The organism is Pedobacter sp. JY14-1, from assembly GCF_029269825.1.
GTDB lineage: Bacteria > Bacteroidota > Bacteroidia > Sphingobacteriales > Sphingobacteriaceae > Pedobacter.
On sequence record NZ_JARJHU010000005.1, the window covers coordinates 115,344 to 173,014 of the forward strand.

At 45.2% G+C, this 57,671-nt stretch carries 53 protein-coding genes, 1 other RNA gene and 1 riboswitch (2 of these 55 cut by a window edge); of the genes, 21 read left to right on the forward strand and 33 right to left on the reverse strand.

Annotated elements, in window-relative coordinates:
* Positions 1 to 1,003, reverse strand: partial view of an MFS transporter gene (locus P2W84_RS10955; protein ID WP_276090179.1) — the 5' portion only. The gene continues 161 nt to the left of window position 1, outside the view; 1,003 of the gene's 1,164 nt are visible here — the first part of the coding sequence; the start codon lies at positions 1,001 to 1,003; its stop codon lies off the left edge, out of view.
* A 273-nt stretch (positions 1,004 to 1,276) separates the two neighbouring features.
* Here P2W84_RS10955 and P2W84_RS10960 point away from each other — a divergent pair, with 273 nt between their 5' ends.
* From P2W84_RS10960 to P2W84_RS11000, 9 genes are all read left to right on the forward strand, one after another.
* Positions 1,277 to 1,927 carry a DUF6266 family protein gene (locus P2W84_RS10960; RefSeq protein ID WP_276090180.1) on the forward strand — a complete coding sequence of 217 codons (651 nt, stop codon included), beginning with the start codon at positions 1,277 to 1,279 and terminating at the stop codon, positions 1,925 to 1,927.
* A 60-nt stretch (positions 1,928 to 1,987) separates the two neighbouring features.
* Positions 1,988 to 2,076, forward strand: a riboswitch (TPP riboswitch).
* Between the two features lie 92 nt (positions 2,077 to 2,168).
* Positions 2,169 to 2,372: a sulfur carrier protein ThiS gene (thiS, locus tag P2W84_RS10965; protein ID WP_276090181.1), complete on the forward strand. Its 204-nt coding sequence runs from the start codon at positions 2,169 to 2,171 to the stop codon at positions 2,370 to 2,372.
* Between the two features lie 45 nt (positions 2,373 to 2,417).
* Complete coding sequence (thiC, locus tag P2W84_RS10970) at positions 2,418 to 4,235, forward strand: phosphomethylpyrimidine synthase ThiC (RefSeq protein WP_276090182.1); 1,818 nt, start codon at positions 2,418 to 2,420, stop codon at positions 4,233 to 4,235.
* 20 nt (positions 4,236 to 4,255) lie between these two features.
* A complete protein-coding gene (locus P2W84_RS10975) occupies positions 4,256 to 4,882 on the forward strand; it encodes a thiamine phosphate synthase (protein WP_276090183.1) in 627 nt (208 codons plus the stop codon).
* Complete coding sequence (locus P2W84_RS10980; protein WP_276090184.1) at positions 4,857 to 5,666, forward strand: hydroxymethylpyrimidine/phosphomethylpyrimidine kinase; 810 nt, start codon at positions 4,857 to 4,859, stop codon at positions 5,664 to 5,666. Before P2W84_RS10975 ends, P2W84_RS10980 begins: the two co-directional genes overlap by 26 nt.
* A gap of 43 nt (positions 5,667 to 5,709) precedes the next feature.
* A complete protein-coding gene (locus P2W84_RS10985; RefSeq protein ID WP_276090185.1) occupies positions 5,710 to 6,351 on the forward strand; it encodes a thiamine phosphate synthase in 642 nt (213 codons plus the stop codon).
* Between the two features lie 12 nt (positions 6,352 to 6,363).
* Positions 6,364 to 7,128 (forward strand): thiazole synthase, encoded by a 765-nt coding sequence (locus tag P2W84_RS10990; RefSeq protein ID WP_276090693.1) that lies wholly within the window; start codon positions 6,364 to 6,366, stop codon positions 7,126 to 7,128.
* Between the two features lie 31 nt (positions 7,129 to 7,159).
* Positions 7,160 to 8,278 (forward strand): 2-iminoacetate synthase ThiH, encoded by a 1,119-nt coding sequence (thiH, locus tag P2W84_RS10995; protein WP_276090186.1) that lies wholly within the window; start codon positions 7,160 to 7,162, stop codon positions 8,276 to 8,278.
* Positions 8,279 to 8,367: 89 nt separating this feature from the next.
* Positions 8,368 to 8,664, forward strand: coding sequence for a hypothetical protein (locus P2W84_RS11000; RefSeq protein ID WP_276090187.1), 297 nt, complete (start codon positions 8,368 to 8,370; stop codon positions 8,662 to 8,664).
* 12 nt (positions 8,665 to 8,676) lie between these two features.
* Here the strand turns inward: P2W84_RS11000 and P2W84_RS11005 are convergent, their stop codons facing one another.
* From P2W84_RS11005 to P2W84_RS11025, 5 genes are all read right to left on the reverse strand, one after another.
* Positions 8,677 to 11,271, reverse strand: coding sequence for a BamA/TamA family outer membrane protein (locus tag P2W84_RS11005; RefSeq protein WP_276090188.1), 2,595 nt, complete (start codon positions 11,269 to 11,271; stop codon positions 8,677 to 8,679).
* A 1-nt stretch (position 11,272) separates the two neighbouring features.
* Positions 11,273 to 13,639: a GAF domain-containing protein gene (locus P2W84_RS11010; protein WP_276090189.1), complete on the reverse strand. Its 2,367-nt coding sequence runs from the start codon at positions 13,637 to 13,639 to the stop codon at positions 11,273 to 11,275.
* Positions 13,640 to 13,704: 65 nt separating this feature from the next.
* Positions 13,705 to 14,445, reverse strand: coding sequence for an SdiA-regulated domain-containing protein (locus P2W84_RS11015; RefSeq protein ID WP_276090190.1), 741 nt, complete (start codon positions 14,443 to 14,445; stop codon positions 13,705 to 13,707).
* Positions 14,446 to 14,543: 98 nt separating this feature from the next.
* A complete protein-coding gene (ppk1, locus tag P2W84_RS11020) occupies positions 14,544 to 16,484 on the reverse strand; it encodes a polyphosphate kinase 1 (RefSeq protein WP_276090191.1) in 1,941 nt (646 codons plus the stop codon).
* A gap of 3 nt (positions 16,485 to 16,487) precedes the next feature.
* Positions 16,488 to 17,723: a Pycsar system effector family protein gene (locus P2W84_RS11025; protein ID WP_276090192.1), complete on the reverse strand. Its 1,236-nt coding sequence runs from the start codon at positions 17,721 to 17,723 to the stop codon at positions 16,488 to 16,490.
* A 142-nt stretch (positions 17,724 to 17,865) separates the two neighbouring features.
* Between P2W84_RS11025 and P2W84_RS11030 the strand changes: the two genes are divergently transcribed.
* Positions 17,866 to 18,003 carry a hypothetical protein gene (locus P2W84_RS11030; protein WP_276090193.1) on the forward strand — a complete coding sequence of 46 codons (138 nt, stop codon included), beginning with the start codon at positions 17,866 to 17,868 and terminating at the stop codon, positions 18,001 to 18,003.
* On the opposite strand, the gene P2W84_RS11035 is transcribed toward P2W84_RS11030, so the two are convergent.
* The 8 genes from P2W84_RS11035 to P2W84_RS11070 all read right to left on the reverse strand — a co-directional run bounded on the left by P2W84_RS11035 (position 18,004) and on the right by P2W84_RS11070 (position 27,960).
* Positions 18,004 to 19,098 carry a DUF4185 domain-containing protein gene (locus P2W84_RS11035; RefSeq protein ID WP_276090194.1) on the reverse strand — a complete coding sequence of 365 codons (1,095 nt, stop codon included), beginning with the start codon at positions 19,096 to 19,098 and terminating at the stop codon, positions 18,004 to 18,006. It abuts the gene before it with no gap.
* The gene (locus tag P2W84_RS11040; protein WP_276090195.1) at positions 19,085 to 22,018 is read right to left on the reverse strand and encodes a DEAD/DEAH box helicase; all 2,934 of its coding nucleotides are present in this window, start codon (positions 22,016 to 22,018) and stop codon (positions 19,085 to 19,087) included. Before P2W84_RS11040 ends, P2W84_RS11035 begins: the two co-directional genes overlap by 14 nt.
* A gap of 25 nt (positions 22,019 to 22,043) precedes the next feature.
* Complete coding sequence (locus tag P2W84_RS11045) at positions 22,044 to 22,481, reverse strand: hypothetical protein (RefSeq protein ID WP_276090196.1); 438 nt, start codon at positions 22,479 to 22,481, stop codon at positions 22,044 to 22,046.
* Positions 22,482 to 22,485: 4 nt separating this feature from the next.
* Positions 22,486 to 23,748 (reverse strand): hypothetical protein, encoded by a 1,263-nt coding sequence (locus tag P2W84_RS11050; protein WP_276090197.1) that lies wholly within the window; start codon positions 23,746 to 23,748, stop codon positions 22,486 to 22,488.
* A gap of 5 nt (positions 23,749 to 23,753) precedes the next feature.
* Positions 23,754 to 26,063, reverse strand: coding sequence for a TonB-dependent receptor (locus tag P2W84_RS11055; protein ID WP_276090198.1), 2,310 nt, complete (start codon positions 26,061 to 26,063; stop codon positions 23,754 to 23,756).
* 110 nt (positions 26,064 to 26,173) lie between these two features.
* Positions 26,174 to 26,545: a hypothetical protein gene (locus P2W84_RS11060; RefSeq protein ID WP_276090199.1), complete on the reverse strand. Its 372-nt coding sequence runs from the start codon at positions 26,543 to 26,545 to the stop codon at positions 26,174 to 26,176.
* Between the two features lie 18 nt (positions 26,546 to 26,563).
* Positions 26,564 to 26,950 (reverse strand): acyl-CoA thioesterase, encoded by a 387-nt coding sequence (locus tag P2W84_RS11065; protein ID WP_276090200.1) that lies wholly within the window; start codon positions 26,948 to 26,950, stop codon positions 26,564 to 26,566.
* Positions 26,947 to 27,960: a beta-ketoacyl-ACP synthase III gene (locus P2W84_RS11070; protein WP_276090201.1), complete on the reverse strand. Its 1,014-nt coding sequence runs from the start codon at positions 27,958 to 27,960 to the stop codon at positions 26,947 to 26,949. The genes P2W84_RS11065 and P2W84_RS11070 overlap by 4 nt, the downstream gene beginning before the upstream one ends.
* Before the next feature lie 284 nt (positions 27,961 to 28,244).
* On the opposite strand from P2W84_RS11070, the gene P2W84_RS11075 reads away from it, so the two are divergent.
* From P2W84_RS11075 to P2W84_RS11085, 3 genes are all read left to right on the forward strand, one after another.
* Entirely contained in the window at positions 28,245 to 28,886 is a 642-nt protein-coding gene (locus P2W84_RS11075; protein WP_276090202.1) for an SCO family protein, read from the forward strand.
* A 17-nt stretch (positions 28,887 to 28,903) separates the two neighbouring features.
* Entirely contained in the window at positions 28,904 to 29,338 is a 435-nt protein-coding gene (locus P2W84_RS11080) for a cytochrome c (RefSeq protein WP_276090203.1), read from the forward strand.
* Between the two features lie 88 nt (positions 29,339 to 29,426).
* Positions 29,427 to 30,470 (forward strand): glycoside hydrolase family 99 protein, encoded by a 1,044-nt coding sequence (locus P2W84_RS11085; protein WP_276090204.1) that lies wholly within the window; start codon positions 29,427 to 29,429, stop codon positions 30,468 to 30,470.
* A gap of 1 nt (position 30,471) precedes the next feature.
* On the opposite strand, the gene P2W84_RS11090 is transcribed toward P2W84_RS11085, so the two are convergent.
* On the reverse strand, positions 30,472 to 32,631 hold the full coding sequence (locus tag P2W84_RS11090) for a GH92 family glycosyl hydrolase (protein WP_276090205.1): 2,160 nt from the start codon (positions 32,629 to 32,631) through the stop codon (positions 30,472 to 30,474).
* Between the two features lie 65 nt (positions 32,632 to 32,696).
* Between P2W84_RS11090 and rnpB the strand changes: the two genes are divergently transcribed.
* Positions 32,697 to 33,064, forward strand: an RNA gene (gene rnpB / locus P2W84_RS11095) — RNase P RNA component class A.
* Positions 33,065 to 33,131: 67 nt separating this feature from the next.
* Positions 33,132 to 34,550, forward strand: a complete 1,419-nt coding sequence (locus P2W84_RS11100) for a sigma-54 dependent transcriptional regulator (RefSeq protein ID WP_276090206.1) — start codon at positions 33,132 to 33,134, stop codon at positions 34,548 to 34,550.
* Between the two features lie 10 nt (positions 34,551 to 34,560).
* On the opposite strand, the gene P2W84_RS11105 is transcribed toward P2W84_RS11100, so the two are convergent.
* The 5 genes from P2W84_RS11105 to gatB all read right to left on the reverse strand — a co-directional run bounded on the left by P2W84_RS11105 (position 34,561) and on the right by gatB (position 40,536).
* Positions 34,561 to 36,348, reverse strand: coding sequence for a chloride channel protein (locus tag P2W84_RS11105; protein WP_276090207.1), 1,788 nt, complete (start codon positions 36,346 to 36,348; stop codon positions 34,561 to 34,563).
* Positions 36,349 to 36,383: 35 nt separating this feature from the next.
* Positions 36,384 to 37,106, reverse strand: coding sequence for a pseudouridine synthase (locus P2W84_RS11110; protein WP_276090208.1), 723 nt, complete (start codon positions 37,104 to 37,106; stop codon positions 36,384 to 36,386).
* Between the two features lie 64 nt (positions 37,107 to 37,170).
* On the reverse strand, positions 37,171 to 37,860 hold the full coding sequence (locus P2W84_RS11115; protein WP_276090209.1) for a response regulator transcription factor: 690 nt from the start codon (positions 37,858 to 37,860) through the stop codon (positions 37,171 to 37,173).
* A 108-nt stretch (positions 37,861 to 37,968) separates the two neighbouring features.
* Positions 37,969 to 39,075 (reverse strand): TlpA disulfide reductase family protein, encoded by a 1,107-nt coding sequence (locus P2W84_RS11120; RefSeq protein ID WP_276090210.1) that lies wholly within the window; start codon positions 39,073 to 39,075, stop codon positions 37,969 to 37,971.
* A gap of 9 nt (positions 39,076 to 39,084) precedes the next feature.
* Positions 39,085 to 40,536: an Asp-tRNA(Asn)/Glu-tRNA(Gln) amidotransferase subunit GatB gene (gene gatB / locus P2W84_RS11125; RefSeq protein ID WP_276090211.1), complete on the reverse strand. Its 1,452-nt coding sequence runs from the start codon at positions 40,534 to 40,536 to the stop codon at positions 39,085 to 39,087.
* A gap of 141 nt (positions 40,537 to 40,677) precedes the next feature.
* Here gatB and P2W84_RS11130 point away from each other — a divergent pair, with 141 nt between their 5' ends.
* Both P2W84_RS11130 and P2W84_RS11135 read left to right on the forward strand, forming a co-directional pair.
* Complete coding sequence (locus P2W84_RS11130; protein WP_276090212.1) at positions 40,678 to 41,016, forward strand: hypothetical protein; 339 nt, start codon at positions 40,678 to 40,680, stop codon at positions 41,014 to 41,016.
* Positions 41,017 to 41,176: 160 nt separating this feature from the next.
* Entirely contained in the window at positions 41,177 to 42,841 is a 1,665-nt protein-coding gene (locus P2W84_RS11135; RefSeq protein WP_276090213.1) for a PQQ-dependent sugar dehydrogenase, read from the forward strand.
* Positions 42,842 to 42,925: 84 nt separating this feature from the next.
* Here P2W84_RS11135 and P2W84_RS11140 read toward each other — a convergent pair whose 3' ends face one another.
* Entirely contained in the window at positions 42,926 to 43,939 is a 1,014-nt protein-coding gene (locus P2W84_RS11140; RefSeq protein ID WP_276090214.1) for an NAD-dependent epimerase/dehydratase family protein, read from the reverse strand.
* A gap of 195 nt (positions 43,940 to 44,134) precedes the next feature.
* Between P2W84_RS11140 and P2W84_RS11145 the strand changes: the two genes are divergently transcribed.
* Positions 44,135 to 44,602, forward strand: coding sequence for an Lrp/AsnC family transcriptional regulator (locus tag P2W84_RS11145; protein WP_276090215.1), 468 nt, complete (start codon positions 44,135 to 44,137; stop codon positions 44,600 to 44,602).
* A 342-nt stretch (positions 44,603 to 44,944) separates the two neighbouring features.
* Here the strand turns inward: P2W84_RS11145 and ligD are convergent, their stop codons facing one another.
* The 8 genes from ligD to P2W84_RS11185 all read right to left on the reverse strand — a co-directional run bounded on the left by ligD (position 44,945) and on the right by P2W84_RS11185 (position 51,412).
* Entirely contained in the window at positions 44,945 to 47,608 is a 2,664-nt protein-coding gene (gene ligD, locus P2W84_RS11150; RefSeq protein WP_276090216.1) for a DNA ligase D, read from the reverse strand.
* 55 nt (positions 47,609 to 47,663) lie between these two features.
* A complete protein-coding gene (locus P2W84_RS11155) occupies positions 47,664 to 47,993 on the reverse strand; it encodes an ATP-binding protein (protein WP_346348962.1) in 330 nt (109 codons plus the stop codon).
* A gap of 79 nt (positions 47,994 to 48,072) precedes the next feature.
* Positions 48,073 to 48,318: a histidine kinase dimerization/phospho-acceptor domain-containing protein gene (locus P2W84_RS11160; RefSeq protein ID WP_276090217.1), complete on the reverse strand. Its 246-nt coding sequence runs from the start codon at positions 48,316 to 48,318 to the stop codon at positions 48,073 to 48,075.
* A 133-nt stretch (positions 48,319 to 48,451) separates the two neighbouring features.
* Positions 48,452 to 49,171: a hypothetical protein gene (locus P2W84_RS11165; protein ID WP_276090218.1), complete on the reverse strand. Its 720-nt coding sequence runs from the start codon at positions 49,169 to 49,171 to the stop codon at positions 48,452 to 48,454.
* 350 nt (positions 49,172 to 49,521) lie between these two features.
* Entirely contained in the window at positions 49,522 to 49,695 is a 174-nt protein-coding gene (locus P2W84_RS11170; RefSeq protein WP_276090219.1) for a hypothetical protein, read from the reverse strand.
* 48 nt (positions 49,696 to 49,743) lie between these two features.
* The gene (locus P2W84_RS11175; RefSeq protein WP_276090220.1) at positions 49,744 to 50,274 is read right to left on the reverse strand and encodes a 3-oxoacyl-ACP synthase; all 531 of its coding nucleotides are present in this window, start codon (positions 50,272 to 50,274) and stop codon (positions 49,744 to 49,746) included.
* 2 nt (positions 50,275 to 50,276) lie between these two features.
* Complete coding sequence (locus P2W84_RS11180; RefSeq protein WP_276090221.1) at positions 50,277 to 50,855, reverse strand: nitroreductase; 579 nt, start codon at positions 50,853 to 50,855, stop codon at positions 50,277 to 50,279.
* Complete coding sequence (locus tag P2W84_RS11185) at positions 50,852 to 51,412, reverse strand: hypothetical protein (RefSeq protein WP_276090222.1); 561 nt, start codon at positions 51,410 to 51,412, stop codon at positions 50,852 to 50,854. The genes P2W84_RS11180 and P2W84_RS11185 overlap by 4 nt, the downstream gene beginning before the upstream one ends.
* A gap of 65 nt (positions 51,413 to 51,477) precedes the next feature.
* Here P2W84_RS11185 and P2W84_RS11190 point away from each other — a divergent pair, with 65 nt between their 5' ends.
* Positions 51,478 to 53,106, forward strand: coding sequence for an ATP-binding cassette domain-containing protein (locus tag P2W84_RS11190; protein ID WP_276090223.1), 1,629 nt, complete (start codon positions 51,478 to 51,480; stop codon positions 53,104 to 53,106).
* 71 nt (positions 53,107 to 53,177) lie between these two features.
* Here the strand turns inward: P2W84_RS11190 and P2W84_RS11195 are convergent, their stop codons facing one another.
* Both P2W84_RS11195 and P2W84_RS11200 read right to left on the reverse strand, forming a co-directional pair.
* Complete coding sequence (locus P2W84_RS11195; protein WP_276090224.1) at positions 53,178 to 53,813, reverse strand: hypothetical protein; 636 nt, start codon at positions 53,811 to 53,813, stop codon at positions 53,178 to 53,180.
* A gap of 35 nt (positions 53,814 to 53,848) precedes the next feature.
* Entirely contained in the window at positions 53,849 to 55,975 is a 2,127-nt protein-coding gene (locus tag P2W84_RS11200) for a TonB-dependent receptor (protein ID WP_276090225.1), read from the reverse strand.
* Between the two features lie 136 nt (positions 55,976 to 56,111).
* Between P2W84_RS11200 and P2W84_RS11205 the strand changes: the two genes are divergently transcribed.
* Positions 56,112 to 56,555: a hypothetical protein gene (locus tag P2W84_RS11205; protein WP_276090226.1), complete on the forward strand. Its 444-nt coding sequence runs from the start codon at positions 56,112 to 56,114 to the stop codon at positions 56,553 to 56,555.
* A gap of 2 nt (positions 56,556 to 56,557) precedes the next feature.
* Positions 56,558 to 56,980 carry a Fur family transcriptional regulator gene (locus tag P2W84_RS11210; protein ID WP_276090227.1) on the forward strand — a complete coding sequence of 141 codons (423 nt, stop codon included), beginning with the start codon at positions 56,558 to 56,560 and terminating at the stop codon, positions 56,978 to 56,980.
* A 1-nt stretch (position 56,981) separates the two neighbouring features.
* On the opposite strand, the gene P2W84_RS11215 is transcribed toward P2W84_RS11210, so the two are convergent.
* Both P2W84_RS11215 and P2W84_RS11220 read right to left on the reverse strand, forming a co-directional pair.
* Entirely contained in the window at positions 56,982 to 57,482 is a 501-nt protein-coding gene (locus tag P2W84_RS11215) for a peptidylprolyl isomerase (protein ID WP_276090228.1), read from the reverse strand.
* 14 nt (positions 57,483 to 57,496) lie between these two features.
* Positions 57,497 to 57,671: the final stretch of a thioredoxin domain-containing protein gene (locus P2W84_RS11220; protein ID WP_276090229.1), read on the reverse strand. The gene runs 1,838 nt beyond the window's last position; 175 of the gene's 2,013 nt are visible here — the last part of the coding sequence; the start codon falls outside the window, past its right edge — the gene reads right to left on this strand; its stop codon occupies positions 57,497 to 57,499.

The following is a 57,671-nucleotide window of genomic DNA, read 5'->3' on the forward strand; positions in this document are numbered from 1 at the left end:
TTCCTGTGATCGAATACGTGGCGATAATGGAAATTGCCATGCCTGGAGAGTATTTTTTTGATGCACCCGCCAGCGCATAGGACATCGGGATAATGGAGGCCGTGCCGAAACCCACCAGGGAAAAACCAGCCATAGCTGTCCAGAATGTGGGAAAACCTACAGCCATTGTAATTCCCGATACGATACAGATGGCACTCATGATATAGGTCCTGGGCATTCCAAAGCGCCCGATAATGAGATCAGACAAAAACCTGGAAGTAGCCATAAAGGTCATAAATATCAGGTACCCATAGGTAAAGATGTCAGCTTTGATGATCTCCTGAAAATAAATACCACTCCAGTCAAACATCCCGCCCTCACATATTGCACACAGAAAAACCACAATCCCCAGATAAAAAATATAAGGGTCCGGTTTTTTCAGATTGAGCTTGTTACCGGTCTCAGACCGGTCGCCCTTAAGCAGATACCGGTAAGAATAAACGGTAACCAGTACCATCAGCAAGGCAACGGCACCAAAATGAACCTGAAGGTCTACGTTTAATGACAGTAATAATGTGGATAAGGCAATACCCGCTATCCCTCCTATACTCCAAAAACCATGAAATGATCCGATGATCTTGTTATCAAAACGCTTTTGCAGGGTCAATGCCTGGGTATTTACAGAGATGTTGAATACTCTGGTGGTAAAGGCAAACAAGGTAATGGCTACCACCAGGGTGAACGTATTGTGTGCAATACCGATCAGGGCCAGCGAAAGCCCGTTCAGTCCGTATCCTGCACTCAGGGGTACCCTGCTGTTATATTTGGAGACCAGCCAGCCTGAAATGGGTAATCCGATCAGCGAGCCCACAGGCATGGCCAGCAAAATAGTCCCGAGTTCAGCCTCGTTAAAACCAAAGGCGGTCTTGATGGTCGGGATGCGCGACGCCCATGTAGAGAAACTGAAGCCGGAGATAAAGAAGAACAGGCTAAGAAAGAAACGGTGTTTGTTATTAGAGATCATAAACCGGTAAACGAGGCAGCAAATGTACGCATTATGCCTGTGGCTTTCCAAGTTGTTCTGATCCCTTTCCGACCGGTCTCTTTACGGATTTTCTACGGGTTCTCTTCGGTTACAGGCATAGAAAACACACATGGGTTTCATTTTGAACCACATTTAACCTACCTTTGTATAACCACGCAGTACCATTTTCAATGGTACATCTGAAGCGTGGGGGCGCCGACAAACCTGGCACAGCGAAAGGCTGGAAAGATTACCTGTTAAAATTCTTAAAAAATGGCAAGAATGAAAAATGGCGTCTATGGCCCTATCACTGGAAAGCTTTGCGGGACGGTCAGCTATACACGTTTGGGTGTACCGGTGATCCGGTCCGCCTCTCGTCCCCGCAGTAAACCTTCAACCCAAAAACAACTGGCAGTACAGAAAGCCTTTAACCTGGTGAATGAATTTGTCACTGCGGTAAATAGCTTTACCAATGTTGGCTTTAAGCCCAAATCCAGGAAAACACCTGGCCGTACACCGAATAACGAAGCGATGTCCGCCAACCTGAAGGCAATCATAACGGGCGAATACCCTGATCTCAGCATTGACTACGCTAAGGTAAGGCTAAGTGATGGCCAGCTGCCGTTAGGCGAAAACATAACCGTGAGTATGGATTCAGGTATCCTGTACTATACCTGGCAGAACCAACCAACTATAGCTTATCCCCGCTTAACGGACCAGGCTATGCTGCTGGCTTATTTTCCCGAAACAAAGCGTGTAGCCATGATGCCAGGCAGCGCCCGCCGTGCGAACGGACAGGACAGTCTTAACCTGTATCTGGAAATGGGGAACAGGGAAACTTACCTGGAAGCCTATATCGCCTTTATTTCCAATGACAGGGAAGAGGTATCTGACAGCCGCTACCTGGGCAGAATTGAATTGTAACCGCACAAACCGGCAGTTACTGCACCGGATTTGCATTTTCAAAAATTAAGGCTAGCTTTACAAAAACTTTAGGGGTGCCATTGTGCTGAGAAATACCCTTTGAACCTGATGCGGTTAGTACCGCCGAAGGGAAAAGTAGAAGCAAATACTGCTGTCTTTTCTGCCCGTAATGGGTATCCCTACAGTTTTACTGATTTTTTGACCAGGAACCTGCTCCGGCATGTATCAAAAACCACAAGAAATGGAAGTAACTGTAAATCAACAAAAATATCATCTTGAGACTGCCTGCTCGGTAGCCGGAATGCTTGCGGCCGTACTTGGTGAAACGCCAAAGGGCATCGCCGTAGCGGTAAACCAGAACATTGTGCCCAGGACCATTTGGACAGACCATATGCTGAAACAGGGCGACCAGGTGATGCTCATCAAGGCTACCCAGGGCGGCTGATCGTACGATAAGGTAACTAATGATAACCATAGAAAATTTAAGCAGATGAAAACAGAAAAAATCCCCGATGAACAGCTGATCAGCCGGAAGCCCTTCCCGGCTTCACGTAAGATCTATGTGAAAGGACAGATACATGATGTCTCTGTAGCGATGCGTGAGATCAGCCTCGGAGACACCAGGGTACACCATGGTTTCGGGTTAACGGAGCCCAACGCTCCGGTGACTGTTTATGATACCAGCGGACCTTACACTGATCCTGAACTTACTATCGATATCCGCAAAGGACTTCCCCGGCTCCGTGAAAAATGGATAACCGACCGTAAGGATGTGGAACAGCTAGAATGCATCTCTTCAGTATATGGCCGGCAACGGCTGTCGGACGAGAGACTGGAGCAACTGCGTTTTTCATTTACTTCAAGGCCTTACCGGGCAATACATGGCCACAATGTTTCCCAGTTGCACTATGCAAGGAAGGGCATCATCACGCCGGAAATGGAGTATATCGCAATACGTGAAAACCAGAGGTCCGGGTTTCCGGAAGATTCTAAAGGCTACATTACGCCGGAATTTGTGCGGCAGGAAGTGGCCGCAGGCCGTGCGGTGATTCCCTGCAATATTAACCACCCGGAGCTGGAACCCATGATCATCGGACGTAGCTTCCTGGTAAAGGTGAATGCCAATATAGGGAATTCTGCAGTGACCTCTTCCATTGAAGAAGAAGTGGAAAAAGCGGTCTGGGCCTGCAGATGGGGTGCAGATACGATTATGGATCTCTCCACAGGGAAAAATATCCATGAAACGCGGGAATGGATTGTCAGGAATTCACCAGTACCTGTTGGCACTGTACCGATCTATCAGGCCCTGGAAAAAGTAAACGGAAAGGCCGAAGACCTGAGCTGGGAGATCTTCAGGGATACACTGATCGAACAGGCAGAGCAAGGTGTAGATTACTTTACGATTCATGCGGGTGTCTTGCTCAGATATATTCCAATGACAACCAAACGAATAACCGGTATTGTTTCACGCGGAGGTTCAATTATGGCCAAATGGTGCCTGGCACATCACCAGGAAAATTTCCTGTATACACATTTCGAGGAGATCTGCGAGATCATGAAGGCTTATGACGTCTCTTTCTCGCTGGGTGACGGCCTGCGCCCGGGATGCATTGCCGATGCCAACGATGCGGCTCAGTTTGCTGAACTTGAAACACTGGGTGAGCTGACCCGGGTTGCCTGGAAGCATGAGGTGCAGACGATCATAGAAGGTCCCGGCCACGTGCCGATGCACCTGATCAGGGAAAATATGGACAAGCAGCTCGAGCATTGCGGCGGAGCTCCTTTTTACACGCTTGGGCCGCTGACTACAGATATCGCGCCAGGTTATGACCACATTACCTCAGCGATCGGCGCGGCGATGATCGGCTGGTACGGCACGGCCATGCTGTGCTATGTGACCCCTAAAGAGCACCTGGGTCTACCTAATAAAAAGGATGTAAAGGACGGGGTAATCACCTATAAGATAGCTGCCCATGCCGCGGATCTGGCAAAGGGGCATCCGGGTGCCCGGCACCGTGATGACGCCTTGAGTAAGGCGAGGTTTGAGTTCAGATGGGAAGATCAGTTCAATTTATCACTGGACCCGGATACTGCCCGGGAATTCCATGATGAGACTCTACCGGCGGAAGGTGCCAAGATCGCACATTTCTGTTCCATGTGCGGGCCCAATTTCTGCTCCATGAAAATTACGCAGGAAGTTCGTGAATTTGCTGCTCAGCAAGGTCTTGATGAGCAGCAGGCCCTGGAACAGGGCATGTCTGACAAGGCCAGGGAGTTTACAGATAAAGGAAGCGAAATATATTTGTAAGAAGGATAGGCAGCATTAAAATGGAATTGTACGTCATCGCCGGCCCGCAACCTTTGCCAGAAGAATCCAGGCTGATCAATAAACTGTTTGAGGCCGGACTGGAGGTATTTCACCTGCGGAAGCCGGGTATGGGACGGAAAAAATATGCAGCACTCATCGCAGGTATAGATGTCGCCTGGTACGACAGGATCGCACTTCATCAGCATCACGAGCTGGCTGCTGAATTTGGAGTTCGCAGACTGCATTATCCCGAACAGATGAGATCAGAACCGCGTATGCGGGCGTATCCGGATGGAACAATACGAAGTACGTCTGTACATGACCCGGATGTCTTAAATGTGCTTCACGGTTTCAATTATACGTTTTTCGGGCCCGTGTTTGACAGCCTGTCAAAACCTGGCCATAACGCGAGGTACCGACCGGCCCAGCTTACTGCAGCGCTGGATGAATACCGTCAGAAACCAGAAAACACAAAGGTAATTGCCGTCGGAGGCATTGGCCTCTGTAACGCACTGCACATTGCTGAAATGGGCTTCGATGGTTTGGCCTTGCTCGGTGCGGTATGGAGTAAGCCGGAGCAGGCTGTTGAAAATTATAGGATGATAAGAAATCTGATATGGAATGAAGCGGCAACAGACTACAGGTGACCTGAGCCCTTTTGCAAGAGCTCGGCGACGCCCCTGCGTACTCAGTCTGGCAGGCTTCGATCCCAGCGCAGGCGCCGGCGTTCTGGCAGATGTGAAATGCTTTGAGCAGCATCATGTATATGGCTTTGCCATATGTACTGCGATGACGGTTCAGAATGACATGGAATTTCTTTCCTGTGAATGGCGCTCGGCTGCCAGGATCATCGGGGAACTGGAACCATTGATCAGGAAGTTTAACCTGGTTGCGGCTAAAGTCGGTCTGATCAGGGACGAAGAAGTTCTGCTGGAAGTCGTAAGTTATCTGAAAAGCAGCATGCCTGGTATCCGGATCGTCTTTGACCCTGTGCTGAAGGCAAGTGCAGGTTTCAGCTTTCACAACTGGAATGATGGTCTTTCCAGGCTTCGCCGCGTATTGGAAAAGCTCGAACTCATCTGCCCGAATTTTGAGGAAATGACAGTTATGGGAAACAGAGAGACTAAGGCACAGGATACGGCGCGGGATTGGGCACAATATTGTCCGGTACTGTTAAAAGGCGGACATCATCCATCCGAACCTGGAACAGACTACCTCTACTTATCTGGCGGGCAGACCTGTGAAGTCATCGAGCTTCGCCCGGTGCGTGGAAATATTTATGAAAAACACGGCTCCGGCTGTGTGCTTTCTGCCGCTGTGACGGCAAACCTGGCACTGGGGCAGGACCTGCCGACGGCTTGCAGACTGGCAAAATCCTATACGGAAGCTTTTTTAAAAAGTAACGAAACGCTACTGGGATATCACTCATAAAATAGATAATACACAGAAAACCAATAACTATAAATAGTTTTACATGAATAAACAGATGACTATAGGAAGGTTACATTACGTTTCACAGCAATCTGCTTTGTGTACCCACCTCGACGCCATTGACGAGGTACTGGCCTCAGGCGGCAAATGGATCCAGCTTCGGGTAAAGGACCGGCCTGTAGCTGAGGTACTGAAACTCGCACTTGAAAGCCGTAAACGCTGTACACAATATGATGCCACACTGATCATCAATGACGATCCGTATGTTGCAGCTGAGGCCGGGGCTGATGGCGTACACCTTGGATTGGGCGACATGCCTGTTTCTGAGGCCAGGAAGATCCTGGGCCCAGGTGTCATTATCGGGGGGACTGCCAATACTTTCAGTGATATCGCCCGCAGGGTCGCTGATGGCGTGGATTACATCGGCTTAGGTCCCTGCCGCTTTACCACAACCAAGGCCAATTTAAGCCCCGTCCTGGGCCTGGATGGCTACAGACTGCTGATGCAGCAGGTAAAAGAGGCTGGTTTTAAGGTGCCCGTCATTGCCGTTGGAGGGATTCTGGGCACAGATATCCCCCTGCTCAGGGAAGCCGGTTTATATGGTGTAGCGGTTTCAGGTGCACTGACCGGGAAAGCACAGCTCAGAAAAAAAATCAATAAAATGTATATGGAATTAGAACGCTAGCGCACCATGAATATGCTGAAAATCGCAGACAGAGTTTTTAAATCGAGGTTATTTACGGGTACAGGTAAATTTGCCTCGCCGGCGGTCATGGAAGAAGCGCTGCTGGCATCCGGATCAGAACTGGTGACTGTTGCACTCAAACGCATCGATCTGAAAGACCATTCTGACAATATCCTTCTGAATATCAACCGTTCTGAAATTAGTTTATTACCAAATACTTCAGGTGTGCGCAATGCACGGGAAGCAGTGTTTGCAGCGCAAATGGCCAGAGAGGCATTGGAAACCAACTGGATAAAACTGGAGATCCATCCTGACCCAAAATATCTTTTGCCGGATCCGGTGGAAACACTCCGGGCGACGGAGGAACTGGCGGGACTTGGCTTTGTGGTGCTGCCCTATATACATGCCGACCCGGTATTGTGCAAACGCCTGGAAGATGCGGGAACAGCAGCGGTCATGCCACTTGGTGCACCAATCGGTAGCAATAAAGGGCTCAGGACTATTGATTTTCTGGAAATCATCATTAACCAGAGCAAAGTCCCTGTAATTATTGATGCCGGTATCGGCGCCCCTTCCGATGCAGCCAGGGCGATGGAGATCGGCGCCGATGCCGTACTGGTAAATACCGCAATTGCAGTTTCCCCTGATCCCGTAAGAATGGCGGAGGCTTTTAAGACTGCAGTAGAAGCAGGCAGAAAGGCTTATGAAGCAGGCCTTGCGGCTACAGTCCCGTTTGCTGTTGCCAGTAGCCCGCTGACAGCTTTTCTGACAGATTAACTTGATAAAACCCTCAGATACAATTGCTTTTATGTCAACCTTTGCTGATTTATTTAATACTTATTGCTGGGATAAGGTCAGGTCGGATATTTACGCCAGGACTCCGGCTGATGTCGAAAGCGCCTTAACCACCAGGAACCCGACACTGGAAGATTTCAAAGCGCTGATTTCTCCGGCAGCAGCACCTTATCTGGAACAAATGGCCAGCCTGAGCCAGCAACTTACCCTACAGCGATTTGGTAAGACCGTACAACTGTATGCCCCGATGTACCTGTCCAATGAGTGCAGCAACATCTGCACTTATTGCGGATTCAGTTATGACAACAAGCTGAAGAGAAAAACGCTTTCGGCAATTGAAATTATGCAGGAAACCGTCGCATTGAAGCACATGGGTTATGAACACGTTTTGCTGGTAACGGGCGAGGCCAGCCGGACCGTACACACGGAATACTTCAGAAAAGCCCTGGAGCTCGTCCTGCCGCACTTTGCACAGGTATCTATGGAAGTGCAGCCTTTAGAAGAACCGGAATACGCTGACCTCTCGGCTGCCGGCCTGCACGCTGTGCTGGTCTACCAGGAAACTTATCATCAGGAAGATTACCGTAAACATCATCCTAAGGGAAAAAAAAGCAATTTCGGGTACCGGCTGGAGACCCCCGACAGAATAGGAAAAGCAGGAATCCATAAAATCGGTCTTGGTGTGCTGATCGGACTGGAGGACTGGAGAACAGATTCGTTCTTTACTGCACTCCATCTTTCGTACCTGGAGTCGACTTACTGGAGGAGCCGGTACAGCATCTCCTTTCCCAGGCTGAGGCCATTCAGCGGCGGACTCGAACCTAAAGTGATCATGTCTGACCGGGAGCTGCTGCAACTGATCTGCGCATACAGGATATTTAACCGCGAAGTGGAGCTTTCGATTTCCACCCGGGAAGCCAGGCCATTCAGAAACAATGTATTTAAGTTGGGTATCACTTCCATGAGTGCCGGTTCGAAGACAAATCCGGGAGGATATGCCGTAGAACCGTCGTCGCTGGAACAATTTGAGGTTTCCGATGAACGCTCCGCCTTCGAGATCGCAGGCATGATCACTTCGCAGGGGTATGAGCCTGTTTGGAAAGACTGGGATCGTAAACTCGCCTGTTTTTAAAAAAGTGTTAAAAATTTCAGGTATAATTCAAAAAAAACGACAAGATTATCCGCATCACATTTTTTTAACTTTTATTCTAAAAACAGACTATGGATGAAAAATACATTTTGCAGGAGATTCTTGACAACCTGACGAGGCGTGACTTTACAAAGGCGATGAAGTTGCTTCCTGTACTCACGGGGAAGTGCAAAAACACCATTTATGGTTATGCGAAGATCCCGAAAGATTCGAAAACCGAAATCCCTTATGATGTGGGCCATATCCTCGAAGATTTTTTTGGTCTTCCTCCCAGGGGGCTATCCAGGAAAAAAGTGACCTGCAAGCACCTTAAGGAGTTCATATCCGAACCACACCACAGGGTAGGAAAGAAGAGAAGGCCGGAATAGTTCCGGCCTTGATCAAAAGATAAAACCTACAGAAATATAAGGAAGTGTCGCTTCCCGCGAAAAACCTACGGCCGCCTGGATCAGCAGCACCTCTCCGGGAACCACATAGAGTCCCCCACCATAGCCATGATGCCAGCGGGATGATGTCTCTCCGCGTTCCCACACCCTTCCAATATCATTGAATGCGATCATTCCCACAGTTCCGGGCACCAGGTATGAAGCAAAGTTGAACAGTTTAAGCCTCATGTCAATATTGTGATAGGCCATAGTTGTGCCGGTAAACCTGCGGCTGTTAAAGCCTCTCAGGCTGTTTACCCCTCCAATCTGCATGCGCTGGAAAAACGCAGGATTACCCACTACGGTACCTCCGCCCAGCCTGTTCGCAAACACAACACCTGAATTGGCGGGCTTCAGGTAAAACCGGAACTCGGTAGTTACCGCGCCATATTTATCTGCCGTTTTGTCGAGCCGGTGCTGCCCGATAAGACTGGTCTTCCAGTAAATTCCGTTTGAAGGAATGGCCACATTGTCTCTGGAGTCGTAAATCATATCTGCGGTAAAGCCTCCATAGTATTTGTCTTCAAAGATTCCCTGTTCGGGATGGAGCGCGTTGTAGTCATTAAAAAAACGTTCTTCGTTAGCGGATGACCTACTGGTATACCATGAAGCCAGTATACCCGCCTGAACTTTCAGATTTCTGCCCAGATCCCGGCTTAGTTTTATTTCTGCGTTCAGATAATCGTAGTGGTTGCGGTAATATTTAATGCCATCTTCCCTGTCTTGAGTGCTTTCTTCCTGATCCACATCCAGAAACTTAGTATCATTGCCGATACCAAAAAAATTGCTCTGGTTATTTGGCCCCAGCAAGTGGCCATGGATGATCAGATCGTTTTTTCCGACCGCATGTTTGAACTCACTCTTATAATCCAGGATGAACGATTGTCTTCCTGTAGTATAATTGGTCCAGAATTCATGTCTGGCACCAAATGGCCGCTTCCTGAAGCCCTGCGTTTCAACAATATAACCTAGTCCGATCTGGAACCCCTGGTCAATATTATAGTTCAGGCTGAATAAAGGTCCCGATCTGTCATACAGGAAGCTGTTTTTATCGAACTGGTTCACAAGCGTATCGTTTTCAAGACGGAATCTCGCCAGAGACCGGGATGGCAGTCTGTTATTTTCTTCCCGGAGGTCGTAAATGAATGGTTTATTGCGAACATCGCCGCCAACCTCGAAGTTATCCGCACCACTCCCGCCGATCAGGCGCACCCGGATCGGTGAATTTTCCTTTCCGGTTACCGAAAAGACATCTTCCCCGCCCATTCCATAAAGCCTGACTTCACGGGTAATATTGGGTTGAAACGTTCGCTCATAGACTTTTCGTCCTTGTTTACCTTCTTTATTGATGTTATGCACGGTGACTTTTACCGTACCGCTTTCCTGGTTACTAATCTCAACATATTCTTTCTTATCTGAGGCGGGAACATCTACATGGATAGATAAAAACCGGTAATAATGCAGGGCCAGTGAATCCAGCTTGTCCCTTCGGGAGTTCATGAACCGGATCAGTTCCTCGCCTCCGAGCCTGAAGATCGTATCGGGCATTTTTCTGAATGCACTATCGATTACCGCTCTGGTCAGCCTGGATTTCACGAAACTGACCTGCTCCTTCCAGTCCTGTTCATCCAGTTCATTCAGGAAATAGCGGTCAAAGTAACGTTCATTAAAGTTCCAGTGATCTACGTCCCGGATGGTCCCGCTATAAGGCTGCAGATGTGATTTGAGCCACTGGTGATTGAGTATCCAGGGGAATACACCCGAGGTCCGGTAAAATACTTTATCGCGGTCGCGGGGAATCGGCAGATAAGAAGTCTCGCCCTTTTCCTTGACCGGTAACCATCGCCAGTTATCTTCATGACGGTCCCAGTCGCCCAACAGGAAATCCAGCAGCCTCGCCCTTAAAGTCAGCTTCTGATTGGCCCTGGTATCGTTGTCCTGCTGTATTTTCCGCTGAACTTTAGCGGTATTGTCCGTCTCCTCGTCAAAAGGTGACCTGGGCTCGAGGAGGTACACAGCATTGGCAAAATCTTTACGGTAGTCACCCAGTGCAGGATCATCACCGACATAAACAAGTTCTGGGGCAGCATGCGCAAGCCCGAGCGCGCTGGCCAGCGGTGGCACGACCAGCGCTGCAAAGGGATGATTGGTGGATACCTGGTCCTGGACAATGTCTTTTGCGATGGTAGGCCGCAGGTTTTCAGGTAGTCCGCGTTCAGGATATTTCTGCACGGTCCTCAATGCCCATTCTTTTCCTGAAGCATCTTCCAACCGTAGTGAGCGGGTCTGCATGCCGCCGCCCAGTTTTACAATCCTGAAGCCGCCACGTTCCTTGCCGAGGTCTATCTTCCTGATCTTTACCGGTGTAGCCCAAACTCTGCGGTATCCCTCTCCCAGCCAGAACCTGTGCAAAGCGCTTACCTTGTCATATTCAGGCCCCATAGCTACCGTTATGGAATCACTTGTGACCTGTGAATGGGTGGAAAGGCTTACACTGGTCAGGAGGCTGAATAAAAATAATGACAGGTAAGGCAGGCTTTTCAAATGCATATCAATTTGCTGATCTTTTATAGCTTACCCCGACCCTCAGCGCCTTCAAACCTTCCACACCCTGCAATTCTTCCAGTTCCAGGTGTTCAAGATCGTTGTTGAGCAAGCCCTGGCGCTGCAGTTTCCTGATGTACCCAAGATATTCCTGGGCTTCTGAAGAGTTGAAATAGACAATAGCAATTTTTCCGGGCTGTGTCAGCCGCTCATCAGTATCACGGATATGGGCCTTGTCGATACGTTTCTTCACCATCTGATAGCGTATATTGTAACTTCCTTCCACATCAAACCGCTGCTCATCAATCCTGAAGCTAACATCAATCGGCTTGTCGTAGATAAAGATCAGCTGTGTAGTTTCCAGGGGAAGGGAAAAATAAGGCCCCAGATTATTAGTCGTCTGCGCTATTTCCGCGAGGACCCTGAGTTGTTTGAGTCTGAAGGTACTGATCAGCTCTGGTGTAAATGGTTTACCTGGCGCTATGGACTGGCCCAGATAAATATCAAATTCGACGCCGTCGGTCCTGAACTTTTCAAAGTAATTGGGATAAACTGCCTGCAGCTCGGTGTTGAAATCATCCAGGTGCCTGGTGACCGCCAGATTGATCATTTGCATGCTTTTCTCATAACGTTCCCGGTTTTCATATACCTTGCTGTCTGCCCCGGTCTGCCTGAAATAAGTTTCAATAACTGCGGAAAGTTCCGGATGCTTCTCTTTCAGCAGATTTAGTTCTGCAGGGACCTGCCGCTGAAGATAATCTTCCGTTTTTAATATTTCCCGGTCTGAGAGTTCATCCAGGCTCTTAAATTTCCAGATGGTGTCTTTTTTGGGAATATCATCTTCATTACAAAGTAAAGCCATATTTCCGACTTGCCGGATCGTCTGTTCAAGTATCTCAAAATGAGCGTATAAGTCACGTCGGATCGCTGCGTTCCGCTGAACACTCGAATTCCTGATATCCACAGCGCCATACAGCGGGAATACATTCCGGAAGTAAATCGGCTCTACAGGAAGATTGCGTTCCCAGGCACCTGACTGCAGGTAGTTGTAGGCTGCTTCATTGAACCGCCACTGAATGGCAGGTTGAAGCGCGGTAAACTTATCGGTAATGATATCCTGTATCCTGTTATTAAAATCTATAATGATATTCTGGAACAATTGTGCCAGTAAGGGAAAGGCGCTTTCAATCTTCGTTAAGGTATTGCCATTGAATACGCTGTTGTCCCGCGTATAAAACTCAAGGCATCCGACGAGTTTGGCGTTATAATACAATGGAAATAGCGCGTAAGATCTGATCCCTGTTCCGCTCAGCAACCTGAGCAGTTGGTAACCGGATTGCTCCTCCTCAGTGATCTCGGGAAAAATGAGTGTCCTTGGGTTCCGGAGGTAGTCTTCGATCAGGCTTTTATACTCAATATCGTCGATACCCTTGTCCCTGGCCAGTTGGATGACGATGCTCCTGAAACCTGACTGCTCGTCAATCATCAGCTTCTTGTTTACCTTAATGTAAGGCAACATTCCAAATTCGGCGTGCTCTGTACCGACAAGCGTCTTTAATGCCGCTGCAATATCCTTACTGTGTTCACCTCTCTGCGATTCATTGTGCTGAATGATGATATCTTTTACAGTCTCTAAGGCATATTCTGCAGTCACATCGGTAAGTGTGATGATCGCGATGCCCTCAATGGTAAAAATCCCGGGCGGGATCAGCTTAGTCAGTATCTTGAGTGTATTCCGCTCATCTTTGATGTAGTCCCTAACATCTTTCAGGTCATATTCCGGGAGGCTTGCGCTTGCGGTAATATCCATGAACCGGGTATCCACATCCAGGCGGTAATACCGGAGCAGATGCGTTTCCGGATCTGTTATAGAATGGATGGTAAACTGATTACTGTTAAGCGAAAAGCCATAAAACCGTTCCATAATGATATTATAGAAAGCGGAAAGCATGTTTCGTTCCATGTCCTTTTTGGGCGGCAGGGTAAGGTCTGGCCTCAGGCTACACATGGACTGTCCCATAAATACGCTGTAAAATGCGTCCGTTCCATAATGAAAAACCCCGCTCAATGGTGTACCGATGGCCCAGTACTGCTGGGTTTCATCATTAATGATCGGCGAAAGCGAGGTATGGATCAGTTCAAAAAGCTGCGTGTATTTGGGTGCGTCTTCAGGTGCTACAGGATTTCTGAGTTCGGGATACTGATTAAACTGCTGAAGAATATATCTGTAAAAATTCACCTTACCAGTCTGCTCTGTTTCTGCCTTTCTCTCGACATATTCAATGAATGGCCGCAGGGAAAGCCTGATTTCTGCGCCTGTTGGATGCACTCCGGGATTGTTTGCCTTATTCAGATCTAGCGTTATGGCTTGCATGGGCGTAAATAAAAACAGCTTCAAAGGTACTATGTGATTTCACATAACCGGTAAGATAAACGTAATTATTTATAAGCGAACTTAAGTATGTTTCCGTCTGTGATCTCATCCCCTTCATTCGAAATGTAAAGGTTATTGTCCTTGTCGAAGGCGATGCCTTCAGGCTGGTTGAAAGTCGACGCATTCAACTGGTGTGCTTCCTTTATTCTCCAGGAAGCATCTGTCACGACCAGCAGTTTATTCATAGACGACAGAATATACCATTCGCCTGTCCTGGGGTTTTTAGTGAGTGCCGACGGGTGAAAGCCGGTTTTCAGCTTTTTCTCCAGCTGATCAAGGGCTATACTGAAACTACCTTCGAAGGTCAGCGTATCGGCTCCCTGGTCATAGGCAAGCCTGTAACCTGTTAACAGCTGTTTTTTTTTGTCAGAGGCACAGCTCTTGCAGAGTATATACAATTTTTTTTCTCCGGCATCTGCATAAAGGCTTTCGTATTCAGCTTTGGGGACGAGTCGCTTGTATTCTTTTACAAGATCTGTTTTCTTTCTGGTGGTTTCACTAAAGGGAAACGAATAGACCGTTCCGCTGCTTTTAAGGACAAAAACCTGCTCGAAAGCAATGGCCAGATCTTCATAGTCACCGGACGGTGCAAATTTGATATTCTTTTGCTTCTTTACACCCCAGGCCTGTCTGAACAAACGGCCGTCTTCATCCTGGATGCTGTAAACGGTATCGGCGTTCATATTGCGAAAGGCAATGCCCGAGATCTCCAGTAAGCTGGACGGCATTTTGAATTTATCCGGCATTTTTAGATTATAGCCCTCGGGGCTGGTGTATTTTCCTTTTGGCAGCTTGCAGCTGAAAAAAGGAAAGGTCAAGATCAAGATGAAATAGCTGAACCTGTTCATGTTGCTGAAGGCAGCGCATGCTGCTGTTTTAAATACTGATAAATTGCTTCCTGCGCCGTATTGTCGTACTGCATCTCCAGCAGTTGGAGGATGGCCAGCCGGAGCTGATTGTCATACACGGGAAAACACACTTCTATCCTGTTGTAAATATTTCTGTTCATCCAGTCTGCCGATCCCATCCACACTTCTTCCTTTCCGCAATTGTGAAAAGCAAAGATACGGCCATGTTCCAGATAACGGCCTACAATACGGATTACTGTAATGTTCTCGCTGAGACCGGCCACTCCGGGCAACAGGCAGCAGATGCCCCGCACGATCAGCCTTATCCTGACCCCTGCCTGGGAGGCGGCATAAAGCTTGGCGATCAGGGACTGCTCTTCGAGGTTATTTAATTTGATGGTAATGCCGGAACTTTTTCCTGACATGGCATGGTTTATTTCCCGTTGTATGAGGTTGAGGAATGCTTCCTGCAGGTTAAACCGGGATATCAGCAAGTGCCGGAAAGACAGGGTATCGTCAGCCGTATATTTCCCTGCGGCAAGAAAATTAAACAACTGCTCCAGTTCTGACAGCAAAAGACTGTTTGCGGTCAGTAATATATGGTCTGTATAGAAACGGGCCGTGTTTTCATTCAGATTTCCAGTAGCCAGTAAACCCAGTGACTGAACGGACGCTCCGCTCTTTCTTTTTACCAGTGCGATTTTTGCGTGTACTTTAAGATGAATATTGCTGTAAATGATCTTAACTCCCGCAGCCTTCATTTTTTTGGCCCATTTAAGGTTATTGGCCTCGTCAAACCTGGCCTTCAGTTCCACCATTGCCCATACGTCCTTGCCGTTCCTCGCCGCAGTTTCCAGCGCTGTCACAATCTGCGAATTGGATGCGACGCGGTACAATGTGACATAGACAGCAGTGACCTCGGGATCATTTGCAGCCTCATTAAAGAACCGCAATACCGGCTCATAGGTTTCGTAAGGTACATTGATGAGGATATCCTTTTCTTTTATGCAACTGAACAGTGTATCCCTTTCTTTGACGGATATGGCCTGCACAGGCGGCCAGGGCTGATATTGATGTGGTGCGCCCTCTAGTGGAAAGCTGCTTAAATCCCGCAGGTTATGGTAACGCCCCCCGGCAATGAGTGAAGCCTCTCCAAGTTTCAGCGCGTAAACTACACTGTAAAGCGACCGCAAAGACATGTCGGGTTCATACAGTAATCTTGTAGCGAAGCCAAGGTCACGGGTTTCCAGACGCCGTTCCAGCACCGTTGCAATGTCTTCACCGGGAATCTCCTCCAGGTCAAGCTGGGCATCCCTTGTGATCTTAAGGTTATAAGCACCCTTTACCAGGTATCCGGGAAACAAGCGGTCCAGACAGTGTTTAATGATATCCTCAAGAAATAATATATATTCAGTATCAGACGTCCGGAACTTGTAGAAACGAGGGATCTTGTCGGAAGGCACATTGACCAGAAAAGCAAACTCCCCGCCCTGCTTGCTTTCCAGCAGTACCATCTGATAAAGTTTGTTGTTCTCGGCAAAGAATTTGCTGATACCGTCATCTACAGGAACCGGATTAAGGTAGGCCATGACTGTACCAAAGAAAAGCTCCGTGACCGGGGCTGAAATTACAGGTGGAACAGGTTGTCCGTAGCACCAGCGGATACGCTGATTCTCAAGCAAAGGAATCAGTTGCTTGGTAATGATCCTGCCATAAAACTCCTGCTGTGCTTCGATCTCCTTTCTGGCAGCCGTGTCACCCGAGGCCATAAGTAATGGCATCCTTACCCGGTAAAATTCATCCAGGTTTGAAGAATAAATGGCCAGGAACCTGATACGTTCCATCAGTGGAACCTCATCATTTGCAGCTTCAGTCAGTACCCGCAGGTTAAAACTAAGCCAGCTCAGGTCCCTGTTGGCGAATATAGGGTCTTTCATGCGCTATATAGCTACAAGGGCAGCCGCAATGATAAATGCCAGTACTGCGGCGACAATGCCGAACATAAATACATTATAAGCAATGCGCAGTAAGCGGTATTTCCGTCCCAGTACTACACCCTGAGCATATACGTCCCTGATCAGGCTGCCATATAAAAATTCTCTGTCTGCCATCATCTTGAGCATACCCTCTTCATAATCTGGCAATGTCATCCGGTAAAAATTACCAAAAAACAACAGATTTACCTTTTTTGCCCTGATGTCTTCGGGGGTGAAAATACCTGTCGGTATGGAAGGCCTGGTAGCCAGGATGGAAAATACCATAGTTACTACGCAGATGATCAGTAATAATAAGGTGGGAATGATCAGGTGAGGATTATCTTCCAGCTTGCGAAGCAGCAGGCTAAGGATAACGGATAAGATGATAGAGTTGGTAGAGATCATGATATGCGCTTTATTGTCTGCCATATCGCTAAGCCGCTGATGGTTTGCGGAAGTGATTCTGAACATGGTTTCGATTCCCCGGTCCGGCCTGTCGTTTTTGTTCTTTTTACCTCTTTTACTGCCTTCATGGACCACAGGGTTGAGCCCCTGAGGTTGGATGCTGTTTTCCTTCACTGGTGCCTCTCGGGTTGTATTGTTTGTTTCAAACGATTTGGCTTCCAGTTCAGCGAGGTTAAGGGCTTTCTTTCCGTCCAGGAGTTCCCGGCAGTAGGCCGTGTGAAATTGATGGGATTTAAGCAGCTGAATAGTCTTATTGCGCCATTCGACCTTATCTATCTTATGGTGACAAAACGCTTCTGCTTCTTTGCGCATCAGCCGGTTACGCTCCTTAAATGCATCACTGCCGAGATGAAAGAGATCTGCATCGCAAACGATCTGCTGCAGGAGACCCTCAGGATGCTGAGGCATCATGGTCGCGCGGATACAGCCTGAAACTTCATCTGCTATATCCTGTTCAACACCGTTTTCCCTAAGGAAGTCTTCTGCAAGTGCAGTTCCCTTTAACTCATGATGGGCACAATCATAAAAATAGCCGATGTCATGAAACCAGCTTGCTGCTACAACGATAAAGAAATCCCGGTCTGATAAACGGTAATGATTGGAAATCCTGATCGCATTTTCTACTACCTGCTGTGTATGGTCAAGATTGTGATAAATGAACCTGCTGTCCTGATGTGTACGAAATAAGTGCGATACGTGGCCGCGTAGCTGATCTAATAATTCCCGGTACTGCATGTGTTTCTATTTTTATCGTTTATAAAGATCGCGCTTCCTTGTCAGAAACAAGGATAAGATTTTAATGTCTAAAAATATTTAAAAAAAACCTGAAACTTCCACTATGGCGAGTTGTTTCCAAGAAAAATCAAATTGGAATATCATGAAGAACTTAATTGCCTTTAACGGACCAAAAAATGATGAAGAGGACGATGACCTCTTTTATGATGATGATCCTGAGCTGAACCATGATGAAGATGATGACCTCAGCCTGAATATAGACGATGACTATGAGGAGTGATCACATTCCGAGTTCTGCCTTCATAAGAAAGACATTATAAGGGTACCACATCGACATCAGGAAATAAAGTGATCTCCCGTTTGCCGAGGCCGGATGGATATAGGATCCGTATAAGCCCGGATAATCTGATGATCTGACCAGAATCCTGGCCTCACTCCAGGGGCCGGTCACCTGCTTTGCATCTCTGATCACCAAACCATGCCGGTGTTCATCGACGTATGTGATGACCCAACGCTTAAAAGCCGGCAGCCACATCATTGATAACTCTCCGGCAGGTGCCTCAATAATGGGTACGGCATTCGCTTCGCCTGCCCTTGTCCAGCCTGAATTGCCGCACCAGTATTCATAAGCATCCTGGTTCAGTATCTTCCCTTGTCTGAACCTTGCCAGGTATATTGCGCCTCCCCGTCCGGAGGCAGTTCCGGCCATATATACATATCCCTTTTTCTTCGCATACCCAACCTGTGCAAAATTACTTTTGCCGTCAAAACGGACTTCCGGCCGGGCTTTCCAGCTGATACCGCCGTCCGAGGATTCATACAGTGCGGAAAAATTTGCCTCCCAGCGCCCTGGCCGGCCCCATTTCCTGATATCCATATAATGGACATAATCCTTTCCCCCGGCATGTACAGCAGCTGTAGGAATTGCCGTATGACTGCCCGTGCCGTCAGTGATATGCGGGCTGTAAATTACCTGTCTGCTGATCAGTGTATCAAAGGTAATTCCGTCATCCAGGTAGTGGTCGGTAGATATACCCAGTACATTAGACCTCCAGTTGCCGGAATTTCCAGGGCCTCCCTCCTTCACCGGTTTAAAATCGGCACCATAGCTGTCGCCAAAAAAGTAACCGGTACGCCCTTTTCCCATATCCCAGGCAATACCAAGGTCTGTACCGCCGAGGTCATATTTAACATCGGTTTGATTTGGGTTTGGGAATAGCTCTCCGGGAAGTGTTTTCCCCGTTACCCTTGCGAGCCTTTTTACCGCACTTGATTTAAGCGGTGACAGTTCTTTGCGCTGGTCTTGCGCAGAAACTAGAAAACAGTTGCTCAGCAAGGATGCAGAACAACAGCACAACAACTTAAAACAACTCAAGTAATTCATTTTTATTCAAGGACTTAAATATCGATTTTTCCACCTTGACGAGGTCATCTGCCAATGTCGTTTTAAATCCCTGCATACCGACGATTTTATCCTCGATGGTATCGGGACAGATTAACCTGACTGCAATGACATGTTTTTGCTGTCCGATGCGGTAAGCCCGGTCTATTGCCTGGTTTTCCACGGCCGGGTTCCACCAGGGATCTACCAGGTAGACATAGTCCGCCTCTGTAAGATTGAGACCTGTGCCGCCAGCCTTAAGGCTGATCAGGAACACTCGGATAGCGGGATCTGTCTGAAAATCTGAAACTACCTTAGCCCGGTCACGGGTTTGTCCTGTCAGTGTGACATGTGCTATGTTGATCTTGCTCAGTTCATGACTAATGAGGTCAAGCATCGTCACAAACTGGGAAAAAACCAGTATCTTATGTTGACTGGCCTTGGCGGAAATCTCTTCCATCAAAACGTCCATTTTTGAGGAGGCTTTTCCATAATATTTCTCGCTGCCCAGCAATGCAGTGGAATTGCAGATCTGACGTAAACGGGTAATGCCTTTAAGTACATGCATGGTACTGGTTTTGAGCTCATCTTCAGTATGGTTCATCAGGAACTCCCGAATCTCGTTCCGGCAGCTGTCATAGACCTCACGCTGTCTTGGGCCCATCTCGCAATAAATGACCATCTCAGTCTTGTCCGGAAGCTCGGTTGCCACTTGCTGTTTGGTTCGCCTGAGGATAAAGGGATTGATCCGCTGCTGCAGTTCTCTCATGCGTTTACTGTCTTTGAACTGATCTATAGGGACGGAATATAATTGCTTAAATTGCTCCCTGCTGCCTAGTAACCCGGGACATGCAAAAGAAAGCTGGCCATAAAGATCGTAGGTATTGTTTTCTACCGGGGTTCCGGTAAGAATGATCCGGTTTCTTGCCTGCAGCATCCTTGCCGCCTTATAACGTTGCGACCCCGGGTTTTTAATGGCCTGGGATTCGTCAAGGACCACATAATTAAAGACAAAGCCCTTTAACTGCCTGATATCAGACAGTAAAGTGCCGTAGGTGGTAAGAATAAGTTCATAGGCACTAAAATCGGGCGTCTTTTCTCTTGCTGCTCCGTGAAAGACCATCAGCTTTAAATCGGGTGCAAATTTTAATACTTCCTGCTGCCAGTTGAATACCAATGATGCCGGAACAACCACCAGGTTTGCATTTTGTGAAGTTTTTTTACGCTGGTAAAGCAAAAATGCGAGTACCTGCAAGGTCTTACCCAGTCCCATATCATCGGCGAGACAGGCACCAAAATTAAGACGGTCCAAAAAAGCAAGCCAGTTCAATCCCTGTTGCTGATAGTGTCTGAGCTTCGCATGCAGCATTTCAGGCGGAGCTACATCGGGTATGGCTTCAAAAGAGGCCAGTCCGGACCGGTAAAAACTGATCCGTTCCCTGGTCTGCGCATCCATTTGTTCTTCGTCATAAAGTTCCTGTACTGCGCTGTAATTGATCAGCGAGGTGATCAGCCTTTCTTCAATCAGTTCGCCCGCACCAAAATAGCCTTCAAACTTTTCCAGCCACTCTGCGGGGATTATGCCCTGGGTGCCATCATCCAGTTGTACAAACTTACTTTTATTTCTAATTGATCTGTGTAAATGCTTCATCGAAGCAGTCTGGTTTCCAAACCTGACTTTTATGCCTGTTTCAAACCAGTCGATGCCACTGATGACACTGATATCGATCTCTGCTTTATATTGATTTATCTTATTATTGTTCAGCGTATTGAAACCTAATATGGCGATGCCCTTACTTCTCCATACAGAAAAAGCCTCAAGGAACCAGTCTTCTTCAAGAAACCGCTTCCGGTGAAGGTAAAAGCAATCTGCATGTTTCTGATCGGGGAATTCCGCTACCTGTTCCATAAAGTATGGATGTGTCCTGGCGATAGTGGTAATGAACTGGAGCTCGCGGTCCTCGTCCCGTTCCAGGCTAAAAAACTTACCGTTCTTGTCTTTGGTCCTGATCTGCTTTTTAGATATGACCGGAATCTCCAGGTTCCCATAGCGCATGACCGGGGTGATCAGTACAAAGTCTTCAGATGCTGATAAGTAAACCAGTTGTTCATTTTCGAGATCGAATCCCTGTTCTTTAATTTGCTTTGGGGTAGCTGGTCTGAGATAGGAATAGCTGATCCGTATTTTCTCTTCCACTTTCTGAAGTACATTTTCCCTGAAGGATTCATAGGCTTCCCGGCCGAGCACCAGGGTATCGGAATAATGCTTAAAAAAACCGATGATCTCCTGTACATAGGGGTTACCCACCAGATATAACTGATTTCCCAATTGGATAAAACATTGAAATTTGAGCCTGATATGTTCTAAACCGTATTGACGGCCGTCAAGGCTGATCTTTCCCGATATCTCAAAATGATCTCCGCGTTCATTGACCACAAGGCTGAGCTCTGGTTTTAATAAACTTAGCTGCGCCGGAACCAGCGAAGCGGCAGTAATACTGGAAGCCACTTTATCGTCATGCAGATAGACATCCAGTTTAAGCGGATTATTGGCGACCGCTTTCAATGCTTCAAGATCAGATGCCGATCGTTCTTCACTGTAATTGTTTCTGAACCTTGACACACCAGTATAAAATTTGATTTCAGCCTGATCTCCGGTCTTCCATACCTTATCTAAAGGATCTAAAATCCTGACCGGGTTCTTCGGTTTACCAGATCTGGTCAGTTCAACTGTTGCCAGTTCCAGTACCAGGTTTCTGTAAAAACGGTGCTGACTGATGATCAGCACCGTTCTGGCAGTATCGTCTGGCAGCTTACCCGTTATTTTACCGGCATCGCTGTCCAGCGTATGTTTAAGCCTGGAAAGGTCCAGTTGCACAGATGCCGTGCCTTCTTTATCCCCTGTCTGCTGCATATCGTGGGATAAAGCTACTCATTTTTTAAGGTTTTCTGAACTTACTTAGATAGGTATCAGAAGCACTGATTTCGGCTTTGTACAGACTGTCGATCGCGGCTATTTTCGCTTTTTCTTTTTTGAAGTATTGTACAGCTTCTTCATTTGACTTTCCGGTTACATCTGGTTCAAACTGGTGCATCCAGTCGTTCATAGTTTCCTCAGATTTTTGCAGGCGTTCACGCATTTCTGTGATGGTTCTTTTTTCACTGACTGTATCCAATCCGGGACGGCTTAGCGCTACGGAACTGAGGTCCCGCAGTAAAGTATCGAGCCTGAGCTGGTTTTTCAGGATTTTGCCGTGATCGGCCATGACCTCATCATGGTAGTTCATGATTTCGTCGCGGACTTGCTTGTAGCTTATTTGCTGCTGACAGGCAATGGCCAGCAGGCTGATCAGGACCAGAATTGTTGTCTTTTTCATTTTGCTATATTTTTCGTTTAGAATAGAGAATTACGCTCCCGTTCGCTCCTTCCCTGACCCATGCCATAAGCAGGTCATGGCCGTCAGCGACAACAACCGCGTGATGGTCCGGATGCTTTCCGTCGGTAATAGTTTGAGTTTTCATTTCCTTATCTGCGGATGACCAAAGGACGATGCGGGCATTTGCATGGTGATCATGTCCGGAAGTCATGGTGCTGTGGTTATGCGCCGCCATTTCTTCTTCTTCAGCAGGTTCTTCGTAGACCGCTGCCAGCTGGTTATCTCCAGACTGTGTCATCTGGGGGTGCTTACCCGATGCCGTGACCATAATCCGGCTTTTAAAGGAACCATCAGGCTTGCCACTGGTAAAATACAATCCAGGACCACCTCCTGCCGTAAACCAAAGAACATTTGCGAGCTCATTCGTGACCGCAAGTGCCGGACCGGTATGCGGACAGCCGTTCACTTCCCATTTGTCATCACTGATCGCTTTTGCCGGCGTGAAATGCCGGCCGTTATCCGGGGAGAATTGGTATACCATATCGCGTACCTGCTTACCGGGAAGCAGCGGAAAAGTCTGGATACTTCTGTAAGCAATATGCAGATTTCCCCTTTTATCGACCACCATAGCGGTCCGGCAGCATTCACAAGTGCCCTTCTGAAGGCAGGTATCTGGCATGAAACCTCCACCTTTTCCGGTCCGGGCATAAAATAAGGCCGAACCTTTAATGGACCTGGCAAAACGTCCGTCAAGCCATACGGCGGCCAGCTCACCATCTTGAAGCCGGGCAATGTCAAAAAAACTGCGGCTAAAGACATGGGATGTATCGGTATGGATATATTTTACCGGGGACCATGACCGGCCCTGGTTGCCGGAAATACTGTAGCAGATCGCTCCGGCATAGGGGTTCTTCTCCCCTGTGAACCGTTTTGCAAAAATAGCAATTACTGTTCCGTCTGACTTGAAGCCTACCTTCGCCATACTCTCGGCGGCTGTACTGCAACCAGCAGAACCTGGCACGGTGACTGCGGGGCCGAAGCTGTCCTGTGCTTTGTTGTAGACTGCATACTTTAAGCGGTTCAGTGAATCCTGTTCATCCTGTTCCGTCCAGCAAAGCACAATCTGCCCTTTATGGTCTTGTGTCAGATAAGGTGAAGTCGCTGTGTGACCGCCGGTTTCCAGTGTATGGATTTCAGGGATCCGGTCTTTTTTTGTACAGGCTGCCGCCAGCACAATCAGGGACAGCAAAAAAATTGAATTTCTCATAATTTTCAGAACAAATATTTAAGACTTAAACCACCATAACCGTTCCTGCCCGGGGATGGATTGAAGTAGGCCGGTTGTACGCCTCCCGATGCAGATGCGTTCAGTGATACAATGGAACTGTATTTTTCGCCGAAGATATTGTCCAGGCCGGCATAGGCATTTAATTCAAACCAGCGATTGACACGGGTTTTGTAGCCGATCTTACCATTTACTATACGATATGAACCATTGAATGCAGTATTGGAATCGTTCAAAGGCAAATGATCGCTGTAAAAATAATTACCAAAAGCATAAATACCCAGGCGGGTTTCCAGGTCCAGTCCTACATTGAGTACCCACGGGGCTACGCCGGTAAGGATATTGCCGTCATAGGTTTCCGATACCTGCCCTTGTGCGTCCAGCTTTTTATAGTCTCTGAACTTAAAATCAGAATAGGTAATGGCAGCAAAAGGACGCAGGATGCTGAGCAGCTCATGGTCTTCTTCGTTGAGTATCTGATAGGAAACAGAAAGTTCGGTCCCGTTATGCGAGGTTTTGCCTGCATTATTGTATACAGTGATCCCCTGCTGGATGGCCTGGGCGATCAGCTCGCCTTTCATGTTCATCTTAAAAATAGCCAGGTCATATTCCAGTCTTGATTTCAGCAGGTTACCCTTTGCATTGAGCTCATAATTAATCCCTTTTTCAGCCTGTAGCCTGGGGTTGACAGATCCATCCACATTTTTTATCTCTGAACCTGAGGGCGGTGAGAAACCCGAACTCATGCTGGCATGCAAGCTTAATGCATTGCTGAACTTATGACTGAGGGCAATACGCGGAGAAGCCTGAGGATCAAACTTTTTGATCCCACTCTGGTTTTGCTTCAGGTAATCTGTAATGTCGTACCGCAGACTATTATAACTCAGTCCCAGGACCAGGCTTGTATAAGCTCCTAATCGGGTTTCAGACTGGTAGAATAAGGAATGGAGCGTATTCCGGTAATCGATATTTGAATTGATTGCTCCTTCTTTGCCCTGGTTATTGACATATTGTGCGCCTTTTGTCCGCCCTTCATTGAACTCTCCACCCAGGGTGAAAACAGTGGACAGCCGTTTAAATCCCGGATCATAGTTAAAGCGGCTCCTACCGCCATAACTCTGGTAGAAATTGCGAATATAGGCATAAGGCAAGGGGTGATTGAGGTCGTAAAAATAGGTAAAAACACTGGTAATATTCTCCAGCTGACCGTTAAAATGATATTGCTGTCCGAGCCCTATCCTGGTCCAGTTCTGATAGCGCCCGGCTGCTTTATCCAGGTTCACCGGGTTTGCCTGTAAAGGATTTACAGCTACCTGTGCAGCAGTCAGGGACCCGGGGATCTCTGAATATTGTGTGGTCCTGTTCAGCAGTAAAGTAACCACTCTCCGGTCGCTTGGAAAAAGCTGAAAATTTCCGGTCAGGAAACGGCGCATGTCTTTGCTATGCGCGCGATAGCCGGCATATTCCTGCCAGCCATAAGCTACATAACTGTTCAGCTTATCGCCACCGCTCCTGTAGGTAGTTGCAATCCGGTGAAGTCCGTTTGCCCCGGCGATGCCTGAAACTTCCAGGCTTTGCTCCTGGTACGGTGACCGTTGCAGCTGAAAATTAATCACACCTCCTGTACCGGCACCATAGATGCTGGAAACAGGACCTTTGATCACCTCTGCCCTACCAATGCTGTTCACATCCAGGGCTTCGATACGTGTAGTTCCGTCGGCTTCGGTCACCGGTATCTCATTGATATATATCTTTAAGTTACGGATGCCAAAAGCAGAACGCACACCGTTACCCCGGATAGAAATGCGCGCCTCGGAAAGCGTACTTTGATCCATACGCACACCGGCAATGGCATTAAATGCGGGTTGAAATGATACAGCACTGCCTCTGCCAATATCTCTTGCGGTAACCAGCGTTATGGCCCCTGCGGTTTCCTGTATCGTTTTATTGGTATTGTAGGCCGAGACACGTACTTCATTTAACCTGACCGCATCGGCTTCAAGCTGAATATTGAGTTCAGCAATACCCTGTTCTATTTTTACTGTTTGAATAAGATATCCGGGGAGGATAACTTTTAATTGATTCGCTGACGGCCGCTCTTTAAGCATGAAGTTCCCTCTGGCATCAGACCGGGCGAGTTCGAGACCTCTGTCGTCTTGTATGGATGCATTACTTAAGGACTGGCGTGTTTGTAAGTCATATATCCGGCCGGTAAGTACCGGGTTCTGACCCATGGACTCCTGGGACAGGAATAACAGTGCGCCTAAAAAAAACAGGCAATTTCTATAAAATTCCATTAAAATTTAGTTAATCGTTAATACAATAGCCATTCCGGGGTAGCCAGAAAAATCTGGTCACAGGCAGTAGATCTACTGCCCTGACTTTCCGGAAATCAAATTAAGATCAGCTAAACTTGTTGAGGAGGATGAAAGATTGAATTTCTGATACTGCAGGGCATCCCGGTAGAAAAAGGGACATGAAGGTCAATTTCAGCAAAGGCATATTGCCTGAAAACGATCACATATCCTGTTATTGCATCCTGAACCTGTGATTTCTGGGACTGACGTTCCTGTTTTTGTTCCTTCTCCTGTGCCTGTTTCAGTTTTTTCATCAGGTAACATTTACCGTTGCAATGCAGTTCCGGTTTGTCCCTGTTTTCACATAGTTCCCTGACAATATAACGTTGATTGACCTCAAAACCCAGAAAGACCCAAAGCCCGGAGAAGTTTGCCAGCAGCATACTTAACAACAGTACTACAGAAATGGGTTTTAAAGGCATACCGGGTAAAGATACGACTTATTTAATGATACTCACTGGCTTTTTATACTCATCTATGGCTACAAATGAAAAGTCGCCTGTTACTGCTTTTTCCCGCTCTTCTGAGTACATTTGCTCTGTGTAGATCTCTACCCTTACCTTCATGCTGGTATTACCTACGTGGATTACTTTTGCGATCAGCTCTATGATTGTCCCGGCAGGGATTGGTTTTGTAAAGTCTATCCGGTCACTGCTTACGGTAACCATATGCTGTCTGCTGAAACGCGTAGCCGCAATAAAGGCCACTTCATCCATCAGGGCCATGGCAGTGCCCCCAAACAGTGTGTCGTAATGATTTGTGGTATTGGGAAATACAGCTTTAAAAACCCTGGTCTCGGAATTCTCTATTCTTTCTTCCAAAGTCATTCTTGCGCTGCTTTACGAAGTCTTCCCCATTTCAGATAAGTGGCTCCCCAGGAGAACCCGGCACCAAATGCAGTGAGGATAATTTTATCACCGTATTTGAAATCGTCCTTATAATCCCACATCACCAATGGAATGGTTGCCGATGTGGTATTTCCGTATCTGTCAATATTTATCTTGACCTGGTCACCAGAAAGACCCAGATAATCACCTACGGACTGGATGATACGCAGATTGGCCTGGTGTGGGATCAGATAATTGATTTGTGAGCTGAGCAGATCGTTGGCCTGCAGTACTTCATTACAGGTATCTGTCATTCCTTGTATCGCTGCCTTAAATACTACGCGCCCGTCCTGGCGTACATAATGTAATTGATCGTCCAGGGTCTGCTGGGAAGCGGGAAACCTGGAACCGCCTGCAGTAACGATGAGGTTTTCCTTTCCGGAGCCGTCAGTTCTGAAAAAGCTGTCCATAAGACCGACCGGTTCCTCTGTTTGTTCCAGCATGACCGCACCTGCACCATCTCCGAACAAAATACAGGTATTTCTGTCACTGTAATTCACAATAGAGCTGTTCTTGTCTGCCCCGATCACTACGACTTTCTTACAACGGCCGCTTTCGATCATGCTTGCTCCAAGAGTCAATGCATAAAGGAAGCCGCTGCATGCCGCGTTTGTGTCGATGCCCCAGGCCTTGGTCAGACCTGCCTTTTCGCACACGATGCTTCCTGTCGAAACCATCACATAATCTGGTGTGGAAGTTGAAACGATCACACAGTCTATCTCATGAGGAGTCACGCCTGCATCTGACATCAGACGCTTCAGGGCCCGTACAGCCAAATCGGAAGTAGCCACACCAGGATCATTCACAATCCTTCTTTCCTTTATCCCCGTTCTCGCGACAATCCATTCATTGTTGGTATCAACCATTTTTTCAAGGTCATGGTTGCTTAAAACGGTGTCAGGGACGTAACCGCCCACTGCCGTGATCACCGCATTCTTCCTTATTCTCATGTGTGTTCGTAATTCTGTAAAGAAGCAGACTTCCGTCTCTCCAAAATTTTCGCAAAGTTACAGCTTCTTTCACATTTTCTGCATGAAACTTTAAACCATATGTTTAATTAAAAGGTGTGGATTCAGGATTTATTATATTTTATTACGCACACATTACAGTATATTTCAAGAGTAGTGTACCTTTGCTGACTACGGACCGGTCGGGTATAAAACCCATACGACCGGGGGCGGGCTTCAACTGAGCATAGGCTAATATGCTGACATTAATATCAATAAATTAACAGATGAAATTTTTACAGGCGACCTTCGGAATCTTTATCTCCCTGATTTTTTTTACTGCATGTAAACAGCAGACCCGGTTACCCATTCTTGGACCGAGGGAGACCAGACAAGTTAAGGCGCCGGACGGCACAGTCAGTGTTGATACCATTTATAAAACAATCCCCTCTTTCAGTTTCCTGAACCAGGATAGCCTGCCGCTTACCAACGATACTTTTAAGGATAAAGTTTATATCGCTGATTTCTTTTTTACTTCCTGTTCTACGATTTGTCCTGTTATGCACAGAAATATGAAGAAGATTTTCGATGACTATAAGAACAATCCTGATATTATGTTCCTCTCGCATACGATCGATTTTAAATATGATACACCGTCCAAACTGAAAACATATGCGAAAAAGCTGGGTGTCGATGGGCCAAAGTGGCAGTTTGCCTATGGTGACAAGGCCGCTGTATACACCATTGCCGAAAAAGACTATCTGGTAGCGGTGATGGAAGACAGCTCTTCCCCGGAAAATTATGTACACCAGGGCTGGCTGGTACTTATTGATAAACACCGCAGGATACGTGGTTCCTACGATGGTACAGATGACAAGCAGGTCGCGCAGCTTATACAAGATATCCCTGTCCTGCTGGCTGAAAAATAGCTGATCTTCGACAGAACATGACTCTTCAAAATCGCATTATCCCTTTTGTTGTCCTGGCCATAGGTACCATTTGGTCTTGTCAGAATGCAGACCAGCTAAGACAGGATATGTATTATGTGAACGGAAGAGACCTGTATAAAAAACACTGCCAGAACTGTCATGGCATCAGCGGGGAAGGTCTGGAAAACCTGGTACCCCCGCTTACTGACACTGCCTTTCTGAAGACAAACAAGTACCGCCTGGCCTGCTTCATCAAATATGGAATCGAGGGTGATACGATCCGCGTCGCTGGACGCACCTATGATGGGAAAATGCCCGCAAACGAAAAGATAGCAAATATTGATATTGCTCAGCTCATCGTATACCTTACCAATAGTTTCGGGAACAGCCATGGTATGTATACGGCGGAACAGGTAGCAGTAGATCTGGAAGGTTGTAATAAAGGCAGATAATTTTTCCGGTTCAGGCTGTTAATCATTAACTTGGTATGGACATCAACGTCGCACACCAATGAACAAAAACCAAATATTAAATGCTGTAATGGCTGTTTTGTGCTTTTGCGCCATTACATCAGCGGGTAAGGCCGCAGGTACAAAAAAAGTCTTCTGTTTTTATTACAACTGGTATCAGACCCCGGCTTTTGATGGCAGGGATGAACATTGGTCGCACTGGATCAACGGAAAGGATCATGGATTTCCGGGTGGAGACAATATTGGTTCTGACTATTTCCCCTCGCTTGGTAATTACAGCACTAAAGATCCCGCTATAGTTGCCAGGCACATGAAAATGATCGCCGGCGCAGGCATCGATGCTATTTTCCTCACTTACTGGGGTAAAGATCATTTCACCGCCGGGAGCATTCCGGTTATCTTTGAAGCGGCCGGGAAAGCGGGTGTAAAAGTTGGTTTCCACATTGAGCCATACGGCGGCCGTGATCCGGCTTCGGTAAAAGCAGATATCAAATACATTATCGATACCTGGGGAAAACATCCTGCTTTCTATCGTTCTGACACCGGGAAGCCGCTTTTTTTCATTTATGATTCTTACCTCAGCAAGGCAAATGAATGGGCTGAAGTGCTTCAGTCCAAAGGCAGCAATACCATACGTGACACACCCTATGACGGAGAGTTTATTGGTCTTTGGGTAAAAAGTAATGAGCAGGACTTCTTCCTTAATTCTGGTTTTGACGGATTTTACACCTATTTCGTTTCAAAGGTATTTGTATATGGCTCTGATCCGAAAAACTGGCCGGAAATGCAGGAATGGGCACTCAGGAACGGGAAACAGTTTATTCCCTGTGTGGGGCCAGGTTATATTGACGAACGTATCCGTCCTGAAAACAGCGTCAATACGCAGGACAGGAAAAATGGCAAATATTACGACGATTACTGGAAGCGGGCCATTGCGGTAAAGCCACAGACTATTGCCATTACCTCGTTCAACGAATGGCATGAAGGGACCCAGATCGAACCGGCAAAACCGTTTAAGACGAATGGCTTCACTTATCTTGATTACAGGCCCCTGAAGGAAGATTTTTACCTGGTCAGAACCAGGTATTGGTCTGACCAGTTTTTGAAAAGATAAACTACCTGGTAGTAACGAGTATTTCACCACCATTTCTGAACAGGTCATGCGAAACAAAAAGGCCTTTGTTTTCGGTACCGTTCACTTTTACGCTGGTAATCACTCTGCCCTTGCCTGGCTTTTTGATGAGTAGTGTCTTGCCGGTACTGGTCTTCCACCTGATCTCATCAAACAAGGGGGCCGTAACCAGATATTCAGGATCTGTTGCTGAAAATGTATATAATCCCAGAGCGCTCAATACATACCAGGCAGACATTTCTCCGGCATCGTCCATACCTGATAAGGTCAGTCCGTCATGCATACCGTAAAGGTCGTTCATGATGTGGTCCAGTATTTTCTGCGTTTTCTCGGGCTTGCCGATAAACATATAAGCAAAGGGCGCCTCGTGGTCAGGCTGGTTGCCCTGGCAATACTGCCCGATCATCGTCTCGACATTCCTGGCAATATATTTCGGGTTCCAGGGAAGGGTAAAAAGTGAATCCAGTTTTGATTCAAACCCCTTTGCCCCACCATACAATTCGATCAGCCCAGGCATATCATGTGGCGCGAAAAAAGATACCTGCCAGGCGTTGGCTTCCCGGTACATATATTCATAATATGGATATTCAGGATTGAAATTCTTTATCCATTCACCATTTTCCAGACGCCCTCTCATAAACCTGGTCGACGGATCGAACATATGTTTATAATTTTTTGATCTGGTCATAAGCTTTCTGTAGTTGGCCGTATCACCAAGCTTTTTGGCAATTTGCGCAACAGAATAATCATCATATGAATATTCAAGTGTTTTAGAAACACCCGCCTTTGCCTTCGTTTCTACATGTGGTTTTGCAATATCAGGATCAGAAATGAAGCCTTTGTCCATATATTCCTGCAGGTAAGGACGGGCTCGTCCCGGTACGTTGGCATTTTTAAGCAAGAGTTCATAGGTACCACGGATGTCGAAATTATCGATTCCCCTTAAATAGGCACCTGCGATTGAAGAGGCTCCGTGATCACCATGGAAAAAAGTAGGGATGGAACCAGTCTTATCACCGACGTCTTTCATTGACTTAATCACATCCAGAGTGATACCAGGCGTCATCAATCCCAGCAACACGTCTTTATTCCGGTAAGTGTCCCATAATGATGGCTCCGTATAATAGTTAAAATCCGATTTGACAATCTCCCGCTTGGCGTCCCGGTATTGACCGTTCACATCGCTGCGCAGTGCGGGCCATAATAAAGAACGGTAAAGACAAGAGTAAAGCATTACTTTTTGCTTTTCGGTGCCGCCTTTTACCTGTATCGCCGAAAGTAAGGACTCCCAGGTCCGGCTTGCTTCGGTTCGTACTTGTTCAAAAGTCTTATTACCCAGTTCTTTCTCCAGATTTTCCTTAGCGTTTTCCTGGCTTACGAAAGACAATCCGATCTTAAGTTCAACCGGTCCCTTATTTCCATCTGCCAGGTGAATCACTGCATATCCACTGCGTTCACCTTCATCTTTCTTATATAGTTCCCTGATTTCGGTATTAAGTTTTACATAGAAGTAAACGTTCTCGCCGCCCTGAAAACCTTTTAATTCCTTACTGTTGACCTGCTCGATGTTCCAGCCCCTCACCCCGCTCAGCGCCTTGGCCAGGTCAAAAAGTATCTGCCTGTCGCCGGCATCTTTAAATTCATATTTATGGTAACCTGTCCTTAGTGTGGAGGTCAGGCTTACATTAATTCCATAATCAGACAAGGAAACCTGGTAAAAACCTGGTTCTGCATGTTCCTGCTTATGCGAAAAACGTGAACCGAATTTCGCTCCGGGTTTGGTCATGGGCAAGATGGGAATGTTGCCTAAATTCCAGTGCCCTTTATTGGTGTGGGTAAAACTTACGATTACAGAATCCTCATATTCGTATCCCGCACCGGCTGGCTGATATTTTGTCATCGGACTTAACTGTACCATTGCATTTGGCACAGAACTGCCGGGAAAAGTAAGTCCGGACCAGGCACGCCAGCCTTCAGGCAGTTTATAACCAAGTATCTTGGGATCTGTCAAAGCTGAAGTGCCAATAAAAGGGTTTACATATCCTGTAACTTTTTTTTGGCTTTGTGCCTTGCCACCGCCAGAAATCAGCAGCAAAAGCACAGTAATGTTCAATACGTTCTTTTTCCAGGTTTTAAAGTTCATTGTGTGGTTTGTTGTGTTCTTTCAAATATAGCACTTTCAGCTTCATTTTTGTATCTTTGCCAGCAAATACAAGCCGTTCTACCGCTGTCCGTATTTACGGAGGGAGGAAAGTCCGGGCAACACAGGGCATCCCGCTTCCTAACGGGAAGAGGTTGGGGAATGAACACCCGAACTATGGAAAGTGCAACAGAAAACACACCGCCGATGGCCTTTTAAGGTACAGGTAAGGTTGAAAACGTGAGGTAAGCGCTCACGACCGTTCCGGGTGACCGGAAAGGATTGTAAACCCCGGGAGTTGAAAGACCAAATAGGCTGACGTATGTAGGGCTGCCCGTCCGATGTCAGTGGGTAGGTCGTTCGAGGTAAATGGCAACATTTATCCTGGATTAATGGTAGAATTTAACAGAACCCGGCTTACAGGCTTGTATTTTTTAATTTTAACGGATTCTGAGAAAAACAATATATTAGTGCAGGACAACTAAAAAACTTTAACACACCAAATGGCAAAACTCTTAATAATTGATGATGAGCGGGCAATAAGGAGCACATTGCGTGAAATTTTAGAATATGAGAATTATGAAGTAGAAGATATTGACAATGGTGTAGACGGTCTGGAACTAATCAAAAAAAAGAAATACGACCTTGTACTTTGCGATATAAAAATGAGCAAAATGGATGGCATGGAAGTGTTGGAGCAAGCGCTCGCCTATAGCCCTGACCTGCCCTTCATTATGATTTCTGGTCATGGTACTGTAGAAACTGCCATTGAAGCCAGTAAGAAGGGCGCATTTGATTTTATTTCCAAACCACCAGACCTCAACAGGCTCCTGATCACCGTCAGGAACGCACTTGACCGGGGCACACTCGTTACTGAAACAAAGGTTCTTAAAAGAAAGGCTAGTAAGACAAGGGATATACTCGGTAGTTCAGAGAACATCAACAGAATTAAGGAAACTATCGAGCGTGTGGCGCCTACAGATGCGCGTGTCTTGATTACAGGCGCCAACGGCAGTGGAAAAGAGCTTGTGGCCCGCTGGCTGCACGAAAAATCTAACCGCTCTGAAAGCCCTCTGATTGAAGTTAACTGCGCTGCCATCCCATCTGAACTGATTGAAAGTGAACTTTTCGGACATGAAAAGGGCTCATTCACTTCAGCAGTAAAACAACGGATCGGAAAATTTGAGCTGGCCAATGGAGGCACGCTTTTTCTGGATGAGATCGGTGACATGAGCCTTTCTGCCCAGGCAAAGGTTCTCCGTGCGCTACAGGAACATAAAATTACCAGAGTTGGCGGAGAGAAGGAACTTGAAGTCAATGTGAGAGTCCTTGCGGCAACCAATAAAGATCTGTTGAAAGAAATTGAAGAAGGCAATTTCAGAATGGACCTCTATCACCGTCTTAATGTGATCAATATCCATGTACCTCCCCTGAATGAACGTACGGAAGATATTCCTGAAATTGCCCAGAGCTTTCTGGAAGACATTTGCCGTGAGTATGGAATGCCGGTTAAGAAGATAAGCGAAGCAGCCATGTTATCGCTCCAGGCACTCCCATGGACAGGAAACGTCCGGGAGCTGCATAATATGATTGAACGGCTGATCATACTCAGCGACAAAACAATTACTGAGCATGACGTAATTGCCTTTGCAAATCCTGCCGGCAGCGCGTCGGCAGGGACATCGGGCACCCACAATCATATGGCTCCTGCAAATAACAATAGTAGTGCTGTTAATGGCATTAACTATGAGAAATTCAGCAATTTCCAGGATTACAAAGATTATGCGGAAAAAGAGTTTATTAAATTCAAACTCGAAAAAAACAACTGGAATGTGTCCAAAACGGCGGATGACATTGATATCCAGAGAAGTCATCTGTACAGCAAAATTGAAAAGTTCGGATTAAAGAGGACCGCAGAATAGCGGTCCTCTTTTATGCCAGATAGTCAGCCTGGCGCTTTAGCAATGCACGGTATTTATTAAATATAGCTGTCTTAGATACAAAACCGACGAAGTTATGCGTACTGTTCAGTACCGGCAGCATCCAGACATTTTCCTTTTCCATCTGTTGTAATACCTTATCCATCCCTTCGTCAACCGTTACCGCTGCCGGTGCGGGTACCCAAAGGTCCTTCACTTCCACTTCGGTACTATTCTTTACCGTGTGACTCAGCACGTCTTCCATATTTAGAATTCCCAGGAAAGCTCCGTCAGCGGACAGAACCGGAAAAATATTTCTTTTTGAACCTAATATAGCACCCATTTTTACACTCAACCGATCATTCTCGTACAATACCAGATGATCTCGTTCCACAAGGTATTTTAGTTTCATCATGTTGAGCACGGTGGTATCCTTGTCCTCGTGGGAAAGCAACTCACCTTTTTCAGCAAGTCGCTTGGTGTAGATCGAATACTTATTGATACTCCGGTTAATCAGATATGAAATTGCGGAGGCTATCATTAATGGAACCATCAGCACATAACCTCCTGTAATTTCTGCTATAAGGAAAATACCTGTTAGCGGGGCATGCATGATCGCACTCAGGGAAGCAGCCATACCTGCCACAATGAAATTAGCTACATTGAGATGGGCAATACCTAGTACATTAGCAGTATAAGCTAACAAAAAGCCCATCAAACCGCCTACGATAAGGCTGGGAGCAAAAATACCTCCATTGCCACCTGCACCAAGAGTGACCAAAGTAGCCACTGACTTTGCAAAAATGGTAATCACGGTAAACAGTATAACAACCCAGGATATATTACTATAATCCGAGAAAATACTATTATTTACCAACGCAGTATAATTACCAGCTAACAGGCTTTTAATCGTAACGTAACCCTCCCCATATAAGGCAGGAAACAAGAACACCAATAAACCAAGTATCATTCCCCCGGCCATTACCTTTTTATAGGGATGCCTGAGTCTGTAAAACGATGTTTTAACAAAGTAATTCGCCTTGGTAAAGTAAAGCGAGAACAAACCGATAAGCACGGCAAGTACTACATAGTAACCTATTGCGTTTATCTTCCAGCCTTCAGTTACCAAAAAAAATAATTGTTCATTGAAAAAGAAACGGGCGACCACCGCTGCCGTAGCTGAAGCCAGCAGCAAAGGAATAAATGCCGGTATGGTAAACTCGGGAAGCAGAATTTCAACTGCAAACACGATGCCTGCTATAGGACTGTTAAAAGCTGCCGATATACCTGCAGCCGCACCGCAGGCCAGCAATAATGTCGTTTCCCTGTAGGAAAGTCCAAAAAAACGTCCGACGATTGACCCGATACCTGATCCGCTCGTAACGATGGGAGCTTCAAGACCGGTAGAACCTCCGAAACCGACTGTAAGAGCCGCGGTAATGATCTGCGAATAGATATTATGTGATTCTACTTTACTTGATTTACGGGAAATAGTGTATAGCAAGGGGGTCAGCCCCGTTTCAAATTTACCTTTTACTATAAATTTCCGGACATACATCACAGACAACAAAATACCAATAAAGGGAAAAAAGAAGAAGAGATAGTATTTGTACTCCCAATGAAAGCCGGTTTGCAGAAAATCTTCGATGTGGTGGGTTATGGCTTTTAATAAAGACGCTGCCAGCCCGGCAAAGACTCCTACCAGTAAGGCAGCGATTACCAGAAAATTACGATTCGAAATCTTGGTCTTACGATAATAATTGAGCGTATTTAGATGTTTAACCAGCTTTATATACATCATTTTTTATTAAACAAAGCCAGCAGTAAACCCTGCCGCTAGCTATCAAACTTATCCAACAACTTGATTAAAGTTGCAAAATCCTTGGGGTAAGGGGCATCAATGAAGATATCCTGCCCATCCAGACCTTTAAAGGTTACCTGTTTTGCATGCAACGCAAAACGTTTCATCACAGGCTGCTCCTCCTCATCTTTAGAAAGCCTGTAGCCTTTTTTTATCTGTGATAAATAAACTGTTTTGCCTTTATATAGATGATCACCGACAATGGCGGCACGCTGCGTTGCCAGGTGTATCCTGATCTGGTGCATCCGCCCTGTAACAGGCCTGCATTCTACCAAAGTGTAATGGCGATAATATCTGATTGTATTAAAATAGGTCTCCGCACGTTTACCTTCTCTGCGGTCTATTGTTACATTACGATTTCCATCGTTAAGGATAGGCAGATCAACCAGGAGATCCCTGAATGTATACTGCCCGTCTACAACAGCATGATATACCTTATTTACACGACGTTTTTCAAATTGTATGGAAATGTGCCGGTAGGCTTCGGGGTTTTTGGCAATGACCAATGCACCGGATGTTTCTTTATCAAGACGATGTGCTACCTGTGCGTCTTCGGTATACTGCCGGGCTATCCTGAGAATGTTCAATTCTCCCGATCCTCCGCGTTCATCAAGAGAAGCAACAAAAGGCGGCTTATTCACTACGATGTAATCATCGTCTTCAAAAAGGATAAGGTCTTTAAAACTCGGATACTTCAATGCTACAATTCGTGTAAGGCACAAAAGTACAAATAAAATAGGGACGCCCCAGGATTAATGTGAATTAAACCAGTTCGAACTTGTAACCTACACCTTTAACTGTAGACACATAGGACTCGCCCAATTTTTCACGAAGCTTCCGGATATGAACGTCAATTGTACGGTTAGTAACCACTACTGAATCCTCCCAAATGTTTTTCAATATTGATTCCCGTGTATATACCTTTCCCGGTTTTGACGCCAGCAGATAAAGCAATTCAAATTCCTTCTTGGCCAGTACTACTTTCTTTCCATTCTGATAGACCAGATAAGCTTCACGGTCAATAACGAGGTCGCCAATCTCCACCTTATTTTCAGAAACCTCATCAGGACTGGAGTTTCTTCTTAATATCGCGTTAATACGACTTACAAGCGCCCTTGGTTTTATAGGCTTGGCGATGTAGTCATCTGCGCCTACATTAAACCCGGCAATCTCAGAATATTCCTCACTCCTGGCGGTAAGAAATACCATAAACGTGTTCTTGAATTCAGGTATCGCCCTCATTAACCTGCAAGCCTCAATGCCATCCATCTTTGGCATCATAATATCCAGAATAATCAGATCGGGATTAACTTTCTTTGCAACTGCTATGCCTTCCTGTCCGTTATTGGCTAAAAAGACCTGATAGCCTTCTTTCTTAAGATTGTATTCGATCAGTTCCAGGATATCCGGTTCATCGTCAACAATCAGTATTTTTTGCTTTGCGGTGCTCATAGCTTTAAATATTTGTTACGAAAATAGGCGATCAGTTATAAGATAGCATTATTCTAATGTTAATAAATTGTTAACTATACACAAAATATTAACATCAGCTTAGATTTATCATAAAGTTTTGCTCAGGAAAGCTTCGAGTTCCGCACCTCTCAGGTTTTTAGCTATGATCTTTCCCTGGGGATCGATCAGGAACGAACTCGGGATCGCTTCGATCTGGTATTTTCTCGCTACGTCGCTATCGAAATCTTTCAATTCGCCTCCATGGTTCCAGGTGAGGCCATCATCTGCAATTGCCTTTCTCCAGGCATTGGCATCTTTGTCGAGAGAAATGCCCAGTATTGTGAAATTTTTATCCTTAAAAGCCCGGTAAGCTTTGACCACATTCGGGTTCTCTTGTCTGCAAGGCATACACCAGGAGGCCCAGAAATCGATCAGTAAATACTTACCCTTAAATTCTGACAGACTGACCTGACCTCCATCCAGACCAGGAATTGTGAAGTCGGGTGCGGTCTGACCAACCTGTACTGTCTTTAGCGCAGACATTTTTTTAATAAAATCGGCCACAGCTGCGTTTCCAGGAAAATTACCTTTTATCTTATCCGCATAATCAACCATATCTTGTTCATGTTCCTGTGGATTAAGCATATTTATCGCATAAAATCCAGAAAGCGACTGTGTATTTTCCTTCGCAAATTTCAATACTGCGTCATTCAGGCCAAGCATTTCCTGGTTATACCTGGGGGCCATCTGGCTCATTATTGCGTCGCGGTGATCAGGTTGTTTGGCAACCGCTTCGTCAAACTCTGCCTGTATTTTTCCCATCCTGGCCAGGAAGGCATTCTTTGTTGCGTTAAGTTCCTGCAACTTGTCAGCTTCTTTGGCTCCGGAAACGCTATATCCAAGGTTCTTGTCTGTGAGATCCGCAATTAATTTTATATCATCACCATTTTCTGCAATGACCATATATTCATTGTTTCCTGTACTGACTCTAAAGAAATCTACGCCGGGAGTACTATGTGTAAATTTGAATTCACCTTTTTCTGAAAACACAGTAGAATCCAGTGGTTCCACACGATTGGCATCCAAACCATACAGGTAGACTTTGCTCTTCGGAGTTGCATTCTTAAACGCTCCACTGATTACGAATTTACTTTTATCCTTACAGGATGTGAATGCAAAAACAATGATTACCAGTAAATAAGCTATTTTTCTCATATAATATCTCTATTTCAATTTATCCTGTACCAATTCATTTACTTTTTGCGGATTTGCCTTACCTTTAGCCATCTTCATTACTTCACCAACAAAAAGTCCCAGCACTCCCTTTTTACCCTTTTTATAAGCCTGTACCTGTTGCTGGTATTTATTCAGTACCTCGTCAACAAAACCAAGCAATTCATCCCCGTTATCTATTGTCAGCATGTTTTGCTCGGCTGCAAGATTCTGTACATCAATATTTGAACCCTTTCCCTGTTTCATTATCAGAGGGAGCAATTGCTGGAATGCGATCTGAGGATTAATCTGCTTATCATCTACCAGGTTGATCACATCGGACAACTGGCCAGGTGATACATCGAATTCCGCAATGCAAATGCCTTTTTCATTAAGTATCGCCCTGATATTCCCGGTTAGCCAATTGGCTAAAGTGCGCGGGTTATTTACCGTTTTTAATGCTTCGTAAAAAAAAGACAATAAATCATGATCCTCGGCGATTAAAGTCGCATCCCCTATATTGATCTCGTAATCATGTATAAGTTGTTTACTCACTTCCCGCGGTAAGGCCGGCATTGCAAATTTCAATTGTGCAAGCCATTCGTCAGAAATATGAACCGGTGCCAGGTCCGGATCAGGAAAGTAACGATAGTCATTGGCTTCCTCTTTACTCCGCATTGGCGACGTAGTACCTGCCTCTGCGTCAAAATTCAGCGTACTCTGTATAATCTTTCCACCACCTTCCAATACCTTAATTTGTCTGCCGAACTCAAAATCTATTGCCCTGCGCACATTGCGTATCGAGTTCAGGTTCTTTACTTCACAACGGGTGCCGAATTCCTGGGCACCCTTAAGCCGCACAGAAATATTTGCATCACAGCGTAGACTGCCTTCTTCCATATTACCGTCACCCACATCAAGGAAACGCACCAGCTTCCTGATTTCAGTTAGTAAGGCCGAGGCCTCCTCAGAGCTGCGGATATCCGGCTCTGTAACAATTTCAATCAATGGTACACCGGCCCGGTTGAGGTCAACATAGGAAAACCGGTCATCCTGATCATGGAGACTTTTCCCGGCATCTTCTTCTAAATGTATGCGGTTTATACCTATTCGCTTTTCTTCGCCGCTGGTGAGTACAACGTCTATATAGCCATTCTCACAAATGGGCTGATTGTCCTGGGTAATCTGGTAACCTTTGGGGAGGTCCGCATAAAAATAATTCTTGCGGTCAAAAAAATTCACCTGATTGATGCTGCAGTTTAATGCAAGGCCCATGCGTGCCGCCTTTGCCACCACTTCTTTGTTTAGTTTTGGCAGGGCGCCTGGTAAACCAAGGGACACGGCTGAGATGTGCTCATTTGCATCTGCTCCGAAAGCAGCGCTGTCAGCAGAAAATATCTTTGTCCTGGTGTTCAGCTGAACATGTATTTCCAAGCCGGATACCAGCTCATATTTATCCATCATGTTACTTTATGGTCTACTTCAAACATACAAACATAAGGTTTTATGCGTTACCAAATAAGAAATAGCCATAATTATACCTGCACCGGATAAATCATCGCATAAACTTTGGATTACAATTATAACACACAAAAAAATAGTCCTATGAAAAAGCTCATTTTGACGGCATTGTTCGGAAGTATTTTCTTCTTTGCCATTACGACAGCGAAAGCTCAGCTCAATATTAGCGTAAACATTGGCAGTCAGCCTAACTGGGCGCCGGTTTATTATGAACATATTAATTACGTCCCTGTCAGGCATTATGTGCCAGTACGTAGTTATTACATACCGGCCCGTCATTATAAGACCGGGCGTTCAAAGCATTATCATGTACCCGGATATTACAAGGTTAAGCACAAAAACCATGGTCATTATAAGACATTTAAATATCGGGGTGAAAAAAGAGACCGGGGCATTGAAAGAATCATCCGACCAAGAGGTTGATAAAAAGGGGCAAGCCCCTTTTTATCTTTGTATGCACCCCGGGGTGGCAAGTTTAGGGAATTTTACATAAATTCAGCCGTATTTACCTCAGAAGATGCTACCAACCAGATATATTTTAAGAGCCGGCCCAGTCTCTTACTTTGTCATATTGTCGTTGCTTATGATCGCTTCCACTTCATTTGCACAAGAAACAAAGGATCAATATTCGTACGACAAACGTGTTATACAAAATGGCCGGACACTTTTCAATCAGTTATGTACGTCCTGCCACAACTTCACGCAACGTGGAATAGGTCCTGACCTCAGCGGAGCAACTGAGGAATTCTCTTCGGTCTGGCTTGCAAAATTTATCCGTAATCCTACGGAAATAATCGATAGCGGGGACGAAAAGGCTGCAAAAATGTTTGCTGAATATAAGACATATATGCCTTCACATCTCAGTTTAAGCGACCATGAGATTATGGCGCTGTTGTCCTATATCAATACCTATAAACGCAAAAAGGAGGAGACTACCGCTTACGGAACTCCCGTTAACAACCCTGTTCCTGCAAAAATTGCAAAAGGCGGGCTTACATTAAAACTACAGCTGCTGGCAATTGCACCGCCAAGCGCTGAAAAAATCCCTCTGGCACGCATTAATCAGACGGTTATATTAAAGTCAAAGAAGGAACGGGTTTTTATTCAGGATCTCAGAGGGGTATTATATGAGATCAGGAAAAATAAACTTATTGAAGTTATGCATATCGGCAAGCTTAAACCTTCCTTCATACATGCTCCTGGTTTAGCCTCAGGTTTTGGGAGTTTTGCATTTCATCCTGATTTTATGCAAAACGGGCTTCTATATACCACACACACGGAAAAGGCAAATACTTTACCTGCAGATTATACTTACAGCGATTCTATAAAGACAGCGCTTCAATGGGTAGTCACCGAATGGAAAATCAAAAATAGCTCGTCAATTGAATTCTCCGCTACCTCGAGGGAATTGTTACGCGTAGATATGCCGTCTCCCATGCACGGTGTTCAGCAACTTACCTTTAATCCGCTCGCAAGATCGGGCTCGCCTGATTATGGCTTGCTTTATATTGGCATAGGTGACGGTGGTTCGGCCGAAAATGGCTATAGCTATCTTTGCAACAGTAATTTACATATCTGGGGAACAATACTTCGCATTGATCCTGAAGGCCGAAACAGCAAAAACAAAAAATTTGGTATACCGTCTATAAATCCGTTTGTAAACGATCATAATACCAGTTCTCTGGGTGAAGTATTTGCTTATGGTTTCCGGAATCCCAACAGAATTTGCTGGTCGCCTGATGGGAAAATGCTCATATCAGATATAGGGCTTAATAACATAGAAGAATTAAACATTGGGATAGCCGGAGGAAACTACGGGTGGCCAGCGCGGGAAGGCACTTTTTTACTTAATTATAAAGGTAAAATGGATAAAGTATACCCCCTTCCCCAAAAGGATTCAAACTATATCTACCCTGTACTTCAGTATGATCATGATGAAGGTAACGCATTTTCGGGAGGCTTTGTTTACACAGGTAGTATCCCGTTATTGAAAAACAAATATATATTTGGTGATATAGTCAGGGGACGGGTGTTCTATACCGAAAGTGACCGGATCAGACTCGGTAGTCAAAGTCAAATCAAAGAATTTGATCTTCAATTTGAAGGAATAGCGTCCGATTTCAAAACCATGGTTGCCAATGGCAAAGCAGATATGAGATTTGGAGTAGGCCCAAATCATACACTCTACATATTTACCAAGACCGATGGGAAAATATGGGAAGTAACTGGTTGTGAACCTGGATTGTAAGCTATATACCTCAAACAAACAACGGGATATTCCATCCAGAACATCCCGTTGTTAAACCTAAATTTTACCATTTATGAAAAATGATTATGAAACATCTGCGGGATAACCACTCCCCGCAGCACTCACAGAAACCTCGGATGAGTAGTCTCTGGTAAGTATCCTTATACGGTTTAACATATCTGTCACCATATTCTCTAAGTCAAATTCCGGCCTCCACCCCCAATCCCTATTTGCAACCTTATCATCTATACTTTGAGGCCAGCTGTCTGCTATCTGTTGTCGGAAATCCGGTTTATATTCAATGTGAAAGGCGGGAACGAATTTTATAATTGTATCATATATCTCCTCGGGTGTAAAACTCAAGGCCCCAAGATTATAAGCTGTCCGCACCGACAGTCTATCTCCCGGGGCATCCATGAGTTCTATCGTAGCACGGATAGCATCTGACATATACATCATTGGTAATTTAGTATCCCCTTTCAGGAAGCAGGTATAAGCGTCGCCTTTCACCGCATAATGAAAGATGTCCACTGCATAATCTGTAGTACCCCCTCCCGGCAAGCCAGCGCTGATCAAACCCGGATAGCGAAGACTTCTTACATCCAGTCCGTATTTTTCAAAATAGTATTTACACCAAAGCTCGCCCGCCGCCTTGCTTATCCCATATATTGTAGTTGGTTCTGTAATTTCATACTGAGGACATGCTGTCTTCTGTGCTTTTGGACCAAATACAGCGATACTGCTTGGCCAAAACACTTTGCTGACCTTGTGTATTACTGAAAGTTCGAGAACATTCAGCAAACTGGTCATATTTAAGTTCCACGCTGGCTGGGGATTTTTCTCTCCGCTAGCGGAAAGCATTGCCGCCAAATGATAAATCTGGGTAAAATCTCCTTCAGCCATCAATTCTGATAATGCTTCTTTATCCATTACGTTCAGCTGCAAATAAGGGAACATATGCCTCGGAACCCCGGTATCTGGCCAGATGTCAGATGCGAGGACGCAATGTGTCCCGAATTTCAAACGTAAGGCTGCCGTTAATTCACTGCCAATCTGCCCGCAAGCACCTATAACCAATATCTTTTCCTTTCTATTCATTACTGCAAAGTTGTCTCTCTTTCGGATGACAACAAGGGGTTATGCAATACATTGGATTTTTTCTGCTGATCATGAGTATCTGTCCGAATAATATTTTGTTACATTTTTTTTAAGACAGAAAAGCAAAATAAAATACTTGCAGGTTTTGGCGTTTCGAAAAAGAAAGTATCTATTTGCTGTAAAACAAACTAGCTTATGAAGAGAATTATTCTGGATCAGTTGGATATTGACATTATCCGTTTATTGCAGGAAGACGCCACTTATTCCACAAAGGAAATTGCATTTAAACTGAAAAAAGTAAACACAACCATTATTACCCGCCTATCCAAGCTAAAAAAAGACGGCATTATACTGAAAAATGTTGCCGTTATAGACCGTAGAAAGTTCGATGATTTGCTTATTGCATTTACACATGTGCAGGTAAACAGCCATAGTGCCAATAGCCTTATTGCCTTTCAGGAAAAAGTACAGCTTTTTACAGAAGTTGTTGAATGTTATCATATGACGGGTGCCTTTGATTTCCTGCTGAAAATCGTTGTGAGAGATATGGCTGGCTATAATAATTTTTTAGTCCACAAGCTGGCACACCTGCCTAATATCGGAGCCTTGCAAAGCTATTTTGTTATTCACGAGACCAAACGCGAGGTTGCCTACCCGATTTGAACCAGGCAAAAAAAAATCGTGACCTCCATCCGGATCAGTCACGACCTAAAACCAAATATTTTCACCTTAGTGAAATAAAACCACTTACGTATGAACTCATAACGTAAATTTAAAGGCCCGCTGATTAGAAATTCACACACAACACGCGGACCTTTTTAACACAATGCAAATATCACCACACCAATATAAAGCAAAAAGACCCTGAATGCTTTTTGTAATAATTACTATTTATCGTCGCTGATAAATAATTTTATTTTACGATTTCAAGCTGAAAATTTAAATTTCAAAATTAAATTCTCTACAAAAATTACGGTGTGCTAAAGGTATTTTAGCAACGATCTTTTATCCATATAGTCTTTTCGCCTTTTTTACGGCCTGTTCCAGATCTATACCTTCTCCGAGGACACCACGGAACAAATCTCCCTTGTCCTGCAACCTGTCCAATGCATTAAAAATGTTAAAGTCGGTAATTTTCAATCCGGATTTAAGCTCGTCCCAATCCAGCGGCATAGATACCGGAGCACCTGGTTTTGGCCTTAAGGAATAAGGACACGCGATCGTCGCACCGGGCCGGTTTTGTAAAAAGTCAAGATACATTTTCCCTTTACGTTTTGAAACCATCCGCTCCAGACTCGTAAATCCGGGTATCTGCTGATGAACAAGGCTCACGATCAACTTCGCAAACAACTGAGACTGGTCATAGTCATATCTGGCACCAAGCGGAATATAAATATGGATTCCTGTGGAACCGGATGTTTTTGCATAACCCGGAACTTCTATTTTATCCAGTAAATTCTTAATGATATGAGCTGTTTCAATTACCTGATCGAAGGAAGTCTTTTTTCCCGGATCAAGATCCAGCACACAATAGTCAGGGCGGTCAGGAGCTACTGTTCTGGAAAACCATGGATTCATTTCGATACATCCCAAAGACGCCATCCAAAGTAAGGTCTCTTCGTCGTTGCCCAGTAAGTATTCACGATCCTCATCATCACTTGTCTTATAAGGAAAAGTTTTCGCCCATTCGGGTGCCTTTCCTTTTACATCCTTTTGATAAAACCCTTTAGACTGTATGCCGCCTGGAAAACGGTTTAGGGACATCGGTCTATCTTCCAGATAAGGCAAGATATATCTGGCAACCTGGTGATAATAGTTAAACATATCTCTTTTGGAAACCTTATCTTCAGGCCAGTAGAGTTTGCTCAGGTGCGTAAATTTAAGTTCATGTCCGTTTACTTTCCGTACCTGCGTTTCATCCTTGGGATTTAACAACGTCTTACGCGCATTTACACCCGGCGGCTTAAGCGCAGTCAGGTGCTTGTCCTTTGCTGCGGGCTTCATCTTTTTTTCGTCAGCCTGTTCTATATTTACAACAGCATTTGTTTCCACTGCAGCCTCAAGCACCACATCTTTAGCCGGTTTGTCAACACGCATGCCTTCAAAAGAGGGATGACGAAAGACGCCATCGCTGGTCACTTCGGCGTAAGCCACTTCACATACTAATTCAGGCTCCAACCAGAAAGCCTTAGCAGCCGGAGGATTTGGCCGGAAACGTGAAGGCTTATTCACATCTGGTATTGTTTCAAAAGGACTTGTTTTTCTAGCAAGAGGCTCAAACTGCTTTGCAATTTCTGTTTGCAGTTTCTGGGAAAAACCAGTCCCTACCTTCCCTACATATTGTAACTTCCCATGATTATACACACCCAGAAGCAGAGAACTGAACCGCTTGCTGGTCCCTTCGTTGCGTGTATACCCACCGATCACTACCTCTTGCCGTTTGTTTACCTTAATTTTCAGCCATTCTTTAGAACGGCTGCCAGCAGTATATTGGCTATCAGACTTCTTGGCAATGATACCCTCCAATCCCATTTTACGGGCTGCCTCATAAAATTCTGCACCGTCTGCTTCAAAAATCTTACTTAATCTGATCCGGTCATCACCTTGTGGTAACACTTCCTCTAGAATCTGCTGACGATCCTTTAGGGGCAGTTTACGCAAATCTTTGCCTTGGTACCACAAAATATCAAATACATAATACACCAGTTCACCATCTGCCTCGCTTCTCCAGTTTTGGAGTTTTCCAAAATCTGATATGCCTTTTTCATTGATTACTAATATCTCTCCATCTACCGCGATGTCTATCTTCCACTGCTGAATGATATTGTATATTGGATAAAAACGCTCATTGAACTGTTTATTGTTACGCGAAAGCATTTGGACATCACCCTCCGCCGTCGAAAAACCCAATGCCCGGTACCCGTCCCATTTTACCTCGTACCTCCATTCGGGGTCGTCAAACGGTTTATCCACCAATGTTGCCAGCATTGGTTTCATACCAATAGGTATCTTAGTCGCCGGGGCGCTGCTCAGCAAATCCTCCGGATTTGATTTTAATACCTCTTCATGCCCGTTTTTCCATACGCTACTTCCGGATTTCTCCATTTGTTCTAAAGTCTTACCTGAAAGAACTGATTTGGTATCCAAAGTAATATCATCTTCAGTAGCATATCGATCTTTATGCTTTATCAGCAGCCAACCATTTTCGCCCATACCCTGAGTTTTTACAAGAGCATATTCACCTTTCATCTTCTTTCCGTGAAGGCTAATTTTTAGAGCGCCTTCCTTTAACTGTTTCAACAGATGTTTCTCCTGGACCTTTTTTCCGGCATTCTTCTCAATTGGCTCATAAGTTCCTTCATCCCAAACAATTACAGTTCCACCCCCATATTCCCCCTTTGGTATAATTCCTTCAAAATCCTTATAATCAAACGGATGATCCTCTACCATCATAGCAAGTCGCTTTGTTTTAGGATTTGCTGATGGGCCTTTGGGTATAGCCCAACTCTTCAACACTCCTTCCATTTCGAGCCGGAAGTCGTAATGTAAATGAGAAGCATCATGTTTCTGAACCACGAACTTCAATTTGTTACTGTCTCCGGACTTTCCCGACCTTGGCTCGGATGTCTTGGTGAAATCCCTTTTAGCTTTATATTTCTGAAGGCCCATGATTATTTATTTATACCTTCCTAAACAGTTTGCACAAGCTAAAGTTTAAAACACATTAATCACGTTCATTCAGCGGAAGTCCAATGTAAAATGTCGTCCCGCCACCAGTAGTATCTTCAAACCAGATTCTGCCACCGTGAAGCGTAACGATCTGTTTTGATATTGCAAGTCCAAGTCCAAAAGACTGCTCTGCAGCCGTGCCAGGCCTTCTGGTCTTGTCGGGCACCTCAAAAACGTGCTGCTTTAATTCGTCCGGTATACCGATCCCATGATCTGTTACGCTGATCAAAGCCTGATCATCTTTTTGCATCAGTTTGACTATGATCGTTTCACCTTCGGGACTGAACTTTATTGCATTGCCGATAAAATGCTCATTACGCGACAGAACTTTTCCGTATTTATAGGGACTTCCATTTTCTGAACTTCTAAAACGAGTTCCTGCCGTTTATCTTTTGCTTTCAGCCTTAGCTGGTCAACGCAAAAACGCAAACTTCCGATAGCTCTTCGCGTTGCACTGCAAAAGTCTGGTCCATTGCCTTAGGGCGCATGAGGTCATCTACCAGGTCAAGGCAATTTTTCGATGACCGCTTCATCATCTCTGCTAATTCTTGGTCTTCAGTACTCAGTTTAGATCTGTGCAACATCAGAGAAGCGATCATATGAATAGAGCCCATCGGATTACGCAGGTCATGAGCAACTACCTTCATCATCCGATTGATTGTTCTCTGCCTGGCTTTGTTCCAATGCTTCCATAGTCTCCCGCAACTGTCCGTTCTGAAAAATCACCTGGTTATTTAACATTCTCAGTTGCAACACTTTTTTTCTGGACCGCCTAAGATTATATCATACAATAGCCAGAATGCTGGCCACCATTATCGAAATTACTGTTACTGCAATTAGGTAAAAAGTTTTCATACTGTTGTCACGCCTCATCAGCTGTAACCGATGCTCCTGCTCAGACTGCTTAAAAACTGCATCCATGTCAACGCTGGCCGCTTTTGAATCCGAAATGGCTAGAGAGTCTTCTATTACGTTATATTTTCTGAGATATCTGTAAGCATTTATCAGATCGCCTTTCTTTTCCAGATAAAGACTTTTGAGTCTGTACAATGACCGGTATGCCCTGACCAGCTCTTCATTTCGACCCTCCCGCTTCTTCATATCTGCTTCGAGCTGATCTATTAATCTTCCAGCCTTTTCAACAGAACCGGTTTCCAAGTACATAAATGCCAGCTTATTTTTCGCTGTTCCCACGTCTTCCCGGGCAAATCCTGGCCGGTCATTACTGGTACCGCAAAATGTGCCTTCCTTTAAAGCTTGCTTAAAATAGGTCACCGCTTTTAAAAAGTCCTTCTGTGTATATCGGATTAGTCCGAGCCTGTTCGTAAAGCTCATCAGCTGACAGGTATCCAGGTTCTTCAATGCAAATAATCTTCCCCTGTAATAATTTTCAAAAGCTTCATTATATTTACCCTGTGCTCTTAGCAGGTCTCCTTTAGCAAAAATTGTCTGTGCATATTCGTTCTTGTATGTTTCATCCTTATCTTTCAGGATATTAAACATACTGTCGGTATATTACGGCCTGTTTTACACTACCGCTATTTAAATAGTCATTATTTTTGTCCAGAATACTGTCCACTTTTGCCGTAAAGTTTACATCCGCTGGCATTTTACTTGTGCAGGCCATAATAAAACTCAGCATCAGAATGGCTATGAACGTCTTTTGTTTTCTAAGCATATCATCCAGGTTGTTTGGGGAATGCAAAAGCTGCACCAAACATAGTGCTGGAAAGTATTTACTGATAATTGCTAACTAAAGATTTTCAACGGTTTCAAAAAAAAAAGAAGACACACGCTAAGCTTTCAGCGCAAATCAAAACATTAGGTACCCCTCAGGAAAATAACAAAACAATTTACCTCCACATTCTCCAGGCAGGATAACCATTTAGGCTTTCCAGAAAAAATCCGTTTTCATCTTTATCCATCGCTATCGGACATATATCAGTATCCACCGGATTTTTATCGGCCTCGTCCGCTATCTTCGTTTCCGGAACCAATGATTCATTTGAGTTTTCTTTGAAGTCCATAACATTCAGTTTTTGTGAAGACTAACAACTGGAAAACTGAATTGTTTATTAAAATACTCTGCCTACAGTATAGATAAGCCCATTAAATTCAAATACCATACCTTCTTTCTTACCTAGAAGCAATTTCCCAATGGGTGAGGCTGGCGAAACCGCAAAAAACGGCGTAAAGACAGATATATCCTGTTCGGTCAATTCATTCTCCGATAAGGGTTTCAGTTGTCCGGCACTGATACCGATATAAAAGCTACCGTTGCCGGTGACTACAAGGCTACCCGGATGCACAGTTGATTTTTTCTTATCATTTTTACGATTTTTCATGAACAGCTCCTGTTGTTCTCTGATCAGGTCAAGTGCCTTCAGGCTCTCCCTGGCATCGAGCAACAGCTTCCGGTTCCGGTCGATCTCCTGTTGCATCATTTCACGGCTGGTCTCATACTTGTCACCTGCACTGCTTTTTGTGTCTTCATTACTCGCCTCACGCGCCTGCTCCAATGCAGTCTCTGCCGTCTTTATCTTTTGCAGTGCAAAATTACGGCACAACTCATATAAATGCTGTTTTAACTTGTTTATTTCCTGCATATCTATTCCTCGATCCATCGCACCTTATCCTCAATAGGTTGTCTGACTGCTTCCCTTTCCGGCTCATTATGATAGCCTAAATAAAAAAGCCCGTAACATCGTTCATTTTCCCAAAGGTTCAGAAAACCGTTCAGCTGACTGATCATTTCAGGTGAGCTCCAGTAGGCGCCGACTTTTAATGCTTCCGCAGTCAGCGCCATATTCTGTACTGCACAGGCCAGCGCCGCAACTTCCTCCCATTCGGGGAGTTTATCAGGGTGCAGTTGCGCGTTCAGGACAATGATACAAGAAGCTTGCATGGCCTTTTCAAGTATACTGTCATATTTTTTTTGAAGAAACTTCTCAGCTGGAATTGTTTCCTCATATAAACGGGCCAGTTCATTACCTAACTTCGAACGGCCGTTCCTTCTGAAGACCACAAAACGCCACGGTTGCGTTAGTTTATGAGTTGGCGCATAGTTCGCACTTTCCAAAATCTGGCGGACGACATCTGCCGGAATTTCCTCTTCGGTATAACTGATCGGAAAAATGCTTCTTCTTCGTTTAATAATTGTAGATAATACTGTTATTTCTGAACTCATACAATCTTCTTTAATTGTTTTCTGACTTTTTTAGCCCTCGCAAAGAACGCTATACTTTCCAAATCAGCCAAATAATCGATAGTATCTGCCAAGTCATCTTTAATCCATTGGTAGCGGGGAACAAGATTAGTCAGCGCCTGCATAGCGTGGACTTTGGTCGCTACAGGGACCTTCATATCAATGAGCCAGCTAAAAAAAGTCTCAATTACCCGGTCAAAATCAATTTTTCCGGCCAATTCCCTATAAACAGGCACAGCATTAGGGGCCGTGAGCAAAGCAACGATCTTACTGTAATGCCTCATGGCAGAGGCATTACACTGGCCTGGCAATAGCTCAACTAATCTTTCCGCGTAGGGTGAAAATTTTTCAGGCGAATGTACCATCTGGTATTCAAGCATCCAGGCAGCCCGGAAAGCCACTTCTTTTTTCGGGTAAAAACTGGCGTCAAGCAAATGGGTAATATCAGGGTCACTGTCCTGAAGTATAGCGGTTAAATGTGCCACCATTTGAAAATTCACCGGTAAATCCAGGCTTGCGATCAGTTCTTCCTTAGTCATAGCAGATTGTTTGGCTCAAACTTATACAAAAGAATGATTACCTTTGCGGCTTATTTTTCCGCATTATGATTTCAGTTTCCAACCTATCCCTGCGTTATGGTAAACGCACTTTATTTGAAGACGTCAACCTGAAATTCACCCAGGGTAATTGCTATGGGGTCATCGGCGCCAACGGTGCCGGCAAGTCAACTTTTCTGAAAATTCTTTCCAGTGAGGTCAGCCCGACAACCGGCAGCGTAGCCTTTACTCCGGGAGAGCGCATGGCCGTATTGAAACAAAATCACTACGAATTTGATGAATACAGTGTAATCGAAACCGTCATGATGGGCCACAAGGAGTTGTATGACATTATGAAGGAAAAAGATGCCATCTATATGAAGGAAGATTTCACGGACAAAGATGGCGAACGGGCAGGCGAACTGGAAAATAAATTTGCCGAAATGGATGGCTGGAATATGGAAAGCAACGCGGCAACAATGCTTAGCAACCTGGGGATCAAAGAAGAACATCACTATAAGCAATTGAAAGAACTGGACGGAAACCAGAAAGTACGCGTTCTCCTGGCGCAAGCGCTTTTTGGTAATCCCGACATTCTGCTATTAGACGAACCAACCAACGACCTCGATATCGACACCATAGCCTGGCTGGAGAACTTCCTGGCAGACTACCAGAACATTGTACTTGTGGTCTCTCACGACAGGCATTTCCTGGACGCCGTCTGCACCCATATCGTAGACATCGACTTCAGTAAGATCAATATCTTTACAGGTAACTACACTTTCTGGTATGAATCCAGTCAGCTGGCCCTTAAACAGCGCGCCGACCAGAATAAGAAGCTGGAAGACAAGGTAAAAGAGCTCCAGGAGTTTATTCAGCGGTTCAGCGCAAACGCCTCAAAATCGAAACAAGCTACCTCACGTAAAAAGGCTCTCGAAAAAATCGATATATCAGAGATTAAGGCTTCCAGTAGAAAATACCCGGCCATCATGTTCAATAACCAGGGGCGGGAAGCAGGGGACCAGATTCTTCAGGTCGAAAACCTCTCTTGTACCCTGAATGGCGAAGTCATGTTCAGGAACGTGAATTTCATGGTCAATAAAGGGGATAAAATAGCAGTACTGTCTCAAAACAGCCTGGCAACGACTGCATTTTACAATATATTGACCGGGCGCGAGCAAAACTATTCAGGCGAGTTCAAGTTTGGTGTAACCATTAATATGGCCGACATCCCAAATGACAACTCAGCTTATTTCGCGGGCAAAGACGAAAACCTGGTAGACTGGCTCCGTGACTATTCCGGTACCGAACAGGATGAACAATTTGTACGCAGTTTCCTGGGTCGCATGCTGTTTTCAGGGGAGGAAGTATTAAAAAATGTAAAAGTACTTTCTGGTGGCGAGAAAATGCGCTGTATGTTTTCACAAATGATGCTGAAACAAGCTAACCTGTTGCTTTTTGACGAGCCTACCAACCACCTAGATCTAGAGTCAATCACTGCGCTCAACAATGGCATGAAGGATTTCAGGGGCACTATTCTGTTTACCTCACGCGACCATGCCCTTACGGAAACCGTTGCGACACGAATCATCGAACTTACTCCCAACGGAACCATAGATAAAATGATGAGCTACGATGAATATATTACCAGCATGGAAGTAACCCAGCAAAGGGAACTCATGTATAAGCTAAAATAACTGTCATACAGGTCATATATCAAAAAAAGCCGGGCGTTATGCCCGGCTTTTTTTGATATATGCCTGAACGGTCAATGTCCATGATCATTTTCAGCCACGGGATGCAGTTCAAATTTCAGGTCCAGGTCATTCGCACCGGAAAATTTAGCTGCAAAATCCTGGTCATTCCAGTTTTCAGCAGTAATATTTGCCTTGACTCCGGGGTTCAGATGCCTGAGTACATATCGGAATACAAAACCCGCTGACGCAGCATTCACTGTTAAGTATCCGGTTATTCCTACATTGATTTTCTGATTTTCCCTGTCACGGTCTGCATAAACATACGTGAGTACTCCCTGAGGTGCGCCTGTAATAAAAGCCTGGTGAATTTCAGGTTTATCCAGGAATTCCTGCTGCATTTCCCTTCCTGCAAAGTCATAAGCCTTCAGTGTGAGCTTATAGGTAGCACCTTCATGCAGATGTGCATGAGTACCAACAGGTGGTAATCCGCTGGCATCAAACGCAATAGTCAGCGGCTGAGCGTCTTCAATAATGTTATAATGATAATGGTCGCCATGTGCTTCGCGTTCTACCTCTAAAAACGTCAGCTCTGCTTTTCCGATCTCTTCTTCCGGGATCTCTGGTTTAGGGTCCTTTTTACAGGCGTTAAACGTAAGCGCAGTAACAGTCGACAGAATAAACAGAAAATACTTGTGTAGTTTGTTCATGATTGTTGATTATGTAAGTAAATAGATAATGTGAATTAGAATCTGTAGTTCAGCCTCAGCATAAGGTTACGCCCCTGGCCGTGTACGAAATACCGATACCGGTCCATGTAATCCTTATAAAGCCGGTTGAAGAGGTTTTCAGCCGTTATATCCAGTCCCAATCGATGGTTTGCAATTGGTATAGTATTACCGACGGAAATACCAAGCAAATGATAACCGGGAGGTGGAGGAGCAAAATCACTGCCTTGCAGAAACCTTCCCTGCCTGAAAGTGTACTCATGATTCAGCTGTAGACAGAAGTCTTTCCATACCTTACGAGTCTGCCCCAGTTCTAAACGCAGCCGGCTCCCTGCCTTCCCCCCCGGTATAAGCGGCAGATATCCACCGTTATTAAGATCACTGGCTATCACCAGCGAAGCATTGAACATATAAGTCAAACCATAAGTGAACCGGTATATAACAGAAAAATCAGTTCCACGAAAGAACGCAGCTGTCTGACGGTATCTGAATACCGGAAAAGTACCGCTCATCGTCTGCCGGAAACTTTTGTCGGGTCTTGTATAAATATAGTTACGGATATACTGCGCATAGAGATCCAGTCTCAGTTCAAGTGGCATGTCAACATAACTTAGCCCGTTGGTCCATTTGTATCCCTGTTCAATCTGCAATCCAGGATCACCAACCTCAAACAGACCAGCTCCGTGGTGCAGTCCTTTGCTGAAAAGTTCGTTTGCTGAAGGTGCTCTCCATCCTGCCCCTATATTGCTGATCAAACGCACCATCCCGCCCAAGCGGAAAACAGCACCGGCCGTTCCAGTCAGGTTATGAAATTTTCTTTTGCCGCCATAATATTGTTCCGTTATATCGTCACTCTCCCCATAGGCATATCTAAAACCAGCGGCATCAAATTGCTTAAAATCGTAGCGCAAACCCAATTCATATTCTGCCCGCTCAGTCAACCAATTCCTCGCAAAGAAAATCGCTGCAGAAAAGCTATCATAGTTGGGAATAAATGTATTGGCAAGTGTACCCGGAACATTATTGTTTATCTGCAGCATTCCGTTAATGCCTAATGAAGCGCCAGAACCTGCCTTATTGCGTGCCCCCAACATCATATCAAGCGTATGTGTACTCAGCAATAAATCATTGATCGGCAATGCTTCCCGGTTGCCTCTTCTCAAGTCAAACTCCCTGCGATGATTGCGCTGATAGGCATAAGTAAAGTCAAAAGTCCTTTCCGGTGCAAAATCGTAGTGAAAATTCGCTTTCAGCAGATCATGCCGGATATTTTGTCTGGGTACATTGATCTGGTAAGTAAATCCATATTCTTCGAAGGGCTGTCCTGCCGCTATCCTCGATTCAATATCTTCGAGGGTAGCAACATGAGCAGTATACATTATTCCGTATATAGCTCCGAAATGACTGTAATAAAGTTCGTACCTGGCTTTTTTATTTGTATATCCTAAAGCAGCGGAATAATTCCGTTCTGCCAGTCCTGTATTACCGATCATATAGTCCGCAGTATGGATATTTCCCGATCGCTTAAGTGTCCCTTGTAAACGCCAGCCAAATCCCTTCAGTCCACTAAGCCCACCTGTAAACATAGCAGAACCAGTTACTCCTCTTCCGTTTGAAATACCCGTCAAATTTATCCCGCCATTCAGTCCGGCACCAACCGGAAGTACCCGTGGCTGCAACAATATTACACCACCCATTGCTTCTGCTCCATACCTCACAGACGCTGCACTTTTAATGACCTCTATGCGCTCTGCAAGCATGGGGTCAAGTTCGGGTGCATGTTCTGCGCCCCATTGCTGTCCTTCCAACCTCACCCCGTTATTCAGCAGTAGCAATCGGTTACTATGTAACCCATGAATGACCGGTTTTGCAATTGTCCCTCCGCTTTTTAAACTACTGATACCAGGCAACTCTTTCAGTACATCAGCCAGAATCAGTCCGCTACTTCCGTTCAGCTTTTCACCCGATACTACTTCTACGGCCTGTGAGGAGGATGCGATCTTCTTTTTTCCACTGATTTGTACTTCATGTAGCCTGTGTGTCGTATCTGAAAATTCCTGAGCAACAATAAGCCCGGGAGTCAGTAGTAATCCAGCTACAACGGCTTTCTTCAAAAACAAATAAAAGCGTGATCTCCATTTCATAAATGCAATTTAGTTGCAAATATACATATCAAATTATCATTTGCAACTAAATTGCATTTATATGCGCCGTAGCAAAATCCAGAGCATGCGCTGTTGAATTGCTTTTAGATGCAGCTATTGGTATATTTGCAATCCTATGGCCCAGAAAATTTTTCTCACTCTATTGTTGTTTACCAGCGCTTTTATTGCCAGAGCACAACATAATCCCGACGATCAGATTACCTCAGATAATTGGGATATCGTTGGCGGTGTCGATTTTAAAATTGTAAAAGACACAGAAATGATCCCTGTCTTTACAGATAAGATAAAAAAGGCAGCAAATAAACCTTTTGAGCTGGAAGGTTACATTGTTCCCATAAAAGATGGCATGAAACAATCTAAGTTTATGCTGTCTACCCTGCCCATTAACCAATGTTTTTATTGTGGCAAGAACGGTGTGCCGGTAATGGTCCTTGTAGAAACAACTGAGCCTATTAAATTCACTTATAAGACAATAGCTGTCAAGGGCATCCTTAAGCTTAATCCCGGCAACGCTATGGATAACCCTCCGATTGCATTGACGGCAGCTAAACAGATATGATTATGGCATTGGATCCAGGTAATATACTTAAGGCACATGACCTCAAACACACCAGGCAAAGGGTGCGTGTTTTGGAAGAAATTTCCCATGGTCAATCTGCAGTATCTCAACCAGAGCTTGAGAAGAAACTCGGAAAGGAAATTGACCGTGTTACCCTCTACAGGATACTTAATGCGTATGAAGAGAAAGGTATTGTCCACAAGATTATGGATGCGAACGGAACGGCCAATTACGCAATATGTTCTTCAGCCTGCACAGCGCATAATCATCATGACGAGCACGTACATTTCAATTGTACCAACTGCAATAAGATCTTTTGCCTGGAACTGACTATTCCTGAAATAAAGATGCCTGAAGGCTTTAAAGCAAAGACCGTAAGCTTTACAGCTTACGGTCTTTGTAATAAATGTAATAAGGAAAAATAAATTAATGTCCTGAATGTCCGTCTGCACCATGCGCATGGCCATGGCTCAGTTCCTCAGGAGTAGCCTCACGCACTGTAAGTATTTCACCGGAAAAGATCAGGTTCTTACCCGCCATCGGATGGTTCAGGTCAACAGAAACCACATCATCACCAACAGCGGTTACCCCTGCCCTGAAATGGTTACCCTGATTGTCCTGAAGCGGGATCACATCACCTACCGCAGGTAAATCTACATCCTTGAACATTTCTTTTGGAAGATCAGCATATGCCCCCGGATCTATTTCACCATAGCCATCAGCTGCGGAAAGCTCAAAACTATAAGCATCGCCCTCATTAAGGCCACTCAGGTACTCTTCAAACTTAGGCAGCATCATGCCTGTACCATAAAGAAAAACCAGTGGCTGCTGTTCATCAGCCTTTTCCACGAAAACCTGCTGGCCTTCTTCATTAGTCGTATGCAATTCATACGTTAGTGCTACTACTTTTTTGGGTTGAATACTCATTCTTATTTGATTGATTAATTTATGAACTGCAATGCTTCATCGACCGTCGTAACAGGCAACTGGCATGTCTTATTCTGACAAATATAGATTTTTGTTTGCATGCTTTGTTTATCTTTTAACAAAGGCAACCCGGTATTTGTTCCTCCCAAAAAAATTTTGTTGGGAATATATACCCGGTTAAACTCCTGC

What these genes read in the sequence shown, in the direction of transcription:
- P2W84_RS11045 (WP_276090196.1), bottom strand. Translation starts at nt 22,481, where the DNA reads ATGAAAAAGACAACAATTCTGGTCCTGATCAGCCTGCTGGCCATTGCC.
- P2W84_RS11085 (WP_276090204.1), top strand. Translation starts at nt 29,427, where the DNA reads ATGGCTGTTTTGTGCTTTTGCGCCATTACATCAGCGGGTAAGGCCGCA.
- P2W84_RS11040 (WP_276090195.1), bottom strand. Translation starts at nt 22,018, where the DNA reads ATGCAGCAGACAGGGGATAAAGAAGGCACGGCATCTGTGCAACTGGAC.
- P2W84_RS11135 (WP_276090213.1), top strand. Translation starts at nt 41,177, where the DNA reads ATGATCGCTTCCACTTCATTTGCACAAGAAACAAAGGATCAATATTCG.
- P2W84_RS10990 (WP_276090693.1), top strand. Translation starts at nt 6,364, where the DNA reads ATGCTGAAAATCGCAGACAGAGTTTTTAAATCGAGGTTATTTACGGGT.
- P2W84_RS11000 (WP_276090187.1), top strand. Translation starts at nt 8,368, where the DNA reads ATGGATGAAAAATACATTTTGCAGGAGATTCTTGACAACCTGACGAGG.
- P2W84_RS11070 (WP_276090201.1), bottom strand. Translation starts at nt 27,960, where the DNA reads ATGAGAATAAGGAAGAATGCGGTGATCACGGCAGTGGGCGGTTACGTC.
- P2W84_RS11180 (WP_276090221.1), bottom strand. Translation starts at nt 50,855, where the DNA reads ATGAGTTCAGAAATAACAGTATTATCTACAATTATTAAACGAAGAAGA.
- ligD (WP_276090216.1), bottom strand. Translation starts at nt 47,608, where the DNA reads ATGGGCCTTCAGAAATATAAAGCTAAAAGGGATTTCACCAAGACATCC.
- gatB (WP_276090211.1), bottom strand. Translation starts at nt 40,536, where the DNA reads ATGATGGATAAATATGAGCTGGTATCCGGCTTGGAAATACATGTTCAG.
- P2W84_RS11215 (WP_276090228.1), bottom strand. Translation starts at nt 57,482, where the DNA reads ATGAGTATTCAACCCAAAAAAGTAGTAGCACTAACGTATGAATTGCAT.
- P2W84_RS10975 (WP_276090183.1), top strand. Translation starts at nt 4,256, where the DNA reads ATGGAATTGTACGTCATCGCCGGCCCGCAACCTTTGCCAGAAGAATCC.
- P2W84_RS11190 (WP_276090223.1), top strand. Translation starts at nt 51,478, where the DNA reads ATGATTTCAGTTTCCAACCTATCCCTGCGTTATGGTAAACGCACTTTA.
- P2W84_RS11160 (WP_276090217.1), bottom strand. Translation starts at nt 48,318, where the DNA reads ATGATGAAGGTAGTTGCTCATGACCTGCGTAATCCGATGGGCTCTATT.
- P2W84_RS11055 (WP_276090198.1), bottom strand. Translation starts at nt 26,063, where the DNA reads ATGGAATTTTATAGAAATTGCCTGTTTTTTTTAGGCGCACTGTTATTC.
- P2W84_RS11010 (WP_276090189.1), bottom strand. Translation starts at nt 13,639, where the DNA reads ATGCAAGCCATAACGCTAGATCTGAATAAGGCAAACAATCCCGGAGTG.
- P2W84_RS11210 (WP_276090227.1), top strand. Translation starts at nt 56,558, where the DNA reads ATGGCATTGGATCCAGGTAATATACTTAAGGCACATGACCTCAAACAC.
- P2W84_RS11100 (WP_276090206.1), top strand. Translation starts at nt 33,132, where the DNA reads ATGGCAAAACTCTTAATAATTGATGATGAGCGGGCAATAAGGAGCACA.
- P2W84_RS11165 (WP_276090218.1), bottom strand. Translation starts at nt 49,171, where the DNA reads ATGTTTAATATCCTGAAAGATAAGGATGAAACATACAAGAACGAATAT.
- P2W84_RS11130 (WP_276090212.1), top strand. Translation starts at nt 40,678, where the DNA reads ATGAAAAAGCTCATTTTGACGGCATTGTTCGGAAGTATTTTCTTCTTT.
- P2W84_RS10980 (WP_276090184.1), top strand. Translation starts at nt 4,857, where the DNA reads ATGAAGCGGCAACAGACTACAGGTGACCTGAGCCCTTTTGCAAGAGCT.
- P2W84_RS11145 (WP_276090215.1), top strand. Translation starts at nt 44,135, where the DNA reads ATGAAGAGAATTATTCTGGATCAGTTGGATATTGACATTATCCGTTTA.
- P2W84_RS11175 (WP_276090220.1), bottom strand. Translation starts at nt 50,274, where the DNA reads ATGCAGGAAATAAACAAGTTAAAACAGCATTTATATGAGTTGTGCCGT.
- P2W84_RS11120 (WP_276090210.1), bottom strand. Translation starts at nt 39,075, where the DNA reads ATGAGAAAAATAGCTTATTTACTGGTAATCATTGTTTTTGCATTCACA.
- P2W84_RS11075 (WP_276090202.1), top strand. Translation starts at nt 28,245, where the DNA reads ATGAAATTTTTACAGGCGACCTTCGGAATCTTTATCTCCCTGATTTTT.
- P2W84_RS11090 (WP_276090205.1), bottom strand. Translation starts at nt 32,631, where the DNA reads ATGAACTTTAAAACCTGGAAAAAGAACGTATTGAACATTACTGTGCTT.
- P2W84_RS11205 (WP_276090226.1), top strand. Translation starts at nt 56,112, where the DNA reads ATGGCCCAGAAAATTTTTCTCACTCTATTGTTGTTTACCAGCGCTTTT.
- ppk1 (WP_276090191.1), bottom strand. Translation starts at nt 16,484, where the DNA reads ATGAAAGACCCTATATTCGCCAACAGGGACCTGAGCTGGCTTAGTTTT.
- thiH (WP_276090186.1), top strand. Translation starts at nt 7,160, where the DNA reads ATGTCAACCTTTGCTGATTTATTTAATACTTATTGCTGGGATAAGGTC.
- P2W84_RS11195 (WP_276090224.1), bottom strand. Translation starts at nt 53,813, where the DNA reads ATGAACAAACTACACAAGTATTTTCTGTTTATTCTGTCGACTGTTACT.
- P2W84_RS11030 (WP_276090193.1), top strand. Translation starts at nt 17,866, where the DNA reads ATGAAGAACTTAATTGCCTTTAACGGACCAAAAAATGATGAAGAGGAC.
- P2W84_RS11115 (WP_276090209.1), bottom strand. Translation starts at nt 37,860, where the DNA reads ATGAGCACCGCAAAGCAAAAAATACTGATTGTTGACGATGAACCGGAT.
- P2W84_RS11185 (WP_276090222.1), bottom strand. Translation starts at nt 51,412, where the DNA reads ATGACTAAGGAAGAACTGATCGCAAGCCTGGATTTACCGGTGAATTTT.
- P2W84_RS11140 (WP_276090214.1), bottom strand. Translation starts at nt 43,939, where the DNA reads ATGAATAGAAAGGAAAAGATATTGGTTATAGGTGCTTGCGGGCAGATT.
- P2W84_RS11050 (WP_276090197.1), bottom strand. Translation starts at nt 23,748, where the DNA reads ATGAGAAATTCAATTTTTTTGCTGTCCCTGATTGTGCTGGCGGCAGCC.
- P2W84_RS11015 (WP_276090190.1), bottom strand. Translation starts at nt 14,445, where the DNA reads ATGCCGGATAAATTCAAAATGCCGTCCAGCTTACTGGAGATCTCGGGC.
- P2W84_RS11025 (WP_276090192.1), bottom strand. Translation starts at nt 17,723, where the DNA reads ATGCAGTACCGGGAATTATTAGATCAGCTACGCGGCCACGTATCGCAC.
- P2W84_RS11065 (WP_276090200.1), bottom strand. Translation starts at nt 26,950, where the DNA reads ATGACTTTGGAAGAAAGAATAGAGAATTCCGAGACCAGGGTTTTTAAA.
- P2W84_RS11170 (WP_276090219.1), bottom strand. Translation starts at nt 49,695, where the DNA reads ATGGACTTCAAAGAAAACTCAAATGAATCATTGGTTCCGGAAACGAAG.
- P2W84_RS10985 (WP_276090185.1), top strand. Translation starts at nt 5,710, where the DNA reads ATGAATAAACAGATGACTATAGGAAGGTTACATTACGTTTCACAGCAA.
- P2W84_RS11060 (WP_276090199.1), bottom strand. Translation starts at nt 26,545, where the DNA reads ATGCCTTTAAAACCCATTTCTGTAGTACTGTTGTTAAGTATGCTGCTG.
- P2W84_RS11105 (WP_276090207.1), bottom strand. Translation starts at nt 36,348, where the DNA reads ATGATGTATATAAAGCTGGTTAAACATCTAAATACGCTCAATTATTAT.
- P2W84_RS11005 (WP_276090188.1), bottom strand. Translation starts at nt 11,271, where the DNA reads ATGCATTTGAAAAGCCTGCCTTACCTGTCATTATTTTTATTCAGCCTC.
- P2W84_RS10960 (WP_276090180.1), top strand. Translation starts at nt 1,277, where the DNA reads ATGGCAAGAATGAAAAATGGCGTCTATGGCCCTATCACTGGAAAGCTT.
- thiC (WP_276090182.1), top strand. Translation starts at nt 2,418, where the DNA reads ATGAAAACAGAAAAAATCCCCGATGAACAGCTGATCAGCCGGAAGCCC.
- thiS (WP_276090181.1), top strand. Translation starts at nt 2,169, where the DNA reads ATGGAAGTAACTGTAAATCAACAAAAATATCATCTTGAGACTGCCTGC.
- P2W84_RS11080 (WP_276090203.1), top strand. Translation starts at nt 28,904, where the DNA reads ATGACTCTTCAAAATCGCATTATCCCTTTTGTTGTCCTGGCCATAGGT.
- P2W84_RS11200 (WP_276090225.1), bottom strand. Translation starts at nt 55,975, where the DNA reads ATGAAATGGAGATCACGCTTTTATTTGTTTTTGAAGAAAGCCGTTGTA.